This window comes from Streptomyces sp. NRRL B-1347, from assembly GCF_000720325.1.
Classification (GTDB): Bacteria; Actinomycetota; Actinomycetes; order Streptomycetales; family Streptomycetaceae; genus Streptomyces.
Genome location: NZ_JOJM01000064.1, coordinates 1 through 44,145, shown reverse-complemented (window position 1 = coordinate 44,145; position 44,145 = coordinate 1). Strand labels below are relative to the sequence as shown.

Below are 44,145 nucleotides of genomic sequence, written 5' to 3'. Positions count from 1 at the left end.
ACCGCCCCGACCTAATCGACGGCTGCTTGATCGGGACTGGGCTGCTCATCGCTGCGGAGGAGCTCGCAGAGCCGGAACCCGCGAGTTCAAGATGAGTACATTGCGAAGTCCCCGAATCGGGACCACATCGGCGGCAAGTCATACCGGAACAGTGGCTATGCGGGAAAGTATCGATGCCGCAACGGAGTATGCCACCTGGTCAAGCAGATCAAGGTCTTCCTGACGATCAACGAGAAGAAGCTGCGTGACGACCAGGACAAAGGCGTCATCACCATGTACTGCAAGGACATCGTCTGGTGCCCAAACTGGGTGAGCAAGGCTCTGGCCAAGGCGAATAGGACATCCCTCGTCGAGGAACCCGATGTGCCCGAAGAACAGGCGCCGGACAACGAGATCCCTCCGGCGGAAGGGGCCGATCCTGAGGACGGCAGCACCGCCGTCGACGAGGACGATGCCGATAGCGGCGCTCCTGCGGATGACACCGAGGACGGCAGTGAGTCCTATGTGCGCTCACACGATGCCCTCCCCGAGACCATGACAGAGACTCAGCTGCGCGCTGCTGACAGCGTGATGCCCACCGAGAACGCACCACTGTCAGCAGATGCTCCAGCGCCTGCGGGGGCGGACCGGTACCGCTACGTTGGCTCCTACAGCAAACTGCACTGAACCGTTGACGGTTCGTGTTGTTCCCGGCCCTCTACGGTCGGGAACAACACGAACCGTTCCACTGATGGAGGCATTGTGGTCAGTTCCGACACCGCATTCCTTTTGCGCGCCGCCGAGGCCGCATTTGACCTGGGCCGGGACGGATTTCACATCACTGCCATCGACATTCCGTCGCGAAAGATCACCTGTGCCGACACCGGACAGTCTGCAAAACAGCCGGCCTACGAGCAGGGCGAGCCGCCCGTACCCGGGCGTCAAGGGCGCCGTGAGTACGACTGGCAGCCAGCCGTGGACGCGCCACCCTGGATGAACATGGCATGGCTATTGGAAGACATGGCCACCTGGATCCCTCAACTCGCCGAGGACCAGGTCACGCTCACTGGGTTTTCCGCACCCACGGCCAACTGGTGCGATGTACGGGTCCGCACTCGCGAAGGCAACTACCAGATCCGCATCAAGCTCGCCGATCGTCGCCAGACCCTGGACTTCCCCGGTATGTACCTCCGCGACTTGTTCGCTGAAGCCCGCCACCTCCAGTACCTCGTACCGAGCGCCTCTTCCGATGCGCGAGATGCCCAAGTCGTCGATCTCCGCGACGTGCTGTGAGAAGGCGATCCCCATCGCCCGTCGAATTCCCTGAGGAAGGCCTGATGCTCAACCGCGGGGAGGTGGACGAGCATCAGGTAGCGGGTGCTGCGTTCGACCAGAGTGGCGATGGCAGAGCGGGACTTGTTGCCGAGGATATGTGAGGGCGCAGGGCGAGTTCATGGCGATGGCGGGGGCCGGGTGAGCTGGACGCGGACCCGGCCGGTGCGGCATCCGTGCTCGCCCTCGCCGCGCTCGCGGGCCCGGGCCCGGTGCCGTGCCGGTAGAAGCTACGCGGCGAGCGCTGCGGGCTCACCCAGCTGGGCGGCCGCCGTCCGCCACGCGCTGGTCACCGCGGTCCTGGCACGCGCCGTCCGCACGGCATGCTCGCCGGTCAGCTCCAGTGCCGCGCCGACATGGACGTGCAGATGCGGGCGGCGCACAGGGGCGGTGAGGAGTCCCGCGAGTTGCTTCAGGGTGTGGCCGGAGGTGATGCGGCGGGCCCCGGCCTGGCCGACGGGCACCACGGGGGCGCCGGTGCGCTCGGTGAGCCGGGCCAGGCCGCTGTGAAAGGCCCCGGGGGCGGCTTCCGCGGCGTCGCGGCGTCGGGGGAGCCCGCCCTCGGCGTAGATGAGGACCATCCGTTCCTGCTCCAGGGCGTCGGCGGCCGCGTCCAGCGCGTCCGCGGCGCGCCGGTCCGCGCGGATGACGGGGACGTGTCCTTCCCGGGCGAGGGCGCGGCCGAGCAGCGGGACGCGCCACAGCCCGGCGGTGGCCATGATGACCGGCTCGGCGCCGAGGCGGCGAAGGGCGGCGATGACGATGGCGGGGTCCGCGAGGGAGGTGTGGTTCGCGGCGATGATGCTGCCCGGCGCGAGTTCCGCGCGAGGGTCGGCGGTCACCGACAGGCGGCCGACGGCGGGGACCAGAAGGTCGGCGATGCGGCTGAGCATGAGTGGTCTCCCGGCTGCGACGATGTTGATCTTCATCGTCGGCGGCGGGAGCGGTCCGGGCGTGAGTTGGCGTACTCATCTTCTGGCCGCCGCGCTACCCAGTACTGCGGGTGCAGCGGCTGACGCGTCGATCGGGTGAGGCCGGTCCCTGAGGTTGATCCTCGGGAGACTCTGCTGGCGAATTCTCCCGGCGGCAGGTGCGGCTGAGGGCTTGAGGCGGGAGAGGCGGGAGATCCACCTGTCGTGCGTGGGGCTGTCGTTCAGCCACGCGTCGGTGCGGACGAGGTTGAGTGCCATGGCGGTCAGGACATGTTGTAGATGGGTTCTGTCCTGTCCTCGATAGCGGGTGTGATGGATGTTGCAGCGCTGGGAGGCTTGGGCGAAGACCGCCTCGACGCCGGCCCGCAGCGCATACCGGTCCTGTCAGGCGGTGGTGGCCTGCTCGGCGCGCAGCCGGTGCAGGGCCTCGAACTGCGGACGGGGCCGGAAGGTGAGGTCCCTGGCGTTGACCGCAGAGCGGGTGCAGCGGGATCGGTCCGGACAGCTGGCGCAGTCGGGCAAGCGAAAGGTGACCTGCACGATGGGCAGGGTGCTGCGGCTGCCCGGCCGCTCCCGCCAGTTCCGACTGATCTTGCCGTTGGGGCAGGTGACCTGCTGGTTGTCCCAGTCAATGATGAAATCGTCGAGAGCGAAGGCACCGGGGGTGCGGGTCTGTCGGCCCGAGCGGCGACGCAGTGGGCCGGTCAGGGTGACGCCGTGGTCGGCGGCGGCCTTCAGGATGTGGTCCACGCTGGCGTGGGTGGCATCGACGAGTTCCTCGTCGGGCAGCAGGGCCTGGCGGGCCAGATCGGCGTGACGGGCGGCGTTGGTGTCGCTGTCCATGACCGGGGCGGCAGTGGGCGGCCACGTGCACGAGCAGGTGAGGCCGGCCGTCGCCGCAGACCTCGGTAACATGCGCCTTGTAACCGGTCCAGCCCTGGCCGCGTTTGATCCCGTAGCGGGCGTCCGGGTCGTAGGGGCTGCAGACCACCAGGTGAGCGGGCGGCCTCTCCTTCCCGGTGCGCCAGCACAGCCCGGTCTCGTCGCGGTAGTACTGCTGGACCCACACCAGGCGCAGGACCTGCACGGCGTGCATCTCCCGCAGCCAGCCCGGCGCCCCTGGGCCATAGAGCGCCTGCAGCAGCGCGATGCCGTCCCGGCCCACGGTGACGGCGAACGCCGTACGAGCCGTGTCCCCATCCGGCAGCCGATAATCGTCCGCGCGCCGGGCATACCGCTCGAACCACTCCTCGTCCACGTGGGCGATCAGCCACTCGGGAGCCGCAGCGGCCAGGGCCTCCAGGGCGGTCCGCATGGTCTCGGTGACCAGCTCCAGCCAGTTCAATGCGCGGGTGGCCGCCAGTACATGGGTGGCATCCGTGCGCTGTCGGCCGCCCACTGTCACCAGGTCCTTCTCCCGCAGCCGGGCAACCATCAGCTCCAGCCACCGGGACGCCTGCCCGTCCGCGGCGAGCCGGGCACGGAACTCACTGAGCACCGACGCGTCGAACCCTGGGTCTTCCAGCTCCAGGCCGAGCGCGTACTTCCAGTCCACCCGGGCGCGTACCGCGTCGGCGGCCTGCCGGTCGGTGAGGCCCTCGGTGAACTGGAGCACCAGCACTGTCATGAGTCGGGCCGGGGAAAGCGCGGGCCGGCCGCGGACCGCGAACAGCTCGGCGCACTCGACATCCTGGAAGACCTCACCGAGTGCGTCCCGGGTCCGGATCGCCAGCGAGCCCTTCGGGAACGCCGCCCGGGCGACTCGGGCTGTCACCGCAGGAATCACATAACCAGGCCGAGGCCACAACGACATCACGGATCACCCCACCGGCTCCCCGCGTCATCGACTCTCCCACCATCGCCCCAGAAGATGCCTCAGCCGCTCCTGCCGCCGGGTGAATTCGCCAGCAGAGTCTCCAAAGGATCAGCCTCATAGTCCCCAATTCTGGTGCCCAGCACGACAGATCATTCTGGTCGCAGAAAGACTGCCGAATGAGCGCCTGCGACAAGCCGGATGCCTCGTGCGTGACAACCAGGCTGCCTCGGTCGTCCCCATTCACCAGCCAAGCCGGTCCCGTTGGTGACAGCTCCTGTGCTTCGGCTCACTGAAGCGGGCCGCCGTACAGTGCTCTGGCGGCGGCCCGCTTCGCCCTATCCAGCAGAATGCGAGGCCCTGACATGAGCGTCCCCTCGCCCCAGTGGCCGTTCCGCCCCTTCACGGTTCGCGGCGAGCCGGTCGACTGGGCACGCGTGGGCCGTCGCTCGGTCCGGCGCCGCATGAGGGGCATGACGCACACCGAGGCCCTGGCCGCGCTCGAGGAGACCCGGGTCGTTCTGCGGCACACCTCCCGGCGCGAAGCGTCCGCCACCGATGTGCGCGGGCCGGGCGAGCTCGCGGAGTGGGAGCGGATCGCGGCGCTGCTCGCCGGGACCACCGACGTGTACGCCCCGGACGGCGACGTCGTCGTCCGGGCCGAGCTCGCCGCCGACGCCGCGGCCGCCAAAGAGCGGGAGGCCGAGCAGCGCGCGCCGCGGCCCGGATCGCGGCCCGAGCCGACGAGCTCCAGGCGCTCCGCGAGCTCGGCACCCTGGAGCAGACCGAACCGCGGGAGGGCGACGAAGCCGTCCGCGACGGGCTCACCCGCCGCGCCGGGTCGTACGTACAGAGCGACGTCGACCCCTGGCTCGCGCACGCCCTGGCCGCACGTCGCGGGCACTACGCGGAACAGGTCGCCCGCGAAGCAGCCGCCGACCTCCTGTCGCCGCCCGTCCTCGCCCACGCCGTGCTGCTCACCGCACTCGCTCGCCTCTCCCCGGGGATCGGTGTCGACCAGCTGGCGTTCGCGGCCCGGCTCACCGCCGCCGCCCCCCAGGCCACTGCCGACCTCGCAGCCATCCTCACCCGCGCCTCCGACACCGCCGGGAGCCCGGCATGAACCACGGCCAGGACCACGAGGTCGTCGCCCGCTGGGAAGGGCACAGCGACATCGGCCACCACTATGAGGAGCTGCGCGCCGACGGGACGCTCGACTCCTGGACCGAGCCGCCGATCGGCGAGCCCCAACTCCCGGGCTAGGACGACCCCGACCACAATCCGATCTGCCAGTGCCCTGGTCAGTGGCCGCGAGCCTTCTGCTTCACGTGCGCCGGCTGCACCGGCTGCGGGCAGCGCCCCTGCCCGCCCACCACGGCCAGCACCCGCGCATGATCACATATCGTGACGGTCACGCGAGCGTGTCACGCATCCTGTCACGGACCTCGTGAGACAGTGTCGCGCTGCCCTCAGAAGCCTGCAAACATGGGTCCGAGGGCCGATTCTCGGAGCTGCGCGCCGGAACGTGACACCCCAAAATCCACCGCACAGGCGCACGCCGACGATATACGCAGTGTGAACGACTGCGAGTCGGCGGCCGGAGGGATTCCGGCGAACCCGTACCCGTGCTGTACGCCCTGCTGTACGTTCGGAGCATGGCATCAAAACCTGTCACGATCCGGGTCCCCGAAGAACTGCACGCCCTGCTCCAGGAGCGGGCCGAGGCCGAGGGCACCACGGTGACCGCGCTCATCACCGAGGCCGCGACCAACGCGGTCCGTGATCCCCGGCTCGAGGGAGCGGCCGAGGTGTTCCGCTCGTTCATCGCGGACAACGCCGACGCGTTCGACCAGGCGTTCCCCCAGGACGCCCCCGCCCGCCTCGATGCCGACCGCTCGGGACGGGCCGCCTGATCGTGGAGCTCCACATCGACATCCGCTGGCTCCTGGAGCGCCAGGCGGAGGTCCTGCCCAAGGCGCCGGTCATCCATGACTTCAGCTGCCTCGTCGCCGCGATCGGACGCCACCGTGTCAACACCCCGAGGGTCGGCGCGATCGTCGACAACGCCTGGCGGGCGGCCACGCTGATGCACTCGATCATCCGGCTGCGCCCGCTCCCGGCCCGCAACGCCTTGTACGCCGCGGGCATCGCCGTGGCGTACATGAACGCCACGGGCGAGGGGATCGACGCCCCGTACGGCGCGCTCATCGACCTCGCCCGTGACATCGACGCCGGACGCACCGACGCGTACGACACCGCCGACCGCATCCGCTCCTGGCGGATCTGACCACTTGGCCCGAGCCTCTGGAGGGGAAGTCCGACATGGCCGACGCAGAGATACCCCAGGATCCGGCCGCGATGGTCCGGGCGCGGTACGCGCTCTACGTGGAAACGCTCCGGGCACGGATGCCCCAGGCCCAGTTCGACCTCCTGATGGAGGTGATCCGCGCGTACGTGAAGGCCGGCGGCGGCCGGTTCCGGCTCGATCTGGAGCCTTCGGAGAAGGAACTGTTCACTGAGGAAGTGCAGCAGGAACTGCTCAACCTCCTCGGTCTGCTCGGGGCGATGGAGCCCGGCCACGAGGACCGTGCCGATCACGTCGTCGCCCGCCTCGGGGACGGCGAGCACGCCAAGGCCGCGATGTCGCTGGTGCCCCCGGACGTCGCGGACGACCCGGACAAGCTGCGCGCGATGCGGGACAAGCTGGATGCCCAGCAGCACCAGCGCCAGCAGGACGGACAGACGGTAGAGGACATTGCTCGCGCGAGCGGCATGTCCGACACCTGACGCGGCGCCATGTGATCAGAGCCGGGCAAGTACGGAGGTCAGCTGGCCTCGGCTCCGATCCAGGGCATCTCGACCAGACGAAGCCACAACTGCCCGTGTCCGTCCGACCGCTGCTGCCATCCGTCAGGCTCTGCTCCATGCTCCACGAAGCGCAGGAGCCGCGTGAGATCTACCTGCGCGAGCTGCTCACGATCCCCGGCGGGCAGATTTCGAGCGGGGAACAGCCAGACCAGCGCATCCTCGCCGGTCTCGATCACCATGGCGCCCAGGACGCCCTGGTCCACGGCCCCGTTCACGGCCACGTCCAAGTCCTCTACGGCAACCCCGGCCGCCTCCAGCACAGCCAACGCATTCGGCTGCCCCTGCAACACGGAGTTGGGGCGCTCGGGGCTGAGCGGTCCCTGCCCCTGGATGGGCTGGCCCAGAGTCAGCGGATGGTTCAGGTCCTGACGGTCTCTCGGGTGGGCCGGTGACCGCGGTGGTGGCGACGGCCTCCGCGGTGGTGGTGCCTGCGCCGCGCTCGGTAGCGGGTGATGAGGCGGCTCTGGTGCAGGGCCCCGGGGTGTCGTCGGCAGGCGCTGCCGCGGCGGTGGTTGCGGTCGGGGGAGTGGCTGGTGGGGGAGGGGGTTCATCCTCGGGTGTCGGGTACTCATCGATGATGCCCCCGCCGACGCCTGGCAGCAGTTGTGTCTATGACTGGGCCGCGGCCAGGCTGCCCATGAACATGGTCTTGGACCGCACGAGCGGTGGGTGCAGGCCCGTCGCAGCCTCAAGCGTCCCGACGAGATCGCCTACTACCTGGCCTACGCGCCCGTCGGCGCCACGGTCGAGAAGCTGATGGCCGTCGCCGGCTCGCGCTGGGCGATCGAGGAGTGCTTCGTGCGACACGAGGCTGCTTGAGCTGAGTGAACTCGCCGATGAGGAGGTTCCGTTGAGGAAGGTGTAGTTCCAGGTCAGTGTTCAGGGCCTGTCCCCGCCCCGGCGTGTGTTCCTGGTAGTGGGAGGGTGCGAAGCCCGGGGGGAAAGCCCAAGGACTCCCGTTCCATCCGGGAGTTACAGGCAAGGGGAAGAGCGGACGGGTGAATGCGAATGAACCCTTGGCTATGCCTCGTAACTTCGAACCTCGCCGATGGGATGTTCCAGCGGGGTGCAGGACTGGCCGCTGAGAAGCGGCAGGCGCCGACTGGAGAGAAGCAGTCAGCCGGGAGGACACCGCCGTCCCGGGCCACGCCCACCATTTCCGCGCGACCTGTTGTCCACTGCTGGGCACTCCTCCTCGGCGAGCCCTGGCGCTCACCGCCGTGGCGGTGCCTGGGGCACGTGCCGGTCCGCTCAGCGGACCGAACCCTGGTCTTGGGGGTCTGTGCGTGGAGATCCTTCTTCGCGTAAGACCTGGCCGCTACATCACGTGCACTCGATCACATGCGAGGAGGCAACGGCGTGAAAGTGCACGACGGTGCAGCGATGAGGAGCGGCAGCCCACGCGGCGCGCGATCTCAGGTGATCACGCGACGTCCTGAAGGCCAGGTCAAAATCCACTTCCTTAGGATGTGATCGTTGTGTCTGATACGGCAGACGCCTACAGGACCTGCAGCGAACGAATGGAGACGGAGCCGAAGGACGCTGCTCTAGCGGCTAAAAGGTTCAGGTGGCCAACGCTCCACTCCGGTGACTGCACTATGTTCGAGGGCGCCACGTGGACGTTGCTCTCGGACGGGAGAGCCTCCTTTGACGCCGTCGTGACAAGCAGCGACGACGATGACGCGTGGATCATTCACCACGCCGACCTGCTCGACCGGAATCAAGCAGTTATGGCCTCCGTGGTCAACGTGAATCCGTGGCCGGACAACCCCCACAAATTCGCGCAGAATATGCCTGACCACCGTCAGCGGTACCGGTTCACCGCGCAAGGCCGGTTCAACCCGGGCCTGTTCGAACAGACCGTGTTCATGAGTATGACGTACAGCTGCTGACCGGGCGCTTCGCCTGCCGGTCCGGTGGATTCCGGGGTGCTCAGGGGAAACAGACACCGCCACGTGAGGGCTGTGTCAGGGCCTACAGTCCTCACAGGTCCACGCCTGCTCGTCCGGCCAACCCGTTCGGTGCCAGCACCGGATCGGCCCGTTCCAGCCGCTGCCAGGTGACATCCGGCAGCGGCTGGTCGGCTGTGCTCGGGGGCCAGACTTGCGCCCTCCTGGAGCTCCGGCAGCGCCTCCACCAATGGTGCGCCACGCGAAGTCTGGCCGCGGGCCGGTGGCCGCCGCCCCGGTGCGGGTCGCGCGGTCGGCCGACGAAGTACCGGCTCCGCCGACGGCGCCGTTCGTGACGAAGTACCGGCTCCGCCGACGGCGCCGGTCGTGCCGCGTCAGCTCGCCGCGCCCGACCCGGTCGACGACGTCGGCCAGGAGCAGGAGTGGCGGTCGCCCTCCGGGGCGGTCAAGGACCGCAACCAGTAGGTGCCGGAGGGCTCCCCGCGCAGCCGAGCTGCGCCGCGCCCGACAGGGAGGTCCTGCCCGAGCTGTCCGGTTGTAGAGGACCTCGAAGGGCGGCGTGGTGGCGCTGGCCCGTGCGGAGGCCCGGCAGCGGCTGATGGTGGGCGACATCCCCGGTCACCGTGGCGGTCGATGCCCTGGGCCGCGCGGCCGCGGAGCGGCTCTACGGCCCCGGCTCGGTACGTCGTGCTCTGCAGATGGCCAGCGGTGCCCGCAGCTCGTGGATGACGTACGGACACCGGTAGGAGGCCGCGATGAGCGAGGCGCTTCGGCCGGAGGCCTCGTGCTTGCCGCGACCGACGGCAGCCCCGCGCCGGCCGAGTTGGAAAGAGGCCAAGCGCGCGGCGCGTCCGTGCCCGTCATCCTGCGCACTGCGTCCGCAGTGGACAGCTCCCGGTTGCGCCGGGCCCGTCTCGCCCGCGCGCGCCGCCCGTTCGAGGAGGCCGCCGACGCCCACACTCAGGACCTGGCCCTGCGCGCGCACCGCGAGCGGCTGCCCCCGGTGGAGGACGGGCCTGCCCCGGACGCCCCGGCGCCGCACGTCCGGCCTGCGCCGTGAGGAGGCCACGGCCCTCTCCAGGGTCTCGGTTGCCTGGTACACGTGGCCGGAGCTGGGGCGGGCCGACGCCTCCCGGCAGGTGCTCGAGGCGGTGGCCCGCGCCCTGCGCCTGGACACGGCGGCCCACCACCGCGCGCTGGCCCTCGCGGGGTACGTCTCAGCTTCTGCCCGTGCCGCGCCCAGCAGCCCTGCGCTGGACCCGGCAGCCCGAGCCGGGTGACCGGCATACGTGTTCCCTCCTTGGTCAAGGCCTCCTCCCGGTGTACAACCGTGACGCTCCCTCACTGGTCTTGTCTGCGTCACCCACGCACGCCAGAGGAGGAACAGTGCGTCGCACCCTCATAGCCGCTGTCGCGGCGGTCGCGGTCGCGGTCGCCGCGCCGCTGCCGCTCGCCGCGAGCGGCACCGCGTCCGCCGCCGCGCCCAACGCCGCGAAGAGCGCCGCGAAGAACGCCGGCAAGGCTCCGGTCACCGACTTCAACAAGGACGGCTACGCCGACCTCGTGCTCGCCGCCCCGAGGTCGGACGTCGACGGCAAGCAGGAGGCCGGGTACGCGGCCGTGGTGTACGGCTCGAAGAACGGGCCGGACCGCGCGCACCCCCGGCTCGTCGACCGCTCCGTCGCAGGCGGCCCCGGTGAGGTCACCGACTACGGCAACTTCGGCGACGAGCTGGCCACCGGTGACTTCGACGCCGACGGCTACACCGACCTGCTGATCGGCACCAACCCGTTCGTGACCGTCGCCCTGTGGGGCTCCGCCGACGGACTGTCGCGGGCGGCCACCACCTTCAAGACCCCGGTCGGCCCGGGCACCGGCGACCTGAACGGCGACGGGCGCGTGGACCTGGTGAGCAAGGTGTACCCGTCGGGCGAGGGTGGCGAGGGCGGCATCCTCGCCGCCTACGGCCCGTTCACACGCGACGGCGAACCGGCGAAGAGGACGAGCATCGCCATCCCCAACAGCGACCAGACCGACGACATCATCGTCGGCGACGTGACCGGCGACGGCATCGACGACGTCATCACCAACCACAGCTACGAGGAGGACGCCTACGGCAGCCGCTTCTGGCCGGGCTCCAAGAACGGCCTGGCCCAGCGGCACACGCGGACCCTCAAGTCCTCCGAAGGCGGCACCGTCGCCGACGTGGACGGCGACGGCTACGGCGACTTCGTCACCCGCGACAACGGCTCCAGCAACGACGACAACTACTACGAAGCGGGCACCGTACGCGTCGACTACGGCAGCAAGAACGGCCCCGCCGCCACCCGCACCGCGAAGATCACCCAGAACACCCCGGGCGTCCCCGGCGTCAGCGAGAAGGGCGGCTACGTCGACGGCGAGTACCACAGCGGCGACCAGTTCGGCGCCGCACTCAGCGCCGCAGACGTCAACGGCGACGGCTACGCGGACATCGCCGTCGGCGTCCCCGGTGAGGACGTCCAAGCGGGCGGCAAGAACGTCCTGGACGCGGGCGGCGTGGTGCTGCTCAAGGGCGGCAGGCCCGGCCTGACCGGAGCCGGCGCGAAGGCCTTCACCCAGTCCACGCCCAAGGTCCCCGGCGCCTCCGAGCGGGACGACCAGTTCGGCAGGCGCGTCAAGCTCGCCGACGTCAACGGCGACAAGAAGCCCGATCTGGCCGTCACCGCGCCCTTCGAGGACGGCGCGGCCGTGGACTCCGGTGCCGCCTGGGTCTTCCGCGGTGCCACGGGCGGCCTGTCGACCTCCGGCATCGCGTCCTTCGGCCCGGCCGCCCTTGGCGCCCCCGAGAAGGGCGCCGAGCTGGGCCGACGACTGGGCCGCTGACGCGCGCCCGGCGACGTCACCTCCGGGCGCGCGCTCCGGGCTGCGTGAGGAGTCTACGTAGCCACCGGGTGCGGGCGTCCCTGCTGAGGGCCGCCCGCGACACCATGCCGCTGCTCCAGGGCCTGATGGCCGACCGGGCCTGGGAACCCCTGGCCGCCGACGGCAGCGCCCTGGACCGCTGGCCGAACATCGCCGCGGCCGTCACCCCGCAGCTTCCCCACCCGCGTTACGGCCGCCGCGTTCCACCCTGAGACCGGGAAGCTGGACCTGCGCCCGGACTCCCCAAAAGCCGCAGCCTTACGTATGTGCATGTGGTACCCGATTCACTTTTGAGCGGGTGGTCAGATCCCGCTTGCCTGAAAGCTACTCGCAGTAGCACCGGCGCAGGAGCGGCAGTATCTGTGGTGCGCCAGGGCTGACTTGACCCTGACACAAGCCGCCGATTGCCGAGCAGGGGAGAGTGGGCCCATGGCGATTGAGGCTTTAGTCCCGGGACGCACAGGGCCGATCTGCTATTTCGCCGCGGATCTGAGTGCTGGCGTGGCCTCGGATTCGGCGGTCCCGCACGCCCTGGGGTACTGCGCGACCGGGTCCGCTCGGGCAGGTGCGAACACGGAAGCACTCGCACGGGTGAGCTGATCCCAGAACCTCACCCCCACAGCGGCTCAGCGTACGAGACCGGGCGGCTGACCGGGGGGACGCGCCGGAGAAGCCGGGGCGCAACTGGCGGCAGCCTGAGGCGACTTCGCCGCCCTTCCCGGCAGTGGGGGCACAGCGCTGTAATGAAAGCCGCGCTCACCCGCCGGGTGCCAAGCACCTTGAGCCGGTGCCCGCCCGAGAAACGTGGGCAGGGGCCGACGGCGAGGCGCGGACCAGCCGCCCCGTGAGCTGGCTCGACGGTACTCCGCTCTGACGGTACGGACGTACGACGCATCCACGGAGGGACGTTATGCACGTTGCCCTGGTGTATCCGGAAGTCCTCGATCTGGCACGGTTCAAGGAGAACCGCAAGGAGTTCCCGCCGTTCGGGGTGCTCTACCTCGCCGCGGTAGCCGAGGCTGCCGGGCACGACGTGAGTGTCCTCAAGGTCAGCGACGACGACCACGTGCGCGACTTCACCGGGTTCGACGCGGTGGCCTTCACCATCCCCTCGTCAGCCACATACGGGATCATCCGGGACTGCCGCCGCGAGAGCCGCTACGACCAGGACCCGCTGGTCATGGTCGGCGGGGTGCACCCCAACTTCTACCCCGAGCAGACCTTGCGCGACATCGAACCCGATGTGGTCGGCATCGGGGAAGGGGAGCAGACCTTCCTGCGGCTGCTCGAGCACGGCAGGACCCGGCGCTTGGAGGAGATCGAAGGGATCTGCTACCTCCACAACGGCCAACCCGTACGCACCCCGCCCAGGACCATCCTGAAGAACATCGACGCACTGCCGCTGCCAGCCAGGCACCTGCTGCCCACCGAGGACCTGGTGATGGCCGACCGGCTCTCCCACACCGATCTGCGCATGGCGCACGTCATGTTCAGCCGCGGCTGCCCCTTCCCGTGCCGATTCTGCGCGGCAGCCCAAACACGCATCCAGTACCGCTCTGGAACCAGCGCCCGCCACGAACTCACGGACATGATCGAGCGCTACGGCATCGAGGGATTCGCGATCGTGGACGACAACTTCATCGTCAACAAGAACAAAGTCCGCGACATCTGCACCCACATCAGCGACCTGGGCCTGAAGTGGTCGGCCCTCTCCCGCGTGGACACCGTCGACGCCGCCCTGCTGGCGGACATGGCCGCCTCCGGCTGCCTGGAAGTGAAGTTCGGCATGGAGTCCGGCAGCCCCCGCATCCTGAAGGCGATGCGTAAGAACATCACCGCCGACCACGTCCACCGCGCCGTGCGATGGAGCCGGGCCGCGGACATCAACATCAAGCTGTTCCTCATCCACGGCTACCCCGGCGAAGACCTGCAGTCCACCGCCGAGACCATGGAACTGCTCGGCGAGATAGCCCCGCACATCGACCGGGTCTCCCTGTTCCGGTTCGTCCCCCTGCCCGGTACCTACGTCTACGACCACCCCGAGGAATTCAGCCTGCACCACACCAGCAGCCAGCCAGGATGGACAGGCGACTGGGGCCAGTACCACATCCACCACAACGACCAGCACTGGTGGGGCACCGAGCAGCAGTTCGCCCAGGTCCAGGCCGGGTACGAACAGCTGGCCGCCATGGTCGGTGAACTCTGGCCAGACCGGCACCAACTTCCCGCGCCCGCCCCCACAGCCTGACCCGCTCCACTACGCTCGGACGCTCCTTGCGGCACCGGAACCACCACCGCCACACGACACCCGAGGAGCGCCCGAGTTGGCTGCCACACTGGTCCTCGCAGCCGCCGTCGAGCGGGCGGCCGCCGCCGCACGCCACGGCTGGGGCACCCACGCCGCCCCGGACACCGTGACACGCCTGGCCGATGCCCAGGCCGGACTGCACGCGGCCCGCCTCCTCACCCCCTTCGTCACGGCCCACACCCGCAACCAAGCATTCCGCCCCGCCGAGCTGCGCGAGGCCCTCGGCACCCGCGGCACCCTGATCAAGATCCGTTGCATGCGCCGCACACTGCACCTGTGGCCCCTGGACCAGGCCGTCGACGCCCACACCGCCACACTGCGCCTACGGCTCGGATCCACCCTCGCCACCGCCCGCCGCCACGGCCTTGCCCAAGGCGACCTGCAACACTGGGCAGACCACACTGCCGCAGAACTCGAGGCCGGACCACTGCGGTACCGCGAGCTGCAGGACCGCCTCGCCAAGCAGCACCCGCGCGCCAGTCCCGAGAGCCTGCGCCTGGGCATCAAATGGGCCTGGGAGTCGGGCCGCCTCACCTGCCGCAACACCGCCTCCTCCCTGCACCGTGAAGACCGCCAGTTCGCCCTCATCACGCACGCTCACCCCACCGTGAACCTCTCCGGCACCGACCCGAAGAGCGCAACCGTCCGGCTCGTACGCCGCTACTTGCACGCCTACGGCCCCGTAGCCGAAGGCGACCTGCTGTGGTGGTCAGGCCTCACCCGCGCCGAGATCACCCCAGCCCTGACCGCACTGCGCTCCGAGACCACGCCCGTGCGCATCGACGGCCTGGACCACGAGCTGATCGCCCTGGACGCCGACATGGACACCCTGCGGGCCGCTGAGCCACTGCCGACGGACCACGTACGGCTCCTCGCCTTCGAAGACCCCGCATTCAAGGGCTACTTCACCACCCGAGCCCGCTACCTCGACCCCGCACACCGCACCCGGGCCTTCAACCCGATCGGCGAAGTCCGGGCAACCATCACCATCGCGGGCCGCACCGCCGGAACCTGGGCATGGGACAAGAAGACCCGCACCGTCCGCCACGAACTGTTCACCCGACTCCCGCGCGCCACCACCCGCGCCGTCCGCCAACGGCTCGACCAGGCCCAGACCTTTCTGCGTACTGAGCCCTCCTGAACCTGGTACACACGATCGGTGAAATACCCCCGGGTCCCCACAGACACCGCCATAATCGGTGACCCCACCCAGCCCCGTGAAAGAACACCGATCACCGTGACCGCATCCTCCACCCCCCGCCAGCGCCACCGCCGCATCTGCGACGTCCACCTCGTCCTGCTCCGCGACGACCACGTCCTGCTGACGCTGCGCAAAGGCGGATACGCCGCCGGGCAGTGGCAGATCCCTTCCGGACACCTCGAAGCCCAGGAAGCCACTCCCTTCGCGACCATGCGCGAAGGAGCAGAAGAAATCGGCGTGCACATCCCCGAAGGCCAGCTCGCCTTCGTCCACTTCATGGACCACCGCGCCCCCGGCGAGGACCCCCGCCTCGGTGTCTTCTACCAAGCCCTCACTTGGGACGGCGAGCCGTACAACGCCGAGCCCGACAAATGCGGAGGCCTCGCCTGGTACCCCCTCAACGCCGTCCCCGGGAACACCGTCCCGTACCACGCGGCAGCCCTCACCCACATCACCGCAGGACACGTCCAGTCCACGTTCGGTTTCGATCCCGCCCTTGCCACGGCAGCCAGGACCTAACCGGCGTGCCACTCCACGCCACTCCGAACGGAAGCGCGATAGCTGTCAGAACGTGGACTCGATCCGGTGCCGACGCTGCGGCGGTCCCCTACCCGGTGCTGCGGAGTCGAACTCCCAGGTGAGTGACACCGTTCGGAACGTCGTTCGACCCGTCTGCAGGGCCTATGCGAAGTCGGCGTACGCGAGGTGGGCTGCGCAGACCCGGCACCGGAAGAGATACGCCGTCGCCTCGCCGTCCTTGTCCAGCGAGCCGAGGAAGTGCTCAACCTGCTCCGACGGCCAGCCCCAGCCGTTGGACTCACGCGCACCACCCGGCGCTTCGATCCCGACGCGGAGCCGTCGCGGGCGGCGGCCACCATCCATCTCTACGGCAGCGAGTGCCTGGGCACCCATCGGACCCCCGTCCGGTTCGGCGGCTTCGCCGTACACCCGGCCGAGCTCCTGGACCGCACGGTGCGGATCGCGGGCTACGCCGAGCGGGAGCGGGGCTGGGTCGTCGAGGACCGGGTGCACGAGCAGCCGTACTGGCTCGCGCAGCTCCACCTGCAGAGCACCTCCCTCATCGAGCTGCGGAACTCGGTGACGCGCGTGCGCCGGGAGCTGCGACTAGTGCCGGAGGACGAGTGAAGGGTCGGGGTTCCGCGCTGCTCGCCCTTTCGACCACCGTGCTGATCTGGGCCTCGACCTTCGTGGTGAGCGACCGCGTGCTGGCCGAGACCGGGCCGGCCCAGCTCACGTTCCTGCGGTTCGCCATCGGATCCCTGGTGCTCCTGCCGTTCGGCATCGCCGGTGGGCTGCGGGCGCGTGACCTGTTCAGGTCCTCGTACGTGGTGTGCGGACTCACCGGCGTCGCCCTGTACTACGGACTGCAGAACGTGGGTCTGCTGTTCACCTCACCCGACAGCGCCGCGCTCCTGCAGGCGGCACTGCCGGTGCTCACCGTGATGCTGGGTCTGCTGTGGCTGCGCGAGCGGCTCCGTGCCGGCCGGGCACTGGGACTGGTCCTCGCAGTGCTCGGCGTGCTGCTCGTGGTCCGGCACGGCGGGCCCCGGTTCGACCTGCTCGGCAACATGATCGTGCTCGGTGGTGTCGCAGCGTACGCGTACTACACCGCCTACGTGCGGCGCTTCTGCACTCACCTCAAGCCGGTCGTACTGGCCTCGGCGTCCAGCCTGTGGGGCCTGGTGTTCCTGACGCCGTGGCTGGGGTGGGAGATCGGTGAGAAGGGGTTCCAGCCGCCCTCCACCGACGGCTGGCTCGCGATTGCCTACCTCGGTGTCGTGGCGTCCGGCCTCACCCTGATCCTGTGGACCTTCGCACTGCGCAAGGTGCCGGCATCCGTGGCGGGCACGTTCACCGGCGGCATCCCAGCCGTCGGATACCTGTTCGCGGTCCTGACCGGGGCACCGCTGATCTGGTCCCAACTCATGGGAGGAGCCTTGGCGTTGGCGGGTGTGATCCTGAGCGCGGCGAGCCGGCCGGACCCCGTGCCGGGCCGACCGGAGCGTGCGGTGATCCGGCAGGAGCGCGGACGAGTCGATGCCAGCCGCCGCGGCTCCTGACGGCGGCTCGCTCGGCGGGCGCGGCGAGCCTGGGCCGGTCGGCACCGAACTTGTCCAGGCCTGTCGCCGCGTCGTACGGGGTGAGCTGGCTGGCTGCTCCCGGGCCTCGGGTCCCTGGGGGAGGACCGCCCGCCGAGTCACCCCAACCAGACGGACTCCATGCGACGGCCACCGGCGGCCGGGGGAGCGCCGCTTCACCACCGGTCAAGGAGACGATGATGCATATCGCTGTGATCGGCCTCGGCGAGGCCGGCTCCCGTTACGCGACGGCCTTGGCCGCCGCCGGACACGAGACGACCGGATTCGCCCCCGGCCCTGCCGCCACCCCCGGCGGTGTCCACCGCGTGGCAGACCTGGCCGACGCCGTACGCGACGCCGAGATGGTGCTGCTGCTCACCCCGGCGTCAGCGAGCGTCCGCCTCGCGACGCAGGCCCGCCCCGCTCTCGCCCCGGGCACCTGCTGGGCCGATCTCACCGCGGCTTCCCCGGCGACGATGACCGCGGCCGCCGAGGCCTTCGCCGATGCGCCGGTGTCCTTCGCCGATGTCGCGATCCTCGGCACGGTACCGCTCACGGGCGCACGGACGGCCGTGGTCGCCAGTGGCCCCGGTGGCCCCGCCGTCGCCCGGGTACTGCAGGGACTTGGCGCCCCCGTCGAGCTGCTGCCGTCTCCCGCCGGTGCTGCCGCCGCCCGCAAACTGCTGCGCAGCGTGCTGATGAAGCCGCTCGCCTTGGTGATCTGCGAGGCAGTGGGGGCCGCTCACGCGGCGGGCTGCGAAGAGTGGATGCGCGAGCAGATCACGGACCAGCTGGGCGCCGACGGACCGGTCATGATCGACCGATTCCTCACGGGCACCCGGCAGCACGCCGAACGCCGGGCGGCCGAGATGCGAGCGACGGTCGGCTATCTGGATTCCCTGGGTGTCCCGAGTGAGATGTCCAGCGCTTCAGAACAGGCACTCCTGCGGCTGACCCGGAGGAATCCGGCTGTGCCGCCTTGCGCGGATGCCGCTTCGACGCGCACCAGGGAGTCGTCCGCTGCCGATGCGCGTGATCAATAGTGATGAGCAGGGATTCTGGTCCACCTGGCATGCGGGGTGAGCGAGGTCTGCGCTCCGCGGCGCCGCCGGGCCGGGGCCGGTCGTGCAGTGTGGTGGCCGAGGGCCGTCCGGCGTCGCCACCGTGCTCCAGGGCCTGGGATCTCCCGGTCGCCGACGGCCGCGTGCTGGACCGCTGGCCGGACATCGCGGCCGCCCTCGCCCCGCAGCTGCCCGACCGTGTGACGGCGGTCGCCTTCCGCCCGGAGACCGGCCAGCTGGAGCCGCGCCCCGCCTTCGCCACCCAGCTGCGCCTGATCACCGCCCGCATCGTCACCGCGGCCAACGAGACAGTCGGCACCGATGCGGTGCGCACGGTCCGGGTCCTGCCCGTCAGCAACGCGCCTGCGTCCCGGCCTGTACTGGAGGGCCCGGCCGCCACGGCGACCGGGCAGGCGGCGGTGAAGATCCGCGAGATGGCCTCGCAGGGCTTTCACCGGGCGTTCGCCGCGCGCCAGGCCGTCGTACCGGCGAGCCGCGTCGACCCCTCGATCACGCAGGCAGTGGAGCGGCAGACCGCGGCGATGGGGGCGCGCAGCCTTCCCGGAGCTACAGCTGATGGGTAGGCGAGTCGGCCCCGATCGAGCAGGCCCGTATCGAGCGCCGCCGTCAGGCCGACGTCTCCCGCGCCGCGGCCCTGCGGCGGGCCCGGGCGGAACGCGCTGTCCATCAGGCCGGTACGGCTGCCGCCGTACCGCAGTCCTTTCGGCTGCGGACCACGGCGTGATGCGAGGCGTGTGCCGCTCAGGGGGCGGACCGGGCACCGGCAGGCGAGTCCGGACGCTGGTGTCCGTGCGCGTGCAAGGCCTGAGGCCGGTTCCGCGTTGGCGAGTGACTCACCTGTACGGGCGGTGAGTCACGTGGCCGGTGGCGTGTTCAGGTCGGCTTAATATCGTCGTTCGTGGCAGATATCTCTGATGACCTGATCATGCTGGAACGTTCCGCCGAAGAGGAGCGCGCCAAGCTCGCGGGCCTCGACGGCGAGGAGCACGCGGCGCAGTGGCGCCGTTGGTACGACGCCTCGGTCACCTTCCAGGCGGCCGTCACGGCGTACGCCAAGGAGACTGGACAGGCTCGGAACGAGGTGGAGCAGGCCGTGAAGAAGGCCGTCCGGCATGCCGACGAGGACCCGGCCGAGTAGAACGCCGCGTCGAGAACCCGCCGCCTCTGCGGCACCACCAGCACCCCTGCAAGTGCCTGTGATGAGCCTGACGCCTCGTCATACCTCCCGAGTCAGTCGTGGGTTGCGGTGTTCTCGGCCCCGGCGGCCAGGACCGTGGTGCGGAACGAGGCGACGACCGGGCGCAGATCGGTTTGGTGCCACGCGGCCCACAGGGGAACAGACCTCTGGAACCAGGGCAGTTCGCGAACGGTCACGCCCGAGAGGTCGCCGTGCAGCATGCTCTTCTGCACGAAGGCGTTGCCGAGCCCGGAGGCCACGAGGCCCAGCGCGGTGAGGGCTTCCGGCGCCTCGAAGCGGATGTCGGGGGTGAATTCGGCGGCGGCGCACGCCGCGACGAAGTCGTCCCGCCAGACGTGGTCCTGGTTGTCCTGGACGGCGATCCACGGCTGGCTGTCGAGGTCCGCGGGCCGGATCTCGGCCGCGTCGGCGAGCGGGTGGCCGCTGGGCATCGTCAGCAGCAGGGGGTCCTTCAGCAGCAGTGTGCTGCGCAGGTCCGGATCCGACTCGGGCGGGGCCTCGGGGACCAGGGCGATGTCCAGGCTGCGCTGGCGCAGGCCCTCGAACTGCTGGGCGGCGGTGAGGTCGTACAGGGCGACGTGGATGCCGGGGCGCTCCTCGTTCAGCGTGCGCAGGGCCCGCGGCAGCAGGCCGCTGTGCATGGCGTCGCCCACGTACCCGATGCACAGGCCGCCCTCGTCGCCGCGGCCGAGGCGCTGGCCCAGGTTTTCCAGGCGGTCCGCGTGCCGCAGCAGGGCCGTGGCCTCGGCGAGGAAGACGCGGCCGTCGGAGGTGAGCCGGATGCGCTGCTGGCTGCGCTCGAAGAGCGTCAGGCCCAGGTTCTTCTCCAGCTGGGCGATCTGCCGGCTGAGCGGGGACTGCGAGATGTGCAGGCGCTCGGCGGCCCGCCCGACGTGTTCCTCTTCGGCCACGGTCACGAAATAGCGGAGTTGTCGCAGGTCAAGCATGTAAGACCTCGGGGGACTCAAGTGTGTCCAAGCAAGTCTTGGACAGTCTGACTGCACGATCCTAACCTCGGTGGAGCAAGAGACGCGGAACAGGAGAAACCTCCTCAATGCCGCATATCGTCATCGAGATAAGGATCTTCCCCATGGGCATCACGTCCCTTCTCCCCGGGCGGCTCGGCTTCGGTACCGCTCCGCTCGGCAACATGTTCCGCGCGATTCCCGACGACGAGGCCCGCGCCACGGTCGAAGCGGCCTGGGACCAGGGCATCCGCTTCTACGACACCGCCCCCTTCTACGGCGCCGGGCTGGCCGAGACACGACTGGGCGAGGTGCTCTCCGCCAAGCCCCGCGACTCCTACGTACTGTCCAGCAAGGTCGGCCGGGTCATCCTCGACGAGCACGAGAGCGCCACCCCCGACTTCGGCGAGAAGGGCGGACTGTTCGAGCACGGCAACCCCAACAAGATCGTCCACGAGTGGACCGCCGACGCCACCGAGCGCTCCATCGAGGACAGCCTCAAGCGCCTGGGCACCGACCGCCTCGACATCGTCTGGGTCCACGACATCGCCCAGGACTTCCACGGCGACCAGTGGCTGCAGAAGTTCGAGGAAGCCCGCACCGGCGCCTTCCGCGTCCTGTCCCGCCTGCGCGAGGAAGGCGTCATCAAGGCCTGGGGCCTGGGCGTCAACCGCACCGAGCCCATCGAGCTGACCCTCGCCCTGGACGAGCCCCGCCCCGACGGCTTCCTCCTGGCCGGGCGCTACACCCTGCTCGACCACGACCACGCCCTCCAGCGCCTGCTGCCCACCGCCCAGGAGCAGGGCGTCGACATGGTCGTCGGCGGCCCCTACAGCTCCGGCATCCTCGCCGGGGGCACCCACTTCGAGTACCAGCAGGCCCCGCCGGAGATCATCGAGCGCGTCGGCAAGCTGAAGGCCCTCGCGCAGCGCCACGGCGTCGGCATCAAGGCCGCCGCCCTGCAGTTCTCCCTGGCCCACCCCGCCACCGCGGCCGTCATCCCCGGCGCCACCCGCCCCAGCCGCATCGCCGAGGACACCGCCGCCCTGAACGAGGACATCCCCGCCGCGTTCTGGACCGACCTGCGCGCCAGCGGCCTGGTCAGCCCCGCCGCCCCGCTCCCCGACAACGCCTGACCCTCAGCCCCCCACACAGCACCATCCTCAGGAGAAACAACCATGGCTTCCACGTCCGTCAGCCGCGTCCTGCCCGCCTCCCCCCAGAAGGTGTGGGCACTCATCGGCGGCTTCGACGCCCTGCCCGACTGGCTCCCCTACATCCCCGAGAGCACCGCGCTCGAAGGCGGCCGCGTCCGCAAGTTGGCCAACCCGGACGGCGACGTCATCATCGAGCGGCTGGTCGGCTTCAACGAGGCCGAGTGCCACTACACCTACGCCATCCTCGAAGCCCCCTTCCCCGTCACCGGCTACCTCTCCACCCTGCGCGTCCACCCGGTCGACGACCGGGACGACCTCGCCGAGGTCCAGTGGTCCGGACGCTTCACCCCCAACGGTGTCAGCGACACCGAGGCCGAGGAACTGTTCGCCGGGATATACGCGGACGGCCTCGACGCCCTGCACCAGGCCCTGGCCGCTTGACCTTTGGCGGCCAGGACACGGCGGTCGGGAGTGGCGGCCGCGCAGCGCGCGCACATCTCGGCGATCCGCCACAGATACCCCGTCCGGTCCGCGTACATGGTCAGCGCCACCGCACCGCCGCACCGCACCGCCCCGGCGGCAGGGCGCGCGTCGCCGCGTGATCCGGCGGTGGGGTCGGGGGTGTGCCAGGCGCAGCGTCCACGCCCGCCCCGCGACGCGCTCTGGCTGCGTGCTGGCCTCCACCGCCATGTACGACTCCCCGCGCCCTGTGATCTGCGAATTCCGGAGGGACCGTCATCAAGGTCAGGACGTCCAGGCGGCCTGGGCGTGCTTGCAGAAAGGGCCCGGCTTCCCACCCTTGAGGGAAGAGGACGGGGACCTGGCTGTCGTCCCAGTCCTCAAGGGTGAGTCCGTAGTAGTCGATGTCGACAGGTACTTCTTCGCGGCTGATCAGCTCGGGCATTCGGTCCGTCTCCACGCGGTCAGCCTCAGTGACGGGCCCACGCCATGTCACGCGAGCGGGGTGAGATCTCCGTATCAGCCACTGCTGGACTGTCCGTTGCCTTCGTTGTCGGCGAGGGTCGGTGTCCGGCCGCTGTCGTCGCAGGCCCCGCAGGTGATCGTGTACGTCTGTGCCCCGTCGGTGACGGTCACGGTTCCCGCGCCGCAGCAGTCTGTGCAGGGTGCTGCCACCGGTGCTCCAGCTGTCGGAGGTCTGCTGCGAGGCGTGCGTTCAGGTCGCGGCGGAGGAGGCGTTGGGTGAGGGCGAGCATGCGCAGGTAGCGGGAGTCCTCACGCAGAGCGGGGAGGTGTTCGCGGTCGACCCAGCCCATGGCGGCCCCTCTTGGCGCGGGTGTCCAGCGTCTCGCCGGCGCGGGGCTGGTGGCAAGGGAGCGTCATGCGGGGGAGGAGGCCGATCAGGCTTGGGCGTGGGGGTTGATGATGGCGACGAGGTTGATGCGTCCGGTGTTGTCGCTGATCAGCAGGATGGTGATGGCGCCGGGGAGGGTGGCGGACCGCAGGCGGACGGGCCCGGGGACGTCGAGGCCGTGGGGCTGGGTGACGGCGTCGGGGTCGTCTTCGAGGCGTGGGATGAGGTTGAAGAAGGCGAACTGGGCTTCGAGGGTGAGGGTGGCGATGAGGTCGAGTGCGAGCTGATCGCGTTCGAAGTGCCAGGTCACGCCGCGGTGTGTCCTTGGTGTTGCCGCATGGTCTGCTCCCACTGCTGCCATGCGTTCCGTGAATCGGGGGTCTCACGGTACTCGGCCGGTAGCTCTCCGTGGTGCGTCTTGGCGTATTCGAGGAGGTCGTTCAGCGCGGGGCGGACGGCCTCGTGGCGGGCGACGACGTCGGCCCATTTCGCGAACACTGCGGGGAGGTCGTCGAGGGTGGCGAGGTGCGCTTCGCGGAGGAAGTCCTGGCGCAGTTCGGCGACGGGGATGGCGTGGGCGAGGGTGTCGATGGTCCACTGGCCGCTGCTCATCGCGTCCTCCCTGCTGCCCTGCTGCCCTCGTGTGGCCTAGGCCATCACGGTACCGGACTGTGCCGGACAGCGCCGGACTGTGCGGTGAACGTGACGGCCCGCTCTTCCGGCATGGCGACTTCCCGTGGTCAGCGATGCCGCTGTCGCGTCCCAAGCGCATCGTCCCCTACGGTCTCTACCGTTTTTTCCAGCGAGGCACGGCCTGCCCGGCAGCGAGGAGCCGGAGCTGCTCGCCTTCTCCGCGCGCTGAAACCGCCGTCCGGGAAGGCCATTGCCGAGCACTCTCGTCTGCCAACATGCGCCTGGCTGGCGGGGGGGCACGGACGCCGGAACGGGTCATCGGCTGCAAGCACCACCTCGGCTGCGGCTCAGTGTTCATGCCTCGTTTCGGCCACTCTCGGTCCGAATCCGCCCGCATCCCGTGCGGTGCGCGAGCGGGCCCGGGCCTCGCCGCCGTGGATGTCGATGGCACCCCCGCGATCGTGGCGCTGCTCCGGGGCGCGGCGCCGCGTCGCGATGTCCAGGGCCCGCTCGACGCACTCGGCCGCGCCTTCCGCGACGTCGGCGATGCGCCGCTCCTGCTGCTGAGGCAGTGCCGTGAACGGGCCCGGGGCGCGTGTGATCCGGGCGAGGAGCCACAGCGCGGCGTACGGCGCCGTCCTGCACCCGGTGTACCGCCACCGGCGCAGGTCGAGGGCGTCGGCACGCGCGAGTTGGTCGCGACGGGCCCGGTCGGCGGCCGGCCACGACCGCGGCGCGTACGCCATCGGGGGACGCTGCACGATGGCTGCGGTCTGGTCGGCGTAGGCGACGAGGGCGTCCTCGACGGCGCGCATGGTGTTGAGGACGACGAGGCGGACGAGGGTAGGGCGTTCGCTGGTCCGGTCGGGGCCGTGTTCCACGGGGCGGAGGTGTGCGGCCTGGTGGTGCTCGTACTCCAGCTCCAGTTGTCCGGGACCGAGTTGGTCGAGACGGGCGAGGTGGCCGCGGCGGCCGGTGCCGAACGCTGCTGCGGTCGCGGGGGCGCCAGCGGCTTCGTGGAGATCGGCCCAGTGCAGGGCGATGGTGCGGAGGTGCGTGGCGGTGGCGGTCATCGTCGGTGCTCCTGTGGTGCGCGGACAGTGCGGTGATCAGCACGTGAGAGGCGTCCTGGTCCGGCGAGACGGTGAGGGCGCCCCTTCGTCATGGGGTCAGGGGCGTACCAGCGAGGGCGACGCGGATGCGGTGTCGCCAGCCGAGGGCGCCTGGGTTGCGGAGGGCGGCTCGAACGCGCTCGATCACGGCGCGCTGCTCGGTGTTGGACTCGAGGAGCTTGGCGCGCTGCCGAACAAGTTCCGCGTTCTCGGCGAGCAGTTCGCCGACGCGGGCGATGGCCGCCGTGTGCCGGCGGGTGTTCTCCTCGTGGAGGTGCTCCAGGACCTGCTCGCGGGTGCGTGTGGCGCGGAGTTGCTCCTTGGCGTCGCGGATCGTGTCGTGGAGGAGCCTGCTGTGCGGGAGGACGACGTCGAGGACGGCCGTGGTGATGGCGTTGAGGACGTGCTCGTGCTCGTCGGTGCGGTTGTGCTCGGGGTGCTCGTCGAGGACCGGGCTGATGGCTGCGGCGAGCCGGTCGTGGAGCGGGGACGTCGAAGGCTCGGTCGCTTGGGTCGCTGCCGCGCTGGGCGCGGGAAGGGTTTCCATCACGGCGTACAGCTCTGGCGTGGTGAGCAGCCCCTGCCGGTGGAGAGTCGCGGCGTCCCGGGCGCGGGCGACGGCGTCCTCGGTGGCGGCGAGGCACTCGCGCAGCCTGTCGAGGGCGTCGTCGGTGAGGTCCTTGAGGTGGATGCGCTCGGTCATGCGGCCCGGTCCTGCCCCGTGCAGTGCGCGGTGTCGTGTTCGGCGCCGCGGGATTCCCACGACCGAAGGCAGCAGGCGGTGTTGAGGTGGGCCCAGCCGCGGGTGGTGTCGGCGGCAAGGGCGCAGTCGGCGAGGCGTTCGCGCTGTGCGTCGGCGCGGTCCCGGGGGCGGGCGACGGCCTCGCAGTGGCCGTACCAGGCGAGGGCCAGGGCTCCGCCCATCGTGCCTAACGCGGCAGGCCAGTACGGGGTGGGGGCGGTGGCCGCGGTTGCGCCCAGGAGGGCGCAGGCGCTGGCGCGGAAGGCGAGGGCAGGGCAGTGGTGGGACATGTGTGGGGGGTCCTCGTCGGTGTCGGGCCCATGCGGCTGGCGCCGGGCTGCAACTGAGGGGGCGGCGGGTTGTTTGCGGTACTGATGGCGAGCCCGGTGCGTGTGGGGGGGGCTGGTTGGGGGGTGTGTGACTGCGGAGCGGCGGGCGGCCACCGCCAGGCAGCTGCACCAGGACGTGACGGGCAATGTGTGGTCGAAGGAACGCGAGTGGAACCTGTACCGGGCAAGGCGGGCTGCCGCGGCTCCGGTTCGTGTCGGCGCCGCGGTCGCGCCGCCCCGGGGGCATCCCGGTCGCAGCAGTGGACGCGGTCGTCCTGCCGGGACGGCTCCCTGTCGGCTCGGCTCCCTGCCGGGACGGCCGTCGCCCCGACCCCGGCCCTGGTTCTGGAGCAGGAGCCCGTGGACGTCGATCATGTCGACCGGAGGCTGGGCTTGGAGAACTTGTTCCGCGAGCAGGTGCTGGACTGGCGGGTGCGTGCCGCGCGTGACCACCAGGTGGTGTTCGATCACATCGCCCGGTACGACGAGGCGTCGCCAGCCACCTGTTCACGCGGGCGGTCGTCGCCCAGGTGCAGCGCCTGTCCGGCCTGGGGCATCTGCACCTTGATCTCGCCCCGTCCTGTGGGGGCAGGCATGAGCGGCGGCGAGATGTCCAGCATCGAAGCGGCGTTTCCCGGAGACGCGTCGGCCCCGGGAACTCCGCAGCGGCGGCGTCGAGGACGGACAGGTGGTGCTGCGCGTGCTGGACACGTCCGCCTCCGTCACCCTGCTGGGGCCGGACCTCGACGAGTTGCCGCGCGCAGGCGACGTCCAGGACCAGCACCAGCCCAGGCGGGTGCGTCCGGCAGCGGGGGTGCCCCGACGGCACCCGCCTCCGCGCTGTAGCAGCACAGCACCGCCTAGGGCGAGGTGAGGAGCGTCATGAGGAGCGTGGCCCCGGCAGCGGGGCTCTGTTCCGGCGGCTTCGGGTGGAGTTCCAGATGAACGCGAGGCACTCCGTCTTCCCGCCGCTCTTCCCGGCCTCGGCCCAGCCCGGGGGGAGGTCCCACGCGGACAGACAGATCGCGTAATTCCCCTCGTCGTTGAGGACGATCTTGTAGATGGATGCGGGGCCGGTTTCGGGGGGCACGACGGGCTCCTCTCGGGAGCGTGTGAGCATCAGATGCGAGTGAGGTCAGGACCGGACGGCCGACGTCGCGGGGCCGGAAGCGTCGCCAATGGTTCCGGCGTCTTCGGCGTCTTCGGCGTCTTCGGTGGTGTCTTCGGTGGTCTCGTCGGGGAACGTCTGGAGGCGTTGCCGCCCGGAGGGGCTGAATGTCTGTGTCTTGAGTACGGCCCAGGCGGGACCTTGCCCCTAGCGGTTCTTCGACTGTCGGCGCCGCCCGGGTGACCGCAGCGCGTAGCCGCCGGGCACGAAGAGGTCGGCCTTCTCGGGCTCCTGCCTCGCACCAGCCGCCGTTGCGTCATCAGGGGTTGTCCCTGTCGGCGGGTTCCTGCCTCGGCTTCCGGCCGCTTCTCGCTGGCGTGGGTTTCCGGTAAGGGCACAGCAGCCTCCCAGTGGCGTACAAAACACCTCCCCCGAGGGCCTCTTGACGCCCCGAAGGTTGCCCCTTGAACGTGTTGATCTTTTCTGGATTCAGACCTGACCGGCTGCGGCCGAAGGACCCTTCTCCGGGGGCCTTGGTCCTGAACCGGCACAGACGGGTACGCCCCGCGACACACAAGACCTCTGCGGCGCTGTCAGGCATCGGGCTCGGTCGGCGGGACGGGGGACAGGTGCGCGCTCGGGCTGCGAAGGCGCGGCCGTGGAGACCTGCGGCCGGTGCAGCCCGCACCGCAGGTGCTGACCGGCAGCCGGGCCCACGCGCGGGTGAACACCCGCGCGTTCGTGAACCTCGCGGCCGCCGCAGGCGCCAGCGCCGGTACGAGCCCTCGCCTCGCCCACCTGTCCCGGCCCGGCACGGGCATTCACCAGCCTGCCGAAGCAGCACGGAATGAGCCTGGTGAACGCACGAATCCCTGACGCCTCTGCCGCTGTGGTCCCACCAGTGGCTCAGGGATTCTCCCGCTCGGCCCCTTACCGCCTGGCCGGTTCACCAGGGTGGCTCTGTCGGTGCTGCCGCGGTGTGGCTGGTTCGTGTGGAGAAGCCTTCACGTACACCGAGCTGGTGCTGCCACGGCGCACGAACTGCTCCAGCTTCAGCCCTTCCTGGTCGGGCAATCTGCGCACACGGACGGGCCCAGCCACCCTGCCCCCCCCAGCAGTTGGATCGGATCTCACCGCACATCCAACCGCCTCGGCCGCCATCCGCCGAACGTTCCCTGGCGGAGCACTACTTCTCGCGCAGGCAGGGGTGATCTGCCCGGCGTGGAGTGGTCTCGTCTGGAAGGCACCTGCCGAAGTCGGTTGCGACAGGGGCGGTAGTGAACCGAGCCGCGTCGGTACCACTTCTGTCCGTCCGCGTCTGAGTCCCGTGCTGCCCTTCGCCCTCGTGTTCCTCGCCCTGCGTCGCCTGACCGTCTCCGCCTTCGGCACCTGATGAGCCTGGAACCGAAGGCTGGGTCCGTACCTTTCGTAGTGCGCCGGGCCCACTACGACCGCCACACCGGCGGCCAGAAGTCGTTTCGACGGGAGCGCGATCGCCTCATGAACGACGAACTCTGGCCCGCCCGCCCCTGGTTGCCGACGGCGTGGCTCTGCTCCCGATCGGCATCGCCGCGCAGCACCCCGAGGTCCGGATCAGACTGCGCGCGGTGGTGAGGCGAAGGCTGCCTCAACGGCAGACCCTGGTGCCTCGCACGGCTCCAGGGTCGCGAGCCCGGCGTCCTGCGTGATGGGAAAATCGAAATAGGTGTCCGGGTAAGGCTCGCCGTCGAGCGTGTAATGCCACCACTCGCACTCGTACGCACTGAAACCGCAAGTCTCCATGAGGGACCGCAGATGCTGCCGGTTCCGTGCTTCGGTAGGTGTGATCCCTTGTGCGCCATGGTGCGAGATGGAATCCATCAGGTCATGGTCGCCGCCCATGGGAACGAGCTCACCGGTGGCCAAGTCATAGAGGGTGAGGTCGACGGTGCTGCCCCGGCTGTGGCCCGACCTGGCGGCCACATATCCCTTCTCGAACATCTCGGCCCTGTCGATATTGGGATAGTGCCGCGACTTGGTCCGGCCGTCCTCCGGCTGCTGCGACCAGCGCAGAAGGCAGTCGACGGCGTGCTGTGGGCGGTAGCCGTCCCAGAGCAGCAGGCCGAATCCCAAATTTTCGGCCCGCTCTGTGGCCCGTTCCAGCGCCGTGCACAGAGCCCTCGTACCGACGATTCGATTGGCCAGATATCCGTCCACCGGCTTTCCGGTGAAGTTGTCCCACGTGGCGTACTTGGCGTCCCAGCGTATTCCGGACGCCAGCTCGTCCACAAAGGCAAAGTCGCCCCTCACCGACTCCACCGACTCCACCGGCTTCATCGGATTTTTCCCGTCAGGGCGAGGGACACCGCCCGGTCGATCACTTCGGGAAGCAGCAGCCCCGCTGCGGCCATCATCCTCGGATAACGGCTGTACGAGGTCATGCCGGGGAAGGTGTTGACCTCGTTGAGGACTACTTTCCCGTCCTCCTTGAGGAACATGTCTACTCGCGAAAGACCACTGCATCCCAAGGCGCGGTACACGGCCTTGGCCGTCTCCTGCACGAGTAGCCGTGACTCTTCCGGAATGTCGGCGGGAACGATGGCCAGGGAATTCTCGGAACCAGTCTCGGGGGCGTCTTCCTGGTGGATCCTGAAGAATCCGTGGGAGAGCGCGATCCGGTCCACCTCGCCCACGGTCAGATCCGAATCGTTTCCCAGGATGGCGCAGCCTATCTCACTGCCGATGACCGCCTCTTCGATCAGTACCTTCGCGTCGTACTGTCGTGCCGTCTCCACCGCGCTCGGAAGTTCCTCTTCCCGGGACACCTTGGTCACGCCGAAGGACGATCCGGACCGGGCGGGCTTCACGAAGACCGGATAGGCGAGCCGGGCGGGATCGATGGTTTCGTCCGCCGTGACGGTCCAGAAGTTCGGCGTGGCGATTCCCGCGCTGCGGGCGACGACGTAGGCAAGGGACTTGTCCATGCACAGAGCGGAACTCTGGATGTCGCAGCCGATGTAGGGGATGCCGGAGAGTTCCAGCAGCCCCTGCATCGCGCCGTCCTCGCCGAGGGTGCCGTGCAGCACCGGCAGGACGACGTCCAGACGGATCGTTCCGTAACTCCCCTGCCCTAGGACGAGCAGCCCGTGCACGTCGCTGTCCGGCGACAGGACGACGGGGCGGCAGTCCCGGTTCTCCCACTCCGCGTCGGGACTGTCACAGAGCTTCCAGGCGCCGCTCTTCGTGATCCCGATGTAGAAGGGTTCGTACTTCTCGAGATCGAGGTTCTGGGCCACCTCACGCGCCGACTTGACGGAGACGGGGTGCTCCTCGGAACGGCCGCCGAAGATGATGCCGACCTTCAGCTTAGTAGCCATAGTGATTCCTGCTTTCGAATGTCAGACAGTTGGCGAGGGAGTTCTCCACGGTGTCGCGCAGGGCGTGGTCCGTGTAGTAGGCGGTGTGCGGACTGATGAGCACATTCGGCAGCTCCTGCAGTCGCAACAGCCCTTTGCTCTCTATGGTTTTGTCCCGGCAGTCGGCGTAGAAGATGCTTTCCTCGCCTTCGACGACATCCAGTGCCGCGCCACTCAGCCTGCCGCTCTCCAATTGCTGCACCAACGCCTCGGTGTCGATGAGCGCACCACGTGCGGTGTTGACGATGAGAGCGCCGTTCTTCAGCTGTGCCAGGCGATGCCGATCCAGCAGATGGTGCGTCTGCGCAGTGAGCGGTGCATGCAGGGTGACCAGGTCGCTCCGCCGCAGCAATTCATCGAGAGGAATGAGCTCGACAGCGGCACCGGGGCGGTCCACGGGACGGTTGTCATGGGCCAGGACGCGGCAGCCGAAACCCCGCAGCCGGGCCATGACCGCCGCGCCGATACGGCCCGTCCCGATCACTCCCACCGTCAGATCGCGCAGTTCCTTCCCGCGCGCATCGCTCAGCCGGTAATCGTGCATGTCGGTGCGCCGGACGATGGCTTTCGCATCCCGTAAGGCCATCAGCATGAGCATCAGCGTGTAGTCGGCCACGCTGTCCGGCGAGTAGGAGACGTTTTCGACAAGGATGCCGATGCTGTCCGCGTATTCCACATCGATGTGGTTGTAGCCGATGCTCCGCGTGGAGACATAGCCCACGCCGGCTCGGCCGAGCGCACGCAGAGTGGCGTGGGTGATGGGGGTCTTGTGGCCGACGCTGATGCACCGGCTGCCGACGGCCAGTTCAGTATTGGCTTCGGATACCGGTGCGTCGGTGATGGCCGGCTGCACACCGAGGCCGGGCGCCAGTTCGCGGAACAGAACGGCTTCGTCCGGGCCGCACCCGTACATGGTGATGCGGGTCGTTTCGCTGTGGGTCATGCCTCCAGTCAAGGCGGCGTGCTGTTGCCGGAACGTATGTGGTTTTCGATACGCTCGCGATACGTCCTACTGCCTTGACTACAGGCATGACTTGCGAAACACCAGACATGGCGTCCAGGGATTCGACATGATCCCGCTCAGCCTCGGCCAGATCGCCGAAATCGCCGGCGGGACGGTTGAGGGTGACGGCGCCGTGACCGTGACCGCTCCAGCCGTGCTCGACAGTCGGCAGGCCGAGCCGGGCGGCCTCTTCGTCGCCATCGCCGGCGAGCACGTCGACGGCCACGACTACGCGCGCCAGGCCGGCAGAGCCGGCGCGGTCGCCGTACTCGGCTCGCGGCCAACGCCGCTCCCCACCGTCGTGGTCGAGGACACGCAGGCCGCGCTGCAGTCCCTCGCCGCCCACGTCGTAGCCCGGCTGCGCGACAAGCTGACCGTCGTCGGGCTGACCGGTTCGCAGGGCAAGACCAGCACCAAGGACCTGCTGGCGGCGGTGCTCTCACCCACCGCGCCGACGATCGCCACCATCGGCTCGCTCAACAACGAGCTCGGCGTGCCACTCACCATGCTGCGCGCCGACGCCGCCACCCGATTCCTGGTCCTTGAGATGGGAGCCCGCCGCGTCGGCGACATCGCCGAGCTCACCGGCCTGGTCGCACCCGACATCGCCGTCGTACTCAATGTCGGCCAGGCCCACCTCGGCGAGTTCGGCTCACGCGCGGCCATCGCGGCGGGCAAGGGCGAGCTGGTGCAGGGTCTGGCGCCCGGCGGCACCGCCGTCCTCAACGCCGATGACCCCCGGGTGGTCGCGATGCGCGCGCTCACCGATGGCCCGGTGCTGACCTTCGGCGAGGCGGTCCACGCCGACGTACGGGCGCTCGACTTGGACCTCGACCGGCTCGGCCGACCTTCCTTCACACTACGTACCGCCGGTGCCTCGGCCCCCGTGGCGCTGCCGCTCCTGGGCGCCCACCAAGCGCTCAACGCCGCGGCCGCCGCGGCGGCGGGGCTGGCGGTCGGCGTACGCCTCGACCTGGCCGCGGCGGCGCTGGCCACCACCTCGCTGTCGAAATGGCGCATGGAGCTGTGCCCCCTCGCAGGCGGCGCGACCCTGCTCAACGACTCCTACAACGCCAACCCCGACTCGACCCGCGCCGCCCTGGACGCGCTGGCGGCGGTCGAGGGCGGCCGCTGTATCGCCGTCCTCGGCGAGATGCTCGAGCTCGGCGAGGAGAGCGAGGCCGAGCACCGCGCCGTCGGGGAGTACGCCGCCTCCCGGGCCGACGTGGTGGTCGCGGTCGGCGAGGCCGCCCGGCTGATCGCCGAGGGCGCGGGCGAGCGGGCGGTGGCACTGGCCGACAACGACGCGGCCGTCGACTGGCTGCGCGTCCGCCTCGCCGACCGCGACGTGGTGCTGGTCAAGGCCTCCCGCGGGGCGCGCCTCGACGAGGTCGCCGCCGCGCTCGCGTAGTTCGGCGGGGCGGGAGCGGACGCTCGACGACGCGGTCAGGATCCCCCTGTCGGCAGGTCTCGCAGGAACCGGGACGACATCCCCGCTTGGTCGATGTATCCGCGGCGCCGGTAGAACTCATGCGCATCCTGCCGATGATCCCCACTGGTGACTTCCATGCGGACGCATCCGAGGGTGGCGGCGAAGGATTCCGCGGCCGCGACGAGTCGAGAGCCGACGCCGCGGCCGCGAGCTCGACCGGAGACCACCAAGGCTACGATCCGGCCCCAGGAGCCGTCGCGTTCGAAGAACGGGCAGACGTGGACGGCGATGACCCCGAGGAGGTCGTCGCCGGCCTCAGCCACATAGGCCGCGCCGGACGGATCCTCGGCCCAGCTCTGGATTCGGTTCGCCGTCGCTGCCCGGCCGTCTTGCGGATGGCCCAACTGGTCCAGCAGCACGTTGACGGCTGAGGCGTCGTCGCGGTGTGCCGGTCGGATCCTCATGCTCATCGCGCGCGCCGCCTCATGTAGAGGTCGAAGGCCCGGTAGATCATCGGCCGCAGCGGCAGGTCCCACTCGCCGACGTACCGCACCGCCTGACCGCCGGTGCCGACCTTGAACTGGACGAGGCCGACATGCGAGTCGTCCGCATCGAGGGTGGGGGTGATGCCGCGCAGGTCGTAGACGTCGCAGCCGGCCGCGAGGGAATCGCGGATCATCGCCCACTGGCAGGCGTTGGAGCCGCGCACCTCGCGCTTCTCGGAGGCGGAGGCGCCGTAGGAGTACCACGCGTGGACGCCGACGCGGATCAGGACGGCGGCGGCCACCACATCACCCTGGTGGCGGGCCAGGTAGAGCGTGATCCGCTCGGGATCCTCGGCCCGCATCTCCGCGAACATGGTCTCGAAGTAGCGCAGCGGCCGGGGCGTGAAGCGGTCGCGCTCGGCGGTGTGGACGTAAAGGTCGTGGAACGCCTTCAGGTCCTCGCCGAGCGTCACCTTGCCGACCGTGACCTCGACGCCCGCCTTGGCCGCCTTCTTGATGTTGCGGCGCCACTGCTGGTTCATGCCCCTGAGTACGTCGTCCTCGGTCCTGCCCGTCAGCGGAATCTCGTACTTGAACTGCGGATGCCCGACCCCGAAGCCGTCCTCGGGACTCCGCGGAAGCCAGCCGGCGCCGCTGAGCCGACCGGTCACCTGGGCGCCGACCGGGTCGCCCCACTGTCCTGGCAGGTCGGTCAGCCGCCGGACGTCCGGGTCGGCGATGCCCTCCTTGACCCGCGCGGCGCTCCAGGTGTCCGTTACCACCGGCGGGCCGAGCCGGATCGCGAACGCCCCGTGTTCCTTGAGATACGCCGCCAGCGGGTCGAGCCACACATCGATCTCGCCGCTCCAGTCGATGACCGGGCCCTCGGGCAGATACGCCAGCGTGAAGCGGTCGAGCCGCGGCACCGGTCGGTGCAGGACGAGCCCGGCACCGACCAGGCGACGGCCGTCGAACCAGCCGAGGGACTCGCTGCGCCACTCGGTCTTGACCCGGCCCCACGCCGGGGTCTGCAGAAAGCTGACCGACCGCTGGGCCCGCACGAACGCCACGTGCTCGGCGGCGCTGATCGGCCTGACGACCGGATTCCCGGCTGCTGCTCGTACTGGTTCGCTGTAGGACATGCCACCAGTCAAGGCGACGGAGTGTTGCCCGGGCGTATGCACATCTCGATACGCCGACGATATGTGCCGCCTCATAGCCTTCAGGACATGCGTGTGTTGATCGTCGAGGACGAGCCCTATATGGCAGAAGCCATCCGCGATGGCCTGCGCCTGGAAGCGATCGCGGCCGACACCGCCGGTGACGGCGACACCGCCCTGGAACTACTGAGTATCAACACCTACGACATCGCCGTCCTCGACCGCGACATTCCCGGCCTTTCCGGCGACGAGGTCGCCAAACGCATCGTCGCCTCCGGCAGCGGCATGCCCGTCCTCATGCTCACCGCCGCCGACCGGCTCGACGACAAGGCGTCCGGGTTCGAACTCGGCGCCGACGACTACCTCACGAAACCCTTCGAACTCCGAGAGCTCGCGCTCAGGCTCAGGGCCCTCGATCGCAGGCGCGCCCACAACCGGCCGCCGGTACGGGAGATCGCGGGCCTGCGCCTCGATCCGTTCCGCCGCGAGGTCTACCGCGACGACCGCTACATCGCGCTCACCCGCAAACAGTTCGCGGTCCTTGAAGTCCTCGTCGCCGCCGAAGGCGGTGTCGTGAGCGCCGAAGATCTCCTGGAGCGCGCGTGGGACGCGAACGCCGACCCGTTCACCAACGCCGTACGCATCACGGTCTCCGCCCTGCGCAAACGCCTCGGCGAACCCTGGCTCATCGCCACCGTGCCGGGCGTCGGCTACCGCATCGACACGACGCCCGGCGCCGGGCGCGGGAGCGGTGACCGTGGCTAGGAGGTCCGGCCTGAGCGTCCGCCTCAAGCTCACCCTCAGCTACGCCGGATTCCTCATGCTCGCGGGTGTCCTGCTGCTCGGCGCCGCAGGACTCTTCCTGCTGCGCCAGGGATGGTTGCGGACCAACGAAGAGGGGGCGTGGAGACAGAGTCCGGGTACCGAGCTCGTGCGTGGTTTCGCGCCGACGGCAGCCGCGGTCATGGTGTTCCTCCTGGTCTTCGGCCTCCTGGGAGGATGGCTCCTCGCCGGCCGCATGCTCGCGCCCATGGACCGCATCACACACGCCACCCGGGCGGCCGCGGCCGGATCACTGTCCCACCGGATCCGGCTGCCGGGACGCAAGGACGAGTTCCGCGAACTCGCCGACGCCTTCGACACGATGCTCGCGCAGCTCGAAGCGCAGGTCGCGGAGCAGCAGAGATTCGCCGCCAACGCCTCGCACGAGCTGCGTACCCCGCTGGCGATCTCGAAGACACTCATCGACGTCGCCCGCGCCGATCCGAACCACGACACCGGCGAACTCGTCGACCGCCTCCACACCATCAACACCCGGGCCATCGACCTCACCGAGGCACTGCTCCTGCTCAGCCGCGCCAACCAGCGGGCCTTCACCCGAGAACACGTCGACCTGTCCCTCGTCGCAGAGGAAGCAGCCGAAACGCTCCACCCGCTCGCGGAGAAGCACGGCGTCATCCTCGAGACCAGCGGCGACATCGCCCCCGCGGCCGGTTCACCCGCACTCCTGCTGCAGCTCACCACGAACCTCGTACACAACGCGATCGTCCACAACCTGCCGCAACAGGGCACCGTCTGGGTTCACACCGGCGTCCGCCCCAAGACGGTGGTGCTCACCGTCGAGAACACCGGTGAGCAGCTCACCCCCCAGCTGGTCGCGACCCTAACCGAACCCTTCCAGCGCGGCACCGAGCGCATCCACACCGACCAGGCAGGCGTCGGCCTGGGCCTGGCCATCGTCAAGACCATCACCGAGGCACACGACGGAACCCTCGCGCTCACCCCACGCCCTGCCGGGGGGCTCCGCATCACCGTGGAGTTGCCCGCGGCATCAGGACGGTGAGCCCCGAGCGACCAACCGGGGGCGCCCGACACCTCCCAGCCGTACAGGTGCCAGCGATGGATCTACGGACATTGTCGGTGCCAGTGCAAGACGACGCCCGTCGGCTGCTCATCGACCGGCGGGGGTGGACATCTGCCGCTTCGGCTTGACGTCGACCACGATCGGCCCGTTCTCGGCGATCAACAAGAAGCCCGGCACGTGGGTGCGGACACGTGGGTGCGGACCTGCCCCTCCACCTTGGCGTTCAGTAGGAACGGCTGGGCAGTGATGCCGAGCGCCGCGGGGTCGAAGTCGGCGAACAGTAAACGTGCCAGCTCGAATCGCGACCCGTAGATCACGTGGCTTCGGGTCGTCGCCGACCAGTACGTGCCGGAGCAGTGCCTCTGCCCCTTGCGCCACCGGAAGGTCCGCCACGGAGCAGCTGCCCACGGCAGGTCCTCGAGCAGCCGACATCCTCGACGCACTTGCCGTCTTGGAAGCGAACGCTGACTGTTACGGCGGAACTGTCCAGGGCGTATCCCCAGGCCGGGTCGTGCCCTGCATATCCCCGATGCCCGCATGCGGCCATGAGGGAGGCTCGGACCGGCCCTCATCGTCCGAAAAGAGTGAACGCACTGACCTGCCGATCTCAGGAAGGCGCCAAAAGTGGCCCTGATGTGTAGTCAGTTCTGAGCATGCGGCGCGAGTTTTGAGAACCTGCAAGCAGGGTGTCTCGGGGCTGTCACGGAAGTCCGCCATGCCCCGTTCCGTCTGGTCCGGCGCCGTCTCATTCGGCCGGGACGATCCCGATCAAGGTCATGGCCGCCACTGAGGATCACTTGTTCCGCTTCCACCAGTACCACCTGGAGGGCATGGGCTGGATCCGCACGCGGAAGATCTGAGAGCTCGAGGACCGGCGAGGTCGGCCAGGACGAGATCGGCAGGGGCTACGAGGTCTCCAAGGACACCTTGGTGGCGGTGTCGGACGAGGAACTGCGCGAGATCCCCCCGCCGACGGCGAAGGCGATCGACATCGTCACCTTCGAGCCGTACGCGAGTATCGACCCTGGCCCGTCACCAAAGCCTGCGCACAGGACCCGGCCACCCTCTGCACATCGCGGCCGCGCTGCCCGGCCCCGAGTGCATCGCGCGCAGCCGCCGCCCCCACTCATACGGACATCGCCCACGCCCTCAACGGCAAGACCGTGCCGGACTGGCCCACCACCGCCCGCCTCGTCGTGGCCCTCCAAGGCCAGCCCGTCGACATCTGACCCCTGTCGCACGCGGCCCACACCCTGCCCAGACTGCCCCTGCAGACAGCCTCCATGCCCGCCGACGCCTTCGGCTGATTTCCACCCCTGCCCCACCCACACCCGCCGACGCTTCACGTCCTCGGGGGGAGGAACGCATGTCCTTGATCACCCCCAGCCGCCCGCGGCCGCGCTACCAACTCGCCATCGAAGCCCTGGTGCAGACCACCGCCGATCCCGCGCAGGCAGCCCAGCAGTTGCCCGTACACCCGCGGATCTACGCCCTGTGCCGCGAGGTGAGATCCGTCGCCGAAGCAGCCGCCCTGCTGAACACGCCCCTCGGCGCCGCCCGCATCCTCATCGCCGACCTCGCCGAAGCCGGCCTCGTCACCATCCACCAGCCCGCCACCCACACCAGCGCCAACGACACCCCCGACACCGCACTGCTCGCCCGCGTCCTGCGCGTGCTGCGCGGTGACCCGCCCACCACGCCCGCGTTCCGCCAAACGCAGCCCGCCTCCTCCTGCCTCCGAAGGCACAGCGCCCGCTGAAACCGGACCACGGCTCACGGCTCACCTGCCGACGACGAGCCCAAGCCCCGCAGCGGCAGAACTGGGCCGGCGTGCCGGTCCCACGGTCGGGATCCCACGCGTGGCCGCCTCAAGGCTGGCGGACCGTCGTGAGCTCTTGGACTCGCTGATGGAAGAGCGGGTCCCGGACCTTCAACGGTTCAGTGATGCCGAGGGAGGGAGCCGCTTCGGCAAGCGCGACGTACGTCATGTCCGTCGTCTCGAGCCGGTAGTAGGTCAGGCGAGGGACCGCTTCATCGGAGAGATGAGAGCGGGCGGCGGTGTGGTGCAGCAGTTCACGCAGCAGGTCGTCGGCCCTCAGGGCGGTCCGCTGGCACAGGCCGGCGTCGGGCGCCAGGAACAAGGCGTGCCACGCGCCCGTGTGCGGGCCGGTCGGCGCTGGCCACCCGGGGCCCCGGTGCGGGGTAGTCCCGGCCGTGCGTCCAGTACCCTTCCGCGTTGCTGCCGAAGGGGCGTCAACCACCGGCCAGGCCCTGCCACTAGGGTCACTACCATGGCGACCCCCTTCGAGAGGGCCCTGCGCGATGCCGCGCAGGCGCTGCAGTCCGGTGACTGGCCCGTGCGGCAGCCGGACAGAGATGCGGCCGCCGTCGTTTGGGAGCAGATCTGGATTCCGTACCAGGACGTCCTGGGGGAGAAGGAGCCGGAACCGGACCGGGCATACGCCCGCCTGTAGGGCTGTTCCGGGTGCCTGCGCGGCCGCGGGCGCGGTGCCGGACATCAACGCCTGATACGCCTAGGTTCTCCAGCAGCTGCCGCCAGCTCTCGCCTGCGCAGGCGCAGACCAGGAAGCGGCAGTGAAGCTGCTGGGCGGGTTCGGCACGGTGGTGTACGCGATCGGCACCGGCACGGAGGTCTAGCGGGGTGAACTTTCAGCCGGCCCCAGGTTGATTCCTTGTCCCGCCGCGCGGGCCGCCCACCCGCGCCCCGGGCGGCTATGCCGCGGTCGCGAGCCGTGGTCGGCGGCATGCTGGAATCTGGCTCCACCCGACTACCCATCCGGGTAGGACCGCACCGCGCTCACCAGCAGTGGGGTAGTCAAGACCCGTGGCGTTCGCGGTGGTCGAGCGGGCAGGCAATCGCAGTCGGCCGACGCGGCCGAGGGCGGACCGGGGATGCCAGGGGGACGGTGCGAAGGGCATCCCGCCATACAGATAAGATCTATGTAAAATCCGCATCTGGGGGGAAGGAACCACATCAATGATGCGCAATATCACCAAGGGGATAGGTGTCACTGCTGCGGCGGTGGCGGCACTTGCGATGGGGAGCGGGGTGGCGACCGCCAAGAACGGCCTGTGGCAGCCGTGGGTCGCACCGAAGGACTCGAATTCCTACCGCTGCAGCCAGACGATCGATCACCCCAAGTCGACGCGTGTGTTCATGCAGACGTGCATCATCCACGGGGCGGAGGACTTCCTGCAGCCCGTCCTGATCGTCTCGAACACCTCGGACAAGTGGATCGAGATCCACGGCAACACGAACTCGAACTGGGTGCTGCCCAAGGGGGAGAGGGGCTACTGCAAGGACTCCGACCTCGCTCCGGGAGCGAGGACGGCCTGCTACGGTCCCACGTCGCGAGGCCGTGTGGGCGTCAACACCGCGGACAGCGAACTGATGCTGAACGCCGGTACCGGCGGCAAGGTCACGGGTGTCACCACCTCCGCCAAGTACACCCTGTACGACTTCTAAAACCCTGCACGGCGGGCGGGACCACACGCGCCGCTCGCCGCGTCCGGCCTGCACGCTGAGCGAGCAAGCCATCGGCGCCAGTCGCCGGTTCCGAACAACGGCTGCGTGCCTCTCAGCAGCGGTCACCAGGGTCCGTACCGCATCGCGGTGCGGACCCTGGTCGTATCGTTCAACGGCGCGGAGCAATGCCCCTCGAAGGCCAGTTGACCTCGCCCTCAGCCACGACGGCCGCCGCGGGCACCCGGCCCGCCGTTCAGCGACCTGGGCAGAATCGCAGGTTCCGCTCTGTCCGGCCGCGCCCAGCACGCAAGACCCGTCCCGGCTGTGTGCGACGTCTTCTCGCAGCCTCACTGGCGGTGGTTTGTTGGACGGGGCGGTAGAGGTCGAGGGGTCTGCCGGTGACGACGGCGTTGAGGAGGGCTTGGAGTTCGGTGGGCGGGGCCTTCACCGACCATGCTCGCCAGAAGCGTTGCAGCGTGGCCCAAGGCGTCAGCCAGCCGTGGACGGCCCGGAGGGCTCGGGGCCAGCAGGTCGGCTGGGGCTGCTGGGACTCTGCTCCTCCCCCCTCTATGTCACCTCTGATGCGGTGTCAGGATCGGGTGCAGGAGTGGCGGCTATGGGTGTCAGCGGGGCGAACCAAGTGTTCCAGAAGCTGAACGCGCAGTTCACGAGGGTCTGGTGGCGGCAGACAGCGGTGTCGGAGCGGACCTGGAAGTCGGCCCATCCGAGTTCGTCCTTGACCTGTTTGTAGCTCTGCTCGACCCAGTGCCGCAGTCCGTAGATCCGTACCACCTCGGTCAGGCCGGTGGCCGTATGTCGGCTGTGCTTCTCGCGGGGCGAGCCGGGCCGGGGCAGGTTGGTGGCCAGGTACCAGGTGGAGGTCTCGGGCAGGTGGGCCGGATCGGTGGTGGCCACCACCAGCCGGACCGCGCCGTCGGGTTCCCACCAGCCGAGCTGGGCATCGGCGGGTTGGCCGGTGGCGGGGACTCTGCCGACGTCATAGCGGGTGGTGGGACGCCGGTTCCGTAGCCCGGGTGACTGCCCGGGGCATGGCGCTTCGGGAGGCGGCCCGCCGCTGCCGAAGCCGATGTTCAGGAGAACGAGAGGCATCCCGTCCCTGGCAGGTGTCGCTTGTAGGGCCCGGCCCCGTCGGCAAGGACGAGGGCCGGGCCGGTGCTCTGGTCGGTCTGCGAATCTTGATCGTTACCGGGCCTGCTGATTGGCTGGCCGGTATGACTGATCTCGGACCCGTCGCCTGGCCTCCTGCCCCGATCAAGACCGAGAGGCTCGTGCTCCGTGAGCCCGAGGCCCGGGACCGTGCGGCGTTCATCGAGCTGCTCGCCTCATCCGAGGTGCACACCTACCTCGGCGGCCCGCGCTCGCGGGACGAGCTTGAGCGCGAGATGCCCGAGGTGCCCGGGCAGTGGCCCGGGAGTTTCGTCGTTGAACTCGACGGGTCGATGATCGGCCAGATCCTGCTCAGGAGGGCAACGGAGCAACACCGCCCGGCTGCCGTAGGGAAGACTGATCTCGGCTACCTGTTCCTGCCGCGGGCGTGGGGATTCGGATACGCCGCCGAGGCGTGCGCGGCCGCACTCGACTGGCTCACCGGCGCCCTTCCCGGCGAGCCGGTGGTGCTCGCCACGCAGACCGCCAACGTCGCCTCGATGCGCCTCGCGGCGAAGTTGGGGTTCACCGAGGTAGAGCGGTTCGAGGCCTGGGGCGCGGAGCAGTGGCTCGGCATGCGGTCCCCGGTCACGCCATCCGATTGACGACGCCGCGGCCGCGAGTCGCATACTCCGGCGGGTGCGGCCTGCCTGCCGCAAGGCCGCAAGTCCTCCAACGGGGTCCGGGCGGCCTGCTGGAGGACGGGATCGGCCTTGTGCCGCACGCTGTCACCGGTACGTTTCCAGCGGAAACCCTCGCGGTGCAGCAGTTCGCCCAGCCAGTCCGCAGAGATCTCCACTCCATGCTCGGCCCGCAGCCAGTCGCACAGGGCGGGGCACTCCACGCGATCCCCGCCTCGGCGGAGACGTCGAGCAACTCGGTCGGCGCGGTCCGGTCGTCCGATCCGGTCGTCCGGTCCGAGAAGCTTTGCCGGACGACCTGAGCGAGGGGCATCGGACGGCGCCTCGATCCAGCCCTCCGCGAAGCGGTGGACGGCGGCGCGGACCGGGGCCGGATGACGCTTCAGCAGGTCGGCGACCTCGGACACGGCCCTGCCGCGGTCCAGGAAACGGATGCACTCGGCACGCTGGCGGGGGTAGAGGCGGTCAGATCGCGGCGACGAGCCAGTAACGCGTGGAACTCACGCCGCTGATCGCCGGTCAGTTCGACACGGAGGCTTCTGGGCAGGCGTCCCTCCCATGGGCAGGCGCCCCTCCCAAGGGACGCCTGCACAACGCAACCAACGTCACCCGGATCCACGAACGCGCCCCTGCCTCAGCGCCTCCCGCGACGCGCCAGGCAGCGCAGGATCGCGGCCCCGGCCAGGAGGCCGCCCGTCAGCGGTACGAGGACGCTCACCCAGGGATCGCGGATGGGCTTGTACGTGGTCTTGCCTTCTTTGATCTCGATGAAGCCGAGCGGCCTTGCTTCGGCCCCGCCGCCGACCACGGCGTCCTCACCGGCCTCCTGGCCGGTGTTGCCGCCGAAGCCGAAGCCGATGCGCGCCACGGGGATCTGCCGTCCTCGCTTCCAGCGGTGCGTTCCCTGAGGCGGTCATCGGGGCCGCCCTCAGCCGGGCGTTCGGCCGGGCTCAGAAGGTCGATGGCGGCCGGGGAGGACATTCGAATCTCGGCACAGACGAAGCAGTCCACCGCAGCGAGGGCACACGCGGCTGTGGCCAGGGCAGGGGAGAACGTCGAACAGGCCATGACCCAGCAACGAGACCGACGCCGAGCCTCAGCAAGGAACTTCACCCGAGCCGCTCAGAGCGTAGGCAATACCGCCTTTGCCACCGGCCAACTGGTGTTCGCCGCTGCCGCGGCCTTCAGCGCGTCAACGTCGATGGCCGGTTGCGGTCTCGGCGAGATCTGCCTGGAATCGGAGGCGGAAGCACCGTTGTAGGCGGTGCAGGTGATTATTTCCTCGACGATGGGCCGGACCGGGCCCGGCTCACTGACGACTTCCCGCGTACACACTGGTTCCAGCTTGGTCAGGACCGCGTTGTTGGCGCTGCGCAGAGTGCTCTTCAGCCCGGCGGTGTCGAAGCCGGCACGCGCCCGGGCGAGCAGCGCGATCGGCCCCACCGCATTGACGGCGAAGCCGAGCTGATCGGCCGCTCCCTTGTCGGAGACGGCGCCGAGAAGACTGTCGGCCAGGGTCACACAGCCGGTGGTGTCGCGGGCGAACGACTGGAGCGTATCCGGAGTGAAGAGCCTGATGTCGGCGACGTCGATGACCGCGTGACGGGCGCAGGAGCGTGCCTCCGCCGCGGCGACCTGGTCGATGTGGGCGAGGATCTCCGTCTTCGCCGAACCGATCGCATCCAGAATCCGCTGCGTTGCCTCCTCCAACGACAGGCCGCCCGCGGCGAACAGCTGGTAGGCGGCGTACGCAGCCTTGGCTATTGCGACGTAGTCGATGGCTTGTGCTGATGGTGCCGCGCCCGGCGCTGTCACGGACTGCGTCGATCGCTCCGCTGCCAGTGCGGCTTGTGCTGTTGGTGCGCCTAAGGGAACCGTTACGGCAGCGGCCAGGACCGCCACCGTGGCTCCGCGTGCCCATCGCGAACTCATCTCATCGCGCTTCCCTCACGAAAGTGCCTCATAAGTCGCATCCTGTGATGAACATTCCAGACCGGAACGGCGGTAGTCAACGTGATTCAGCGCCAAAAGGACCTGGACGCGGCCGGTCGACTTGTCACTTCTCACATGGCCAAGTTGTCGTGCCGCACGGCCGTTTCCCGCTGAGCCCCCGTGCCGCGGGAGTTCCGCCGGGAGCTCGGGTACTGCTCTTCCGTACGGTGCGGGCCAGCGCTGCGCGGCTCCGTGGGCCAGAGAGAGGACCAGGAGCCACCGCACGCCCCGGCGCTGTGCCTGTCGACGGCGGTTCGTCGATGAGAGTGGTGGGCGCGCTCGGCTGTGACGGGAGCTGTTGGGGTTCGCCGTTGCGCTGGGTGGTGAGGGCCAGGGCCGGGCCCTGCGTCAGGCGTTCAGGAGGGTTCGTCCATGTGCTGACGGTTGCTGTAGAGCGTGGCCGCTGCGGCGGCTAGCCCCACGATGGTGAACGTCATGTAACTGGTTAGGTCTGTGGGGCTGGTGGGTGTGCCGGGCTGCAGGTTGGCGGTTGCCGGTGTCCCGGCGTTGAGAGGGCTCCTGGTTTGATCTTGGT

At 69.6% G+C, this 44,145-nt stretch carries 50 protein-coding genes and 5 pseudogenes; 31 read left to right on the top strand and 24 right to left on the bottom strand.

The genetic code is table 11. The features are described 5' to 3' along the window. Window positions 1–273 precede the first annotated feature (273 nt). Together IG74_RS0136250 and IG74_RS52390 are read left to right on the top strand one after the other, a co-directional pair. Window positions 274–666, top strand: coding sequence for a hypothetical protein (locus IG74_RS0136250; protein WP_158857907.1), 393 nt, complete (start codon window positions 274–276; stop codon window positions 664–666). A 75-nt stretch (window positions 667–741) separates the two neighbouring features. After that, window positions 742–1,272 carry a hypothetical protein gene (locus IG74_RS52390; protein ID WP_051856157.1) on the top strand — a complete coding sequence of 177 codons (531 nt, stop codon included), beginning with the start codon at window positions 742–744 and terminating at the stop codon, window positions 1,270–1,272. A 269-nt stretch (window positions 1,273–1,541) separates the two neighbouring features. Here the strand turns inward: IG74_RS52390 and IG74_RS0136235 are convergent, their stop codons facing one another. From IG74_RS0136235 to IG74_RS50010, 3 genes and pseudogenes are all read right to left on the bottom strand, one after another. Beyond that, entirely contained in the window at window positions 1,542–2,204 is a 663-nt protein-coding gene (locus IG74_RS0136235; protein ID WP_030686010.1) for a lysophospholipid acyltransferase family protein, read from the bottom strand. Between the two features lie 75 nt (window positions 2,205–2,279). After that, window positions 2,280–2,939, bottom strand: a pseudogene (locus IG74_RS53730) (transposase). Continuing rightward, window positions 2,872–3,870, bottom strand: coding sequence for a transposase (locus IG74_RS50010; protein ID WP_234334564.1), 999 nt, complete (start codon window positions 3,868–3,870; stop codon window positions 2,872–2,874). Before IG74_RS50010 ends, IG74_RS53730 begins: the two are co-directional and overlap by 68 nt. A gap of 772 nt (window positions 3,871–4,642) precedes the next feature. Here IG74_RS50010 and IG74_RS52900 point away from each other — a divergent pair. The 5 genes from IG74_RS52900 to IG74_RS0136205 all read left to right on the top strand — a co-directional run bounded on the left by IG74_RS52900 (window position 4,643) and on the right by IG74_RS0136205 (window position 6,843). Next, window positions 4,643–5,179 carry a hypothetical protein gene (locus tag IG74_RS52900; protein WP_234334562.1) on the top strand — a complete coding sequence of 179 codons (537 nt, stop codon included), beginning with the start codon at window positions 4,643–4,645 and terminating at the stop codon, window positions 5,177–5,179. Then, window positions 5,176–5,319 (top strand): hypothetical protein, encoded by a 144-nt coding sequence (locus IG74_RS52380; protein WP_158857901.1) that lies wholly within the window; start codon window positions 5,176–5,178, stop codon window positions 5,317–5,319. Before IG74_RS52900 ends, IG74_RS52380 begins: the two co-directional genes overlap by 4 nt. A gap of 392 nt (window positions 5,320–5,711) precedes the next feature. Further along, window positions 5,712–5,969 carry a ribbon-helix-helix protein, CopG family gene (locus IG74_RS0136215; protein WP_030686008.1) on the top strand — a complete coding sequence of 86 codons (258 nt, stop codon included), beginning with the start codon at window positions 5,712–5,714 and terminating at the stop codon, window positions 5,967–5,969. A gap of 2 nt (window positions 5,970–5,971) precedes the next feature. Beyond that, window positions 5,972–6,343: a hypothetical protein gene (locus IG74_RS0136210; protein WP_030686006.1), complete on the top strand. Its 372-nt coding sequence runs from the start codon at window positions 5,972–5,974 to the stop codon at window positions 6,341–6,343. A gap of 35 nt (window positions 6,344–6,378) precedes the next feature. Further along, window positions 6,379–6,843: a hypothetical protein gene (locus tag IG74_RS0136205; protein ID WP_051856152.1), complete on the top strand. Its 465-nt coding sequence runs from the start codon at window positions 6,379–6,381 to the stop codon at window positions 6,841–6,843. 38 nt (window positions 6,844–6,881) lie between these two features. Here IG74_RS0136205 and IG74_RS0136200 read toward each other — a convergent pair whose 3' ends face one another. After that, window positions 6,882–7,145 carry a hypothetical protein gene (locus IG74_RS0136200; protein ID WP_158857899.1) on the bottom strand — a complete coding sequence of 88 codons (264 nt, stop codon included), beginning with the start codon at window positions 7,143–7,145 and terminating at the stop codon, window positions 6,882–6,884. A 424-nt stretch (window positions 7,146–7,569) separates the two neighbouring features. Between IG74_RS0136200 and IG74_RS53725 the strand changes: the two are divergent. From IG74_RS53725 to IG74_RS0136155, 9 genes and pseudogenes are all read left to right on the top strand, one after another. After that, window positions 7,570–7,722 (top strand): annotated as a pseudogene (locus IG74_RS53725) (IS701 family transposase); the annotation flags it as partial. 680 nt (window positions 7,723–8,402) lie between these two features. After that, on the top strand, window positions 8,403–8,816 hold the full coding sequence (locus IG74_RS0136190) for a DUF6294 family protein (RefSeq protein ID WP_158857897.1): 414 nt from the start codon (window positions 8,403–8,405) through the stop codon (window positions 8,814–8,816). Window positions 8,817–9,457: 641 nt separating this feature from the next. Then, a complete protein-coding gene (locus IG74_RS54295) occupies window positions 9,458–9,580 on the top strand; it encodes a hypothetical protein (protein WP_267885629.1) in 123 nt (40 codons plus the stop codon). 38 nt (window positions 9,581–9,618) lie between these two features. Next, the gene (locus tag IG74_RS54805) at window positions 9,619–9,894 is read left to right on the top strand and encodes a hypothetical protein (protein WP_030685996.1); all 276 of its coding nucleotides are present in this window, start codon (window positions 9,619–9,621) and stop codon (window positions 9,892–9,894) included. A 326-nt stretch (window positions 9,895–10,220) separates the two neighbouring features. Beyond that, window positions 10,221–11,699 carry an FG-GAP and VCBS repeat-containing protein gene (locus tag IG74_RS0136175; RefSeq protein ID WP_030685994.1) on the top strand — a complete coding sequence of 493 codons (1,479 nt, stop codon included), beginning with the start codon at window positions 10,221–10,223 and terminating at the stop codon, window positions 11,697–11,699. 44 nt (window positions 11,700–11,743) lie between these two features. After that, entirely contained in the window at window positions 11,744–11,950 is a 207-nt protein-coding gene (locus IG74_RS52375) for a hypothetical protein (RefSeq protein WP_234334561.1), read from the top strand. Between the two features lie 698 nt (window positions 11,951–12,648). Further along, on the top strand, window positions 12,649–13,986 hold the full coding sequence (locus tag IG74_RS48275; protein ID WP_051856149.1) for a B12-binding domain-containing radical SAM protein: 1,338 nt from the start codon (window positions 12,649–12,651) through the stop codon (window positions 13,984–13,986). Between the two features lie 76 nt (window positions 13,987–14,062). Continuing rightward, the gene (locus tag IG74_RS0136160; protein WP_030685985.1) at window positions 14,063–15,187 is read left to right on the top strand and encodes a DNA glycosylase AlkZ-like family protein; all 1,125 of its coding nucleotides are present in this window, start codon (window positions 14,063–14,065) and stop codon (window positions 15,185–15,187) included. A 96-nt stretch (window positions 15,188–15,283) separates the two neighbouring features. Continuing rightward, entirely contained in the window at window positions 15,284–15,766 is a 483-nt protein-coding gene (locus tag IG74_RS0136155) for an NUDIX hydrolase (protein ID WP_030685983.1), read from the top strand. Window positions 15,767–15,928: 162 nt separating this feature from the next. On the opposite strand, the gene IG74_RS49990 is transcribed toward IG74_RS0136155, so the two are convergent. Beyond that, on the bottom strand, window positions 15,929–16,129 hold the full coding sequence (locus tag IG74_RS49990; RefSeq protein WP_078869341.1) for a CbrC family protein: 201 nt from the start codon (window positions 16,127–16,129) through the stop codon (window positions 15,929–15,931). 90 nt (window positions 16,130–16,219) lie between these two features. Between IG74_RS49990 and IG74_RS53720 the strand changes: the two genes are divergently transcribed. The 5 genes from IG74_RS53720 to IG74_RS0136130 all read left to right on the top strand — a co-directional run bounded on the left by IG74_RS53720 (window position 16,220) and on the right by IG74_RS0136130 (window position 19,566). Next, window positions 16,220–16,393, top strand: a complete 174-nt coding sequence (locus tag IG74_RS53720) for a hypothetical protein (protein ID WP_158857895.1) — start codon at window positions 16,220–16,222, stop codon at window positions 16,391–16,393. Then, window positions 16,390–17,328: a DMT family transporter gene (locus IG74_RS51390; protein ID WP_030685978.1), complete on the top strand. Its 939-nt coding sequence runs from the start codon at window positions 16,390–16,392 to the stop codon at window positions 17,326–17,328. The genes IG74_RS53720 and IG74_RS51390 overlap by 4 nt, the downstream gene beginning before the upstream one ends. A 230-nt stretch (window positions 17,329–17,558) precedes the next feature. After that, the gene (locus IG74_RS0136140) at window positions 17,559–18,389 is read left to right on the top strand and encodes an NAD(P)-dependent oxidoreductase (protein ID WP_234334560.1); all 831 of its coding nucleotides are present in this window, start codon (window positions 17,559–17,561) and stop codon (window positions 18,387–18,389) included. A gap of 161 nt (window positions 18,390–18,550) precedes the next feature. Beyond that, window positions 18,551–18,991: a DUF721 domain-containing protein gene (locus IG74_RS53715; protein WP_234334559.1), complete on the top strand. Its 441-nt coding sequence runs from the start codon at window positions 18,551–18,553 to the stop codon at window positions 18,989–18,991. A gap of 335 nt (window positions 18,992–19,326) precedes the next feature. Further along, complete coding sequence (locus tag IG74_RS0136130; RefSeq protein WP_234334558.1) at window positions 19,327–19,566, top strand: hypothetical protein; 240 nt, start codon at window positions 19,327–19,329, stop codon at window positions 19,564–19,566. 92 nt (window positions 19,567–19,658) lie between these two features. Here the strand turns inward: IG74_RS0136130 and IG74_RS0136125 are convergent, their stop codons facing one another. Continuing rightward, entirely contained in the window at window positions 19,659–20,573 is a 915-nt protein-coding gene (locus IG74_RS0136125) for a LysR substrate-binding domain-containing protein (protein ID WP_030685969.1), read from the bottom strand. A gap of 143 nt (window positions 20,574–20,716) precedes the next feature. Here IG74_RS0136125 and IG74_RS0136120 point away from each other — a divergent pair, with 143 nt between their 5' ends. Together IG74_RS0136120 and IG74_RS0136115 are read left to right on the top strand one after the other, a co-directional pair. Beyond that, window positions 20,717–21,727 (top strand): aldo/keto reductase, encoded by a 1,011-nt coding sequence (locus IG74_RS0136120; protein ID WP_030685967.1) that lies wholly within the window; start codon window positions 20,717–20,719, stop codon window positions 21,725–21,727. 42 nt (window positions 21,728–21,769) lie between these two features. Beyond that, window positions 21,770–22,189 (top strand): SRPBCC family protein, encoded by a 420-nt coding sequence (locus IG74_RS0136115; protein WP_030685965.1) that lies wholly within the window; start codon window positions 21,770–21,772, stop codon window positions 22,187–22,189. Window positions 22,190–22,839: 650 nt separating this feature from the next. On the opposite strand, the gene IG74_RS0136105 is transcribed toward IG74_RS0136115, so the two are convergent. From IG74_RS0136105 to IG74_RS0136055, 11 genes are all read right to left on the bottom strand, one after another. Then, window positions 22,840–23,022 (bottom strand): hypothetical protein, encoded by a 183-nt coding sequence (locus IG74_RS0136105; protein ID WP_030685963.1) that lies wholly within the window; start codon window positions 23,020–23,022, stop codon window positions 22,840–22,842. An 84-nt stretch (window positions 23,023–23,106) separates the two neighbouring features. Beyond that, window positions 23,107–23,370 (bottom strand): hypothetical protein, encoded by a 264-nt coding sequence (locus IG74_RS0136100; protein ID WP_030685960.1) that lies wholly within the window; start codon window positions 23,368–23,370, stop codon window positions 23,107–23,109. Continuing rightward, window positions 23,367–23,672: a hypothetical protein gene (locus tag IG74_RS46575; RefSeq protein ID WP_037826644.1), complete on the bottom strand. Its 306-nt coding sequence runs from the start codon at window positions 23,670–23,672 to the stop codon at window positions 23,367–23,369. Before IG74_RS46575 ends, IG74_RS0136100 begins: the two co-directional genes overlap by 4 nt. Window positions 23,673–24,040: 368 nt before the next feature. Next, on the bottom strand, window positions 24,041–24,766 hold the full coding sequence (locus IG74_RS46570; protein WP_234334557.1) for a hypothetical protein: 726 nt from the start codon (window positions 24,764–24,766) through the stop codon (window positions 24,041–24,043). An 88-nt stretch (window positions 24,767–24,854) separates the two neighbouring features. Continuing rightward, entirely contained in the window at window positions 24,855–25,508 is a 654-nt protein-coding gene (locus IG74_RS0136085) for a hypothetical protein (RefSeq protein WP_030685958.1), read from the bottom strand. Then, window positions 25,505–25,837, bottom strand: a complete 333-nt coding sequence (locus IG74_RS0136080; protein WP_030685954.1) for a hypothetical protein — start codon at window positions 25,835–25,837, stop codon at window positions 25,505–25,507. Before IG74_RS0136080 ends, IG74_RS0136085 begins: the two co-directional genes overlap by 4 nt. A 506-nt stretch (window positions 25,838–26,343) precedes the next feature. Further along, complete coding sequence (locus IG74_RS52365) at window positions 26,344–26,496, bottom strand: hypothetical protein (protein WP_158857893.1); 153 nt, start codon at window positions 26,494–26,496, stop codon at window positions 26,344–26,346. 260 nt (window positions 26,497–26,756) lie between these two features. Then, on the bottom strand, window positions 26,757–26,966 hold the full coding sequence (locus IG74_RS49980; RefSeq protein WP_199818939.1) for an MbtH family NRPS accessory protein: 210 nt from the start codon (window positions 26,964–26,966) through the stop codon (window positions 26,757–26,759). 1,611 nt (window positions 26,967–28,577) lie between these two features. Beyond that, on the bottom strand, window positions 28,578–29,273 hold the full coding sequence (gene vanX / locus IG74_RS0136065) for a D-Ala-D-Ala dipeptidase VanX (protein ID WP_234334563.1): 696 nt from the start codon (window positions 29,271–29,273) through the stop codon (window positions 28,578–28,580). Between the two features lie 23 nt (window positions 29,274–29,296). Beyond that, on the bottom strand, window positions 29,297–30,340 hold the full coding sequence (gene vanA-Sc / locus IG74_RS0136060; protein WP_030685950.1) for a D-alanine--(R)-lactate ligase VanA-Sc: 1,044 nt from the start codon (window positions 30,338–30,340) through the stop codon (window positions 29,297–29,299). Further along, the gene (locus tag IG74_RS0136055; protein ID WP_051856144.1) at window positions 30,330–31,322 is read right to left on the bottom strand and encodes a D-isomer specific 2-hydroxyacid dehydrogenase family protein; all 993 of its coding nucleotides are present in this window, start codon (window positions 31,320–31,322) and stop codon (window positions 30,330–30,332) included. Before IG74_RS0136055 ends, vanA-Sc begins: the two co-directional genes overlap by 11 nt. 127 nt (window positions 31,323–31,449) lie before the next feature. Between IG74_RS0136055 and IG74_RS0136050 the strand changes: the two genes are divergently transcribed. Next, window positions 31,450–32,793, top strand: coding sequence for a UDP-N-acetylmuramoyl-tripeptide--D-alanyl-D-alanine ligase (locus tag IG74_RS0136050; RefSeq protein WP_030685945.1), 1,344 nt, complete (start codon window positions 31,450–31,452; stop codon window positions 32,791–32,793). A 35-nt stretch (window positions 32,794–32,828) separates the two neighbouring features. Here IG74_RS0136050 and IG74_RS0136045 read toward each other — a convergent pair whose 3' ends face one another. Together IG74_RS0136045 and IG74_RS0136040 are read right to left on the bottom strand one after the other, a co-directional pair. Continuing rightward, window positions 32,829–33,284 (bottom strand): GNAT family N-acetyltransferase, encoded by a 456-nt coding sequence (locus IG74_RS0136045; RefSeq protein ID WP_199818938.1) that lies wholly within the window; start codon window positions 33,282–33,284, stop codon window positions 32,829–32,831. Beyond that, window positions 33,281–34,441 carry a lipid II:glycine glycyltransferase FemX gene (locus IG74_RS0136040; RefSeq protein ID WP_030685940.1) on the bottom strand — a complete coding sequence of 387 codons (1,161 nt, stop codon included), beginning with the start codon at window positions 34,439–34,441 and terminating at the stop codon, window positions 33,281–33,283. The genes IG74_RS0136045 and IG74_RS0136040 overlap by 4 nt, the downstream gene beginning before the upstream one ends. Before the next feature lie 87 nt (window positions 34,442–34,528). Between IG74_RS0136040 and IG74_RS0136035 the strand changes: the two genes are divergently transcribed. From IG74_RS0136035 to IG74_RS0136005, 4 genes and pseudogenes are all read left to right on the top strand, one after another. Beyond that, the gene (locus tag IG74_RS0136035; protein WP_030685937.1) at window positions 34,529–35,224 is read left to right on the top strand and encodes a response regulator transcription factor; all 696 of its coding nucleotides are present in this window, start codon (window positions 34,529–34,531) and stop codon (window positions 35,222–35,224) included. Next, on the top strand, window positions 35,217–36,302 hold the full coding sequence (locus IG74_RS0136030) for a sensor histidine kinase (RefSeq protein WP_030685935.1): 1,086 nt from the start codon (window positions 35,217–35,219) through the stop codon (window positions 36,300–36,302). The genes IG74_RS0136035 and IG74_RS0136030 overlap by 8 nt, the downstream gene beginning before the upstream one ends. Before the next feature lie 696 nt (window positions 36,303–36,998). Then, window positions 36,999–37,289 (top strand): annotated as a pseudogene (locus IG74_RS53705) (hypothetical protein); the annotation flags it as partial. Between the two features lie 400 nt (window positions 37,290–37,689). Next, complete coding sequence (locus IG74_RS0136005; protein ID WP_063761321.1) at window positions 37,690–38,082, top strand: DUF742 domain-containing protein; 393 nt, start codon at window positions 37,690–37,692, stop codon at window positions 38,080–38,082. A gap of 109 nt (window positions 38,083–38,191) precedes the next feature. On the opposite strand, the gene IG74_RS0136000 is transcribed toward IG74_RS0136005, so the two are convergent. Further along, complete coding sequence (locus tag IG74_RS0136000; RefSeq protein WP_030685929.1) at window positions 38,192–38,464, bottom strand: hypothetical protein; 273 nt, start codon at window positions 38,462–38,464, stop codon at window positions 38,192–38,194. A gap of 150 nt (window positions 38,465–38,614) precedes the next feature. On the opposite strand from IG74_RS0136000, the gene IG74_RS0135995 reads away from it, so the two are divergent. Continuing rightward, window positions 38,615–38,797, top strand: coding sequence for a hypothetical protein (locus IG74_RS0135995; RefSeq protein ID WP_030685927.1), 183 nt, complete (start codon window positions 38,615–38,617; stop codon window positions 38,795–38,797). A gap of 524 nt (window positions 38,798–39,321) precedes the next feature. After that, window positions 39,322–39,810, top strand: coding sequence for a hypothetical protein (locus IG74_RS0135990; protein ID WP_158857891.1), 489 nt, complete (start codon window positions 39,322–39,324; stop codon window positions 39,808–39,810). Between the two features lie 347 nt (window positions 39,811–40,157). Here the strand turns inward: IG74_RS0135990 and IG74_RS54800 are convergent. Further along, window positions 40,158–40,776, bottom strand: a pseudogene (locus IG74_RS54800) (IS701 family transposase); the annotation flags it as partial. A 266-nt stretch (window positions 40,777–41,042) separates the two neighbouring features. On the opposite strand from IG74_RS54800, the gene IG74_RS0135980 reads away from it, so the two are divergent. Then, a complete protein-coding gene (locus IG74_RS0135980) occupies window positions 41,043–41,582 on the top strand; it encodes a GNAT family N-acetyltransferase (protein ID WP_030685922.1) in 540 nt (179 codons plus the stop codon). Window positions 41,583–41,677: 95 nt separating this feature from the next. Here IG74_RS0135980 and IG74_RS54795 read toward each other — a convergent pair. The 3 genes and pseudogenes from IG74_RS54795 to IG74_RS48265 all read right to left on the bottom strand — a co-directional run. Continuing rightward, window positions 41,678–42,052: pseudogene (locus tag IG74_RS54795) on the bottom strand (winged helix-turn-helix domain-containing protein); the annotation flags it as partial. Between the two features lie 200 nt (window positions 42,053–42,252). Further along, a complete protein-coding gene (locus IG74_RS0135970; RefSeq protein WP_051856139.1) occupies window positions 42,253–42,486 on the bottom strand; it encodes a hypothetical protein in 234 nt (77 codons plus the stop codon). Between the two features lie 254 nt (window positions 42,487–42,740). After that, window positions 42,741–43,520 (bottom strand): hypothetical protein, encoded by a 780-nt coding sequence (locus IG74_RS48265; RefSeq protein WP_158857889.1) that lies wholly within the window; start codon window positions 43,518–43,520, stop codon window positions 42,741–42,743. Between the last annotated feature and the right edge of the window lie 625 nt (window positions 43,521–44,145).

What these genes read in the sequence shown, in the direction of transcription:
- IG74_RS0136115 (WP_030685965.1), top strand. Translation starts at nt 21,770, where the DNA reads ATGGCTTCCACGTCCGTCAGCCGCGTCCTGCCCGCCTCCCCCCAGAAG.
- IG74_RS48275 (WP_051856149.1), top strand. Translation starts at nt 12,649, where the DNA reads ATGCACGTTGCCCTGGTGTATCCGGAAGTCCTCGATCTGGCACGGTTC.
- IG74_RS0136250 (WP_158857907.1), top strand. Translation starts at nt 274, where the DNA reads ATGTACTGCAAGGACATCGTCTGGTGCCCAAACTGGGTGAGCAAGGCT.
- vanA-Sc (WP_030685950.1), bottom strand. Translation starts at nt 30,340, where the DNA reads ATGGCTACTAAGCTGAAGGTCGGCATCATCTTCGGCGGCCGTTCCGAG.
- IG74_RS0136125 (WP_030685969.1), bottom strand. Translation starts at nt 20,573, where the DNA reads ATGCTTGACCTGCGACAACTCCGCTATTTCGTGACCGTGGCCGAAGAG.
- IG74_RS0135990 (WP_158857891.1), top strand. Translation starts at nt 39,322, where the DNA reads ATGATGCGCAATATCACCAAGGGGATAGGTGTCACTGCTGCGGCGGTG.
- IG74_RS49990 (WP_078869341.1), bottom strand. Translation starts at nt 16,129, where the DNA reads ATGGATGGTGGCCGCCGCCCGCGACGGCTCCGCGTCGGGATCGAAGCG.
- IG74_RS52365 (WP_158857893.1), bottom strand. Translation starts at nt 26,496, where the DNA reads ATGCTGGACATCTCGCCGCCGCTCATGCCTGCCCCCACAGGACGGGGC.
- IG74_RS46575 (WP_037826644.1), bottom strand. Translation starts at nt 23,672, where the DNA reads ATGAGCAGCGGCCAGTGGACCATCGACACCCTCGCCCACGCCATCCCC.
- IG74_RS0136035 (WP_030685937.1), top strand. Translation starts at nt 34,529, where the DNA reads ATGCGTGTGTTGATCGTCGAGGACGAGCCCTATATGGCAGAAGCCATC.
- IG74_RS50010 (WP_234334564.1), bottom strand. Translation starts at nt 3,870, where the DNA reads ATGACAGTGCTGGTGCTCCAGTTCACCGAGGGCCTCACCGACCGGCAG.
- IG74_RS46570 (WP_234334557.1), bottom strand. Translation starts at nt 24,766, where the DNA reads ATGACCGCCACCGCCACGCACCTCCGCACCATCGCCCTGCACTGGGCC.
- IG74_RS0136050 (WP_030685945.1), top strand. Translation starts at nt 31,450, where the DNA reads ATGATCCCGCTCAGCCTCGGCCAGATCGCCGAAATCGCCGGCGGGACG.
- IG74_RS0136045 (WP_199818938.1), bottom strand. Translation starts at nt 33,284, where the DNA reads ATGAGCATGAGGATCCGACCGGCACACCGCGACGACGCCTCAGCCGTC.
- IG74_RS0136120 (WP_030685967.1), top strand. Translation starts at nt 20,717, where the DNA reads ATGGGCATCACGTCCCTTCTCCCCGGGCGGCTCGGCTTCGGTACCGCT.
- IG74_RS52380 (WP_158857901.1), top strand. Translation starts at nt 5,176, where the DNA reads ATGAACCACGGCCAGGACCACGAGGTCGTCGCCCGCTGGGAAGGGCAC.
- IG74_RS0135980 (WP_030685922.1), top strand. Translation starts at nt 41,043, where the DNA reads ATGACTGATCTCGGACCCGTCGCCTGGCCTCCTGCCCCGATCAAGACC.
- IG74_RS0135995 (WP_030685927.1), top strand. Translation starts at nt 38,615, where the DNA reads ATGGCGACCCCCTTCGAGAGGGCCCTGCGCGATGCCGCGCAGGCGCTG.
- IG74_RS0136055 (WP_051856144.1), bottom strand. Translation starts at nt 31,322, where the DNA reads ATGACCCACAGCGAAACGACCCGCATCACCATGTACGGGTGCGGCCCG.
- IG74_RS0136005 (WP_063761321.1), top strand. Translation starts at nt 37,690, where the DNA reads ATGTCCTTGATCACCCCCAGCCGCCCGCGGCCGCGCTACCAACTCGCC.
- IG74_RS0136080 (WP_030685954.1), bottom strand. Translation starts at nt 25,837, where the DNA reads ATGTCCCACCACTGCCCTGCCCTCGCCTTCCGCGCCAGCGCCTGCGCC.
- IG74_RS0136215 (WP_030686008.1), top strand. Translation starts at nt 5,712, where the DNA reads ATGGCATCAAAACCTGTCACGATCCGGGTCCCCGAAGAACTGCACGCC.
- IG74_RS0136235 (WP_030686010.1), bottom strand. Translation starts at nt 2,204, where the DNA reads ATGCTCAGCCGCATCGCCGACCTTCTGGTCCCCGCCGTCGGCCGCCTG.
- IG74_RS0136105 (WP_030685963.1), bottom strand. Translation starts at nt 23,022, where the DNA reads ATGGGCTGGGTCGACCGCGAACACCTCCCCGCTCTGCGTGAGGACTCC.
- IG74_RS0136205 (WP_051856152.1), top strand. Translation starts at nt 6,379, where the DNA reads ATGGCCGACGCAGAGATACCCCAGGATCCGGCCGCGATGGTCCGGGCG.
- IG74_RS0136040 (WP_030685940.1), bottom strand. Translation starts at nt 34,441, where the DNA reads ATGTCCTACAGCGAACCAGTACGAGCAGCAGCCGGGAATCCGGTCGTC.
- IG74_RS0136085 (WP_030685958.1), bottom strand. Translation starts at nt 25,508, where the DNA reads ATGACCGAGCGCATCCACCTCAAGGACCTCACCGACGACGCCCTCGAC.